Source organism: Mycolicibacterium arenosum (assembly GCF_024320865.1).
Lineage (GTDB): Bacteria > Actinomycetota > Actinomycetes > Mycobacteriales > Mycobacteriaceae > Mycobacterium > Mycobacterium arenosum.
Genome location: NZ_JANDBD010000005.1, coordinates 342333 through 398276, shown reverse-complemented (window position 1 = coordinate 398276; position 55944 = coordinate 342333). Strand labels below are relative to the sequence as shown.

57 protein-coding genes and 1 pseudogene (2 of these 58 running past the window's edge) are annotated in these 55944 nt (G+C 69.2%); 22 read left to right on the top strand and 36 right to left on the bottom strand.

The genetic code is table 11. From position 1 onward, the window contains the following. A protein-coding gene (gene lepA / locus NM203_RS15220) for a translation elongation factor 4 (protein WP_408633354.1) crosses the window boundary here: on the bottom strand, positions 1-819 show its 5' portion. 1089 nt of this gene lie to the left of the window's left edge; the window shows 819 of its 1908 coding nt (coding positions 1-819); the start codon lies at positions 817-819; the stop codon falls past the left edge of the window. 10 nt (positions 820-829) lie between these two features. On the opposite strand from lepA, the gene NM203_RS15215 reads away from it, so the two are divergent. Next, positions 830-1453, top strand: coding sequence for a type II toxin-antitoxin system PemK/MazF family toxin (locus tag NM203_RS15215; RefSeq protein WP_255060867.1), 624 nt, complete (start codon positions 830-832; stop codon positions 1451-1453). A 127-nt stretch (positions 1454-1580) separates the two neighbouring features. Further along, positions 1581-1874 (top strand): hypothetical protein, encoded by a 294-nt coding sequence (locus NM203_RS15210; RefSeq protein WP_255060819.1) that lies wholly within the window; start codon positions 1581-1583, stop codon positions 1872-1874. Positions 1875-1896: 22 nt separating this feature from the next. Here the strand turns inward: NM203_RS15210 and NM203_RS15205 are convergent, their stop codons facing one another. Together NM203_RS15205 and NM203_RS15200 are read right to left on the bottom strand one after the other, a co-directional pair. Beyond that, positions 1897-2505: a GNAT family N-acetyltransferase gene (locus NM203_RS15205; RefSeq protein WP_255060818.1), complete on the bottom strand. Its 609-nt coding sequence runs from the start codon at positions 2503-2505 to the stop codon at positions 1897-1899. Positions 2506-2569: 64 nt separating this feature from the next. After that, positions 2570-2998 (bottom strand): CBS domain-containing protein, encoded by a 429-nt coding sequence (locus NM203_RS15200; RefSeq protein ID WP_255060817.1) that lies wholly within the window; start codon positions 2996-2998, stop codon positions 2570-2572. 95 nt (positions 2999-3093) lie between these two features. Between NM203_RS15200 and NM203_RS15195 the strand changes: the two genes are divergently transcribed. Together NM203_RS15195 and NM203_RS15190 are read left to right on the top strand one after the other, a co-directional pair. Next, entirely contained in the window at positions 3094-4095 is a 1002-nt protein-coding gene (locus tag NM203_RS15195) for an aldo/keto reductase (RefSeq protein WP_255060816.1), read from the top strand. A gap of 69 nt (positions 4096-4164) precedes the next feature. Next, on the top strand, positions 4165-5037 hold the full coding sequence (locus tag NM203_RS15190; protein WP_255060815.1) for a ribonuclease Z: 873 nt from the start codon (positions 4165-4167) through the stop codon (positions 5035-5037). On the opposite strand, the gene NM203_RS15185 is transcribed toward NM203_RS15190, so the two are convergent. From NM203_RS15185 to NM203_RS15175, 3 genes are read right to left on the bottom strand one after another with little or no spacing between them, the layout of a single operon-like run. Next, positions 5021-5860 carry a transglutaminase family protein gene (locus tag NM203_RS15185; RefSeq protein ID WP_255060814.1) on the bottom strand — a complete coding sequence of 280 codons (840 nt, stop codon included), beginning with the start codon at positions 5858-5860 and terminating at the stop codon, positions 5021-5023. The two genes, NM203_RS15190 and NM203_RS15185, sit on opposite strands and share 17 nt — an antisense overlap. 3 nt (positions 5861-5863) lie before the next feature. Beyond that, on the bottom strand, positions 5864-6847 hold the full coding sequence (locus NM203_RS15180) for an alpha-E domain-containing protein (RefSeq protein ID WP_255060813.1): 984 nt from the start codon (positions 6845-6847) through the stop codon (positions 5864-5866). Next, positions 6847-8565 carry a circularly permuted type 2 ATP-grasp protein gene (locus tag NM203_RS15175; protein ID WP_255060812.1) on the bottom strand — a complete coding sequence of 573 codons (1719 nt, stop codon included), beginning with the start codon at positions 8563-8565 and terminating at the stop codon, positions 6847-6849. Before NM203_RS15175 ends, NM203_RS15180 begins: the two co-directional genes overlap by 1 nt. Before the next feature lie 148 nt (positions 8566-8713). On the opposite strand from NM203_RS15175, the gene rpsT reads away from it, so the two are divergent. Continuing rightward, on the top strand, positions 8714-8974 hold the full coding sequence (rpsT, locus tag NM203_RS15170) for a 30S ribosomal protein S20 (protein WP_255060811.1): 261 nt from the start codon (positions 8714-8716) through the stop codon (positions 8972-8974). A 6-nt stretch (positions 8975-8980) separates the two neighbouring features. Here the strand turns inward: rpsT and holA are convergent, their stop codons facing one another. From holA to NM203_RS15155, 3 genes are read right to left on the bottom strand one after another with little or no spacing between them, the layout of a single operon-like run. Then, positions 8981-9934 (bottom strand): DNA polymerase III subunit delta, encoded by a 954-nt coding sequence (gene holA, locus NM203_RS15165; RefSeq protein WP_255060810.1) that lies wholly within the window; start codon positions 9932-9934, stop codon positions 8981-8983. Positions 9935-9946: 12 nt separating this feature from the next. After that, positions 9947-11482, bottom strand: coding sequence for a ComEC/Rec2 family competence protein (locus NM203_RS15160; protein WP_255060809.1), 1536 nt, complete (start codon positions 11480-11482; stop codon positions 9947-9949). Further along, the gene (locus tag NM203_RS15155; protein ID WP_255060808.1) at positions 11479-12297 is read right to left on the bottom strand and encodes a ComEA family DNA-binding protein; all 819 of its coding nucleotides are present in this window, start codon (positions 12295-12297) and stop codon (positions 11479-11481) included. Before NM203_RS15155 ends, NM203_RS15160 begins: the two co-directional genes overlap by 4 nt. A 164-nt stretch (positions 12298-12461) precedes the next feature. Between NM203_RS15155 and NM203_RS15150 the strand changes: the two genes are divergently transcribed. From NM203_RS15150 to NM203_RS15120, 7 genes are all read left to right on the top strand, one after another. Beyond that, positions 12462-13310, top strand: a complete 849-nt coding sequence (locus tag NM203_RS15150) for an ABC transporter substrate-binding protein (protein ID WP_255060807.1) — start codon at positions 12462-12464, stop codon at positions 13308-13310. Beyond that, positions 13307-14134: an amino acid ABC transporter permease gene (locus NM203_RS15145; RefSeq protein ID WP_255060806.1), complete on the top strand. Its 828-nt coding sequence runs from the start codon at positions 13307-13309 to the stop codon at positions 14132-14134. The genes NM203_RS15150 and NM203_RS15145 overlap by 4 nt, the downstream gene beginning before the upstream one ends. After that, a complete protein-coding gene (locus NM203_RS15140; protein ID WP_308212833.1) occupies positions 14131-14886 on the top strand; it encodes an amino acid ABC transporter ATP-binding protein in 756 nt (251 codons plus the stop codon). The genes NM203_RS15145 and NM203_RS15140 overlap by 4 nt, the downstream gene beginning before the upstream one ends. A gap of 4 nt (positions 14887-14890) precedes the next feature. After that, a complete protein-coding gene (locus NM203_RS15135; protein WP_255060805.1) occupies positions 14891-15361 on the top strand; it encodes a GNAT family N-acetyltransferase in 471 nt (156 codons plus the stop codon). Positions 15362-15395: 34 nt separating this feature from the next. Next, entirely contained in the window at positions 15396-16469 is a 1074-nt protein-coding gene (locus NM203_RS15130) for an aldo/keto reductase (protein ID WP_255060804.1), read from the top strand. A 27-nt stretch (positions 16470-16496) separates the two neighbouring features. Then, a complete protein-coding gene (locus tag NM203_RS15125) occupies positions 16497-17546 on the top strand; it encodes an NAD(P)H-dependent amine dehydrogenase family protein (protein ID WP_255060803.1) in 1050 nt (349 codons plus the stop codon). An 84-nt stretch (positions 17547-17630) separates the two neighbouring features. Continuing rightward, on the top strand, positions 17631-19400 hold the full coding sequence (locus tag NM203_RS15120; protein WP_255060802.1) for an HNH endonuclease signature motif containing protein: 1770 nt from the start codon (positions 17631-17633) through the stop codon (positions 19398-19400). On the opposite strand, the gene NM203_RS15115 is transcribed toward NM203_RS15120, so the two are convergent. Genes NM203_RS15115 through NM203_RS15075 form a run of 9 tightly spaced genes read right to left on the bottom strand, consistent with a single transcriptional unit; the run spans position 19397 to position 26975 of the window. Beyond that, positions 19397-20014: a maleylpyruvate isomerase family mycothiol-dependent enzyme gene (locus NM203_RS15115; protein ID WP_255060801.1), complete on the bottom strand. Its 618-nt coding sequence runs from the start codon at positions 20012-20014 to the stop codon at positions 19397-19399. The genes NM203_RS15120 and NM203_RS15115 overlap by 4 nt on opposite strands. Beyond that, entirely contained in the window at positions 20011-20850 is an 840-nt protein-coding gene (locus tag NM203_RS15110) for a DegV family protein (protein WP_255060800.1), read from the bottom strand. Before NM203_RS15110 ends, NM203_RS15115 begins: the two co-directional genes overlap by 4 nt. 2 nt (positions 20851-20852) lie before the next feature. Continuing rightward, entirely contained in the window at positions 20853-21626 is a 774-nt protein-coding gene (octT, locus tag NM203_RS15105) for a diglucosylglycerate octanoyltransferase (RefSeq protein ID WP_255060799.1), read from the bottom strand. Beyond that, positions 21616-22278 carry a glucosyl-3-phosphoglycerate phosphatase gene (gene gpgP, locus NM203_RS15100; protein WP_255060798.1) on the bottom strand — a complete coding sequence of 221 codons (663 nt, stop codon included), beginning with the start codon at positions 22276-22278 and terminating at the stop codon, positions 21616-21618. The genes octT and gpgP overlap by 11 nt, the downstream gene beginning before the upstream one ends. Continuing rightward, the gene (rsfS, locus tag NM203_RS15095; protein WP_255060797.1) at positions 22275-22673 is read right to left on the bottom strand and encodes a ribosome silencing factor; all 399 of its coding nucleotides are present in this window, start codon (positions 22671-22673) and stop codon (positions 22275-22277) included. The genes gpgP and rsfS overlap by 4 nt, the downstream gene beginning before the upstream one ends. Then, positions 22670-23302, bottom strand: a complete 633-nt coding sequence (nadD, locus tag NM203_RS15090) for a nicotinate-nucleotide adenylyltransferase (RefSeq protein WP_255060796.1) — start codon at positions 23300-23302, stop codon at positions 22670-22672. Before nadD ends, rsfS begins: the two co-directional genes overlap by 4 nt. 45 nt (positions 23303-23347) lie before the next feature. Beyond that, entirely contained in the window at positions 23348-24796 is a 1449-nt protein-coding gene (locus NM203_RS15085) for a vWA domain-containing protein (protein WP_255060865.1), read from the bottom strand. Between the two features lie 10 nt (positions 24797-24806). Continuing rightward, positions 24807-25709 carry an AAA family ATPase gene (locus NM203_RS15080; protein ID WP_255060795.1) on the bottom strand — a complete coding sequence of 301 codons (903 nt, stop codon included), beginning with the start codon at positions 25707-25709 and terminating at the stop codon, positions 24807-24809. Between the two features lie 18 nt (positions 25710-25727). Further along, positions 25728-26975, bottom strand: coding sequence for a glutamate-5-semialdehyde dehydrogenase (locus tag NM203_RS15075; protein ID WP_255060794.1), 1248 nt, complete (start codon positions 26973-26975; stop codon positions 25728-25730). Between the two features lie 56 nt (positions 26976-27031). On the opposite strand from NM203_RS15075, the gene NM203_RS15070 reads away from it, so the two are divergent. From NM203_RS15070 to NM203_RS33505, 3 genes and pseudogenes are all read left to right on the top strand, one after another. Beyond that, positions 27032-27916 (top strand): ribokinase, encoded by an 885-nt coding sequence (locus NM203_RS15070; RefSeq protein WP_408633353.1) that lies wholly within the window; start codon positions 27032-27034, stop codon positions 27914-27916. 7 nt (positions 27917-27923) lie between these two features. Next, positions 27924-28748 (top strand): enoyl-CoA hydratase/isomerase family protein, encoded by an 825-nt coding sequence (locus NM203_RS15065; protein ID WP_255060791.1) that lies wholly within the window; start codon positions 27924-27926, stop codon positions 28746-28748. A gap of 30 nt (positions 28749-28778) precedes the next feature. Next, positions 28779-28934 (top strand): annotated as a pseudogene (locus tag NM203_RS33505) (isoprenylcysteine carboxylmethyltransferase family protein); the annotation flags it as partial. Here the strand turns inward: NM203_RS33505 and NM203_RS15060 are convergent. Next, entirely contained in the window at positions 28930-29670 is a 741-nt protein-coding gene (locus tag NM203_RS15060; protein ID WP_303624688.1) for a GntR family transcriptional regulator, read from the bottom strand. The pseudogene NM203_RS33505 and the gene NM203_RS15060 overlap by 5 nt on opposite strands. A gap of 143 nt (positions 29671-29813) precedes the next feature. After that, positions 29814-31859: an NAD(+) synthase gene (locus NM203_RS15055; RefSeq protein WP_255060789.1), complete on the bottom strand. Its 2046-nt coding sequence runs from the start codon at positions 31857-31859 to the stop codon at positions 29814-29816. Positions 31860-31936: 77 nt separating this feature from the next. On the opposite strand from NM203_RS15055, the gene NM203_RS15050 reads away from it, so the two are divergent. Further along, the gene (locus NM203_RS15050) at positions 31937-32725 is read left to right on the top strand and encodes a Sir2 family NAD-dependent protein deacetylase (RefSeq protein ID WP_255060788.1); all 789 of its coding nucleotides are present in this window, start codon (positions 31937-31939) and stop codon (positions 32723-32725) included. Here NM203_RS15050 and NM203_RS15045 read toward each other — a convergent pair. Next, positions 32715-33983 carry a cytochrome P450 gene (locus NM203_RS15045; RefSeq protein ID WP_255060787.1) on the bottom strand — a complete coding sequence of 423 codons (1269 nt, stop codon included), beginning with the start codon at positions 33981-33983 and terminating at the stop codon, positions 32715-32717. The two genes, NM203_RS15050 and NM203_RS15045, sit on opposite strands and share 11 nt — an antisense overlap. Before the next feature lie 66 nt (positions 33984-34049). On the opposite strand from NM203_RS15045, the gene NM203_RS15040 reads away from it, so the two are divergent. Beyond that, positions 34050-34685, top strand: coding sequence for a TetR/AcrR family transcriptional regulator (locus tag NM203_RS15040; protein WP_255060786.1), 636 nt, complete (start codon positions 34050-34052; stop codon positions 34683-34685). Positions 34686-34733: 48 nt separating this feature from the next. Here NM203_RS15040 and proB read toward each other — a convergent pair whose 3' ends face one another. The 12 genes from proB to NM203_RS14980 all read right to left on the bottom strand — a co-directional run bounded on the left by proB (position 34734) and on the right by NM203_RS14980 (position 50284). Continuing rightward, positions 34734-35840, bottom strand: coding sequence for a glutamate 5-kinase (gene proB, locus NM203_RS15035; protein WP_255060785.1), 1107 nt, complete (start codon positions 35838-35840; stop codon positions 34734-34736). Further along, positions 35837-37285, bottom strand: a complete 1449-nt coding sequence (gene obgE / locus NM203_RS15030; protein WP_255060784.1) for a GTPase ObgE — start codon at positions 37283-37285, stop codon at positions 35837-35839. The genes proB and obgE overlap by 4 nt, the downstream gene beginning before the upstream one ends. 99 nt (positions 37286-37384) lie before the next feature. Then, complete coding sequence (rpmA, locus tag NM203_RS15025; RefSeq protein WP_255060783.1) at positions 37385-37660, bottom strand: 50S ribosomal protein L27; 276 nt, start codon at positions 37658-37660, stop codon at positions 37385-37387. A 14-nt stretch (positions 37661-37674) separates the two neighbouring features. Beyond that, positions 37675-37986: a 50S ribosomal protein L21 gene (gene rplU / locus NM203_RS15020; RefSeq protein ID WP_255060782.1), complete on the bottom strand. Its 312-nt coding sequence runs from the start codon at positions 37984-37986 to the stop codon at positions 37675-37677. Between the two features lie 170 nt (positions 37987-38156). Then, a complete protein-coding gene (locus NM203_RS15015; protein ID WP_255060781.1) occupies positions 38157-40964 on the bottom strand; it encodes a ribonuclease E in 2808 nt (935 codons plus the stop codon). A 316-nt stretch (positions 40965-41280) separates the two neighbouring features. Beyond that, complete coding sequence (gene ndk, locus NM203_RS15010) at positions 41281-41691, bottom strand: nucleoside-diphosphate kinase (RefSeq protein ID WP_255060780.1); 411 nt, start codon at positions 41689-41691, stop codon at positions 41281-41283. Between the two features lie 14 nt (positions 41692-41705). After that, positions 41706-42047: a DUF4233 domain-containing protein gene (locus NM203_RS15005; protein ID WP_255060864.1), complete on the bottom strand. Its 342-nt coding sequence runs from the start codon at positions 42045-42047 to the stop codon at positions 41706-41708. Between the two features lie 68 nt (positions 42048-42115). Then, the gene (gene folC, locus NM203_RS15000) at positions 42116-43528 is read right to left on the bottom strand and encodes a bifunctional tetrahydrofolate synthase/dihydrofolate synthase (RefSeq protein WP_255060779.1); all 1413 of its coding nucleotides are present in this window, start codon (positions 43526-43528) and stop codon (positions 42116-42118) included. After that, positions 43525-46218 carry a valine--tRNA ligase gene (locus NM203_RS14995; protein ID WP_255060778.1) on the bottom strand — a complete coding sequence of 898 codons (2694 nt, stop codon included), beginning with the start codon at positions 46216-46218 and terminating at the stop codon, positions 43525-43527. Before NM203_RS14995 ends, folC begins: the two co-directional genes overlap by 4 nt. A gap of 85 nt (positions 46219-46303) precedes the next feature. Then, positions 46304-46915, bottom strand: coding sequence for a DUF937 domain-containing protein (locus NM203_RS14990; protein WP_255060777.1), 612 nt, complete (start codon positions 46913-46915; stop codon positions 46304-46306). Between the two features lie 92 nt (positions 46916-47007). Then, a complete protein-coding gene (locus tag NM203_RS14985; protein ID WP_255060776.1) occupies positions 47008-48270 on the bottom strand; it encodes a saccharopine dehydrogenase family protein in 1263 nt (420 codons plus the stop codon). A 37-nt stretch (positions 48271-48307) separates the two neighbouring features. Further along, positions 48308-50284, bottom strand: coding sequence for a S9 family peptidase (locus NM203_RS14980; RefSeq protein WP_255060775.1), 1977 nt, complete (start codon positions 50282-50284; stop codon positions 48308-48310). Between the two features lie 127 nt (positions 50285-50411). Between NM203_RS14980 and NM203_RS14975 the strand changes: the two genes are divergently transcribed. Next, the gene (locus tag NM203_RS14975) at positions 50412-51740 is read left to right on the top strand and encodes an ammonium transporter (RefSeq protein ID WP_255060774.1); all 1329 of its coding nucleotides are present in this window, start codon (positions 50412-50414) and stop codon (positions 51738-51740) included. Further along, positions 51741-51959 (top strand): hypothetical protein, encoded by a 219-nt coding sequence (locus NM203_RS14970; RefSeq protein WP_255060773.1) that lies wholly within the window; start codon positions 51741-51743, stop codon positions 51957-51959. Here the strand turns inward: NM203_RS14970 and NM203_RS14965 are convergent. Genes NM203_RS14965 through NM203_RS14955 form a run of 3 tightly spaced genes read right to left on the bottom strand, consistent with a single transcriptional unit; the run spans position 51953 to position 54443 of the window. Further along, complete coding sequence (locus NM203_RS14965; protein WP_255060772.1) at positions 51953-52924, bottom strand: heme-dependent oxidative N-demethylase family protein; 972 nt, start codon at positions 52922-52924, stop codon at positions 51953-51955. The two genes, NM203_RS14970 and NM203_RS14965, sit on opposite strands and share 7 nt — an antisense overlap. Further along, positions 52921-53874: a PDR/VanB family oxidoreductase gene (locus tag NM203_RS14960; RefSeq protein ID WP_255060771.1), complete on the bottom strand. Its 954-nt coding sequence runs from the start codon at positions 53872-53874 to the stop codon at positions 52921-52923. Before NM203_RS14960 ends, NM203_RS14965 begins: the two co-directional genes overlap by 4 nt. Beyond that, positions 53871-54443 carry a dimethylamine monooxygenase subunit DmmA family protein gene (locus tag NM203_RS14955; RefSeq protein WP_308212832.1) on the bottom strand — a complete coding sequence of 191 codons (573 nt, stop codon included), beginning with the start codon at positions 54441-54443 and terminating at the stop codon, positions 53871-53873. The genes NM203_RS14960 and NM203_RS14955 overlap by 4 nt, the downstream gene beginning before the upstream one ends. A gap of 96 nt (positions 54444-54539) precedes the next feature. Between NM203_RS14955 and NM203_RS14950 the strand changes: the two genes are divergently transcribed. The 3 genes in view from NM203_RS14950 to NM203_RS14940 are tightly spaced (at most 21 nt apart) and all read left to right on the top strand, a layout consistent with a single transcriptional unit that may run on beyond the window. Beyond that, positions 54540-54929 (top strand): winged helix-turn-helix transcriptional regulator, encoded by a 390-nt coding sequence (locus tag NM203_RS14950; protein ID WP_255060770.1) that lies wholly within the window; start codon positions 54540-54542, stop codon positions 54927-54929. Then, positions 54926-55456, top strand: a complete 531-nt coding sequence (locus tag NM203_RS14945) for a PaaI family thioesterase (protein WP_255060769.1) — start codon at positions 54926-54928, stop codon at positions 55454-55456. Before NM203_RS14950 ends, NM203_RS14945 begins: the two co-directional genes overlap by 4 nt. Before the next feature lie 21 nt (positions 55457-55477). Beyond that, on the top strand, positions 55478-55944 hold the start of the coding sequence (locus tag NM203_RS14940) for an FAD-dependent oxidoreductase (RefSeq protein ID WP_255060768.1). Its footprint extends 688 nt past the window's final position; 467 of the gene's 1155 nt are visible here — the first part of the coding sequence; the start codon lies at positions 55478-55480; the stop codon falls past the right edge of the window.

Here is a 55944-nt window from a genome sequence, read left to right as displayed (position 1 = left end):
CGAGACGATGCCGACCTCGAGCAGCTCGTGGGTCGTCCCGGTCGACATCATCTTGATCTTCTCGCGGGGATTGAGCTTGCCGTCGACCACGCGGACGTAGGTCACCACGCCGCGGTAGATGTCGTAGACGGAGTCGAAGATCATCGCCCGTGCGGGCGCGTCGGCGTCGCCGACCGGCGCCGGGATCAGCCGGACCACCTCGTCGAGCAGTTCGCGGACGCCGACGCCCGTCTTGCCCGACACCCGCAGCACGTCCTCCGGTTCGCAGCCGATGATGTGGGCGATCTCGCCCGCGTACCGATCCGGGTCGGCGGCGGGCAGGTCGATCTTGTTGAGCACCGGGATGATCGTGAGGTCCCGGTCGAGCGCCAGGTACAGGTTCGCCAGCGTCTGCGCCTCGATGCCCTGAGCGGCGTCGACGAGCAGCACCGCGCCCTCGCAGGCCTCCAGCGCGCGAGACACCTCGTAGGTGAAGTCGACGTGGCCGGGGGTGTCGATCAGGTGCAGGACGAACTGTTCGCCGTCGACCTCCCACGGCAGGCGCACGTTCTGCGCCTTGATGGTGATGCCGCGCTCGCGCTCGATGTCCATCCGGTCCAGGTACTGGGCCCGCATGTCGCGGTCGGCCACCACGCCGGTGATCCCCAGCATGCGGTCGGCCAGCGTGGACTTGCCGTGGTCGATGTGCGCGATGATGCAGAAGTTCCGAATCTGCGCCGGCGCAGTGAACGTCTTGTCGGCGAAGCTGCTGATGGGAATCTCCTGGTCGTTGCACGTGGCGAGCGTTACCAGGGTATCGACCAACCCTCGGAGGAGCACAATCGTGCCTATGCTCGACGCGATGGCATCGCAGTGGAGCACCTTCCAGCGTTTTCTGAAGAGCACCGAGCAGATCGTGTTCACGGAAGCGCCGAAGCTCGTTCGCCAGTTGCAGAAGCCCGAGACCCTGCCGCGCACCATCCAGCAGGGCATCAAGCTCGGCATCGACGCGGGCCTGTCGGCCCTGGCCGGGGTCGCCGCGGAGCCGCGTCCGGCGATCGCGGCCGGCCGGCCCGTCACCGCCAACAGCGTGCCGACCGCGCACCGCGCCCGCCGCATCGTCTACTCGCCCGACCTGGACGGCCGCGCCGATCCGGGCGAGGTCGTGTGGACCTGGGTCGTCTACGAGGAGGACCCGTCGCGCGGCAAGGATCGCCCGGTGCTGGTCGTGGGCCGCGACTCCAGCACGCTGCTCGGTCTCATGCTGTCCAGTCAGGACCGGCACGCCGAGGACCGCGACTGGGTGCGCATCGGTACCGGCGACTGGGATTACGAGGGGCGGACCAGCTGGGTTCGGCTCGATCGCGTGCTCGACGTCCCTGAGGAGGGCATCCGCCGCGAGGGCGCGATCCTGGACCGCGCGACGTTCGAGATCGTCGCAGCCCGACTGCGCGCCGAGTACTCCTGGCGCTGATTCTCCCGCGGGTTCCTATCCCATCCCCATGACCTGCACAGCTGGTGCTTAACATAGCTAAGCAATATGGTTCTGGTACGGCCGCATCGAAACGCAGAACGTACGAAACGTAGGGAGTTGATCGACAATGACGAGAACCAGGAACACCATCGCCGCCATCGCCATCTCCGGCGGTCTCGCCTTGGGCGCAGTCGGTCTCGGCGCCGGTGTCGCGATCGCCGCACCTCAGGTCGCAGGCCCCATCGCCGAGCACCCCGGCTGGGGCCCGCCCCCGCCGCCGCCGCCGAACTGGAACAACGGCCCCGGGTGGAACAACGGCTGGAACAACAACGGCTGGAACGGCGGCGGACCGATCCCCGGCGGATGGAACGGCGGATGGGAGCCGCAGGGCGGCTTCTGCGTGTTCGTCGTCTGCGTCTGACGCGCGCGCACGCCGCGGCGAGCTACCGCGGCGTGCGCCACATCGGAATCAGCGGGGGGCCGCCGTCGGGCAGGGTGAACTCACCGGTGACCTCGAAGCCGAACCGCTCGTAGTACGGCACGTTCTCGGGCTTGCTCGACTCGAGGTACGCGGGCGCGTACTCGGCGTCACACCGATCCAGCCGCGAGCGCATGAGCGCGTTGCCGAAACCCTTGCCGCGCACGGCGGGATCACTGCCGATGACCGCCAGGTACCAGTGCGGCTCCTCGGGGTGCGCCTTCTTCATCATCTCGGTGACCGCCAGCCCGCGGCCCAGCGCGCTGCCGAAGGTGAGCAGCAGGCCCGGCATCGCCCGAAGTTCCTCGGCGCGGGTCTGCTTCCACTCCCCCGGCGGATCCCAGAGCGCCGCGGCACCGATGTCCTGCCCCCCGGTGGCGACCTCCACCCCGCCGCGGGACAGGTGGTGGTAGCGCGTGATCGACGCGAACAGCTTGTGCAGCTTGCGTCGTCGGACATCGTCGTCGGGCAGCAGCCACATCATCACGGGGTCGTCGAAGAACGCCTTCCCCAGCGTGACGGACAGCGCGGGAATGTCGGCACGGGTCGCGGGACGGACGTCGGCGGTGGCCACGAAGCCACCTTCGCACACCGGGTCAGCCGACCGCTGAGGTTGCAACCGTCCCGTTCGCCGGTGCCTAGCCCTGGGTGATGTACGCCTCGAGCTGTTCCTGGTGAGCCTCGAGCTGCTCCATCCGGGTCTTCACCACGTCGCCGATGCTGACGATCCCGGACAGGTGCCCGTTCTCCAAGACGGGCACGTGGCGGACCCGGTTGGTCGTCATGAGGGCACTCAGGCTGTCGAGGTCGTCACCGGGTGTGCAGGTGATGACCTCCGCGGTCATGATGTCGGACACCGGCCTGGCCAGTAGGTCCGCGCCGAATTCGTGGAGTCGGCGGACGACGTCGCGCTCGGAGACGATGCCGACCGGTGCGCCATCCGCGACGACGACCATCGCACCGACGTTGCGGGTGACCAGGCTGGCGAGCAGGTCGGCGACGGACATGTCCGGTCCCACCGTGAGCACGCCCGCTCCCTTGTTCTTCAATACGTCTGCGATCCGCACGAACGCCTCCGTTTGTGAGCTGGCTCACATCAGGGTATGACAAACCCGGCGTCGGTGTTGCGAACTTCGACCAGTTCATCTCCGGAGAGGAACCGATGATCGTGCAGAGGGTACAGCTCGGAGACGAATTGGCGGTCAGCCCAATCGGATTCGGTGCGATGGCGCTGACACCGGTGTACGGCGAGGTGGACGACACCGAATCGCTGGCGACCCTGCATCGCAGCGTCGATCTCGGCGTGTCGTTCATCGACACCGCCAACGTGTACGGCGGCGGCCAGAACGAGAAGCTGATCTCGCGACTGCTGGCAGAACGCCGCGACGAGGTGACCCTGGCGACGAAGTTCGGCATCACGGGAAATCCCATCGACGGGACCCGCGGATCCCGCGGCGACGCCGCCTACGTGCGCCAGGCCATCGAGGAGAGCCTGGAACGGCTGGGCACCGACGTGGTGGATCTCTACTACATGCACCGGCGCGATCTGACGGTGCCGATCGAGGAGACCGTCGGCGCGATGGCCGAACTGGTCGCCGCGGGCAAGGTCCGACATCTCGGCCTGTCCGAGGTCACCGCCGATGAACTGCGCGCCGCCGTGGCGGTGCACCCGATCGCCGCGGTGCAGAGCGAGTGGTCGATCTGGAGCCGCGACGTCGAACGCAACGTCGTGCCCACCGCAGCCGAGCTCGGCGTCGGTTTCGTGCCCTACTCCCCGCTGGGCCGCGGGTTCCTCACCGGCACGATCCGGTCGACGGCCGACCTGGCGGGCGACTCCGGGTTCCGCCGTGCACTGCCGCGCTTCGCCGATGACGCCCTCGAGTCGAATCTGGCTGTGGTTCGGGTCATCTCGTCGATCGCCGACGAGGTCGGTGCGACGCCCGCACAGGTCGCACTCGCCTGGCTGCGCTACCGCGCCGACGCGCTGGGAGTCGCGTCGGTGCCCATTCCGGGCACGCGCCGAGCGGCCCGCGTCGAGGAGAACCTCGGTTCGGTGTCGGTCGAACTGTCGGCGCAGCAGGTGGCGGCTCTCGACGACGCGGGAGCCGCGGTGTCGGGCAACCGGTTCGGCGACTTGAGCTGGACCTCCGCGGGACGCGAATAACGCCCGCGTCGCCCACCGGGTCTGCAGGATTCGCTTCCGCACAGGGCACATTGAGGGTAGGCATGTTTCATGATCGAGGTCACCCTCCTGGGCACCGGAAGTCCCATCCCCGACGCCGACCGGGCTGGCCCCGCGACGCTGGTGCGGGCGGGCGGGCAGACGCTTCTCGTCGACTGCGGTCGCGGAGTGCAGATGCGGCTGGCAGGCGCCGGCTCCAGTGCGGGCGCGCTGACGGCGCTGTTGCTGACCCACCTGCACAGTGACCACATCGGCGATCTCGGCGACCTGATCATCACGCGGTGGATCACGTCCTTCGGCCCGAATCCGGTGCCGCTGACGATCATCGGTCCGCCGGGCACCGCAGACGTCGTCGACGCGACGTTGCGGGCGTTCGCCCCCGACATCGGCTACCGACTGGCCCACCATCCCGACCTCACCGGCCCACCCGCGCTCGACGTGCAGGAGTTCACCGACGGCGTGGTGTGGCAGCGCGACGGCGTGGTCGTACGCGCCGCACCCACCGACCACCGACCGGTGGCGCCGACGATCGGGTTCCGCGTCGAGCACGCGGCGGCGTCGGTGGTGCTCGCAGGCGACACCGTGCCGTGCGCGACCCTCGACGAGTTGGCCAGCGGGGCGGGTGCGCTGGTGCACACGGTGATTCGCAAGGACCTCGTCGACGCCATGCCGCTGCAGCGCATCCGCGACATCTGCGACTACCACTCCTCAGTGGAGCAGGCCGCCGACACGGCCGCACGCGCCGACGTCGGGATCCTGGTCCTCACGCACTACGTACCGGGCATCGGCCCCGGTGGCTACGACGAGTGGCGTGCGCTCGCCGCCACGGTCTTTCCCCGCCAGATCGAACTCGGCGATGATCTGCACCGTGTCGAGGTGCACCCGGCGGTGTGTGGCCGCGGAACGGTCACGCCAGCCGGGTGATCTCCACGACCACGTCGAGATCCGTCGACCCCTCGCCCGAGTAGATGCCCTTGAGCGGCGTCACGTCCGCGTAGTCGCGGCCGACACCGACGCTGATGTACTGCTCGGTGATCTCCTTGTCGTTGGTGGGGTCGTAGTGCCACCAACCACCGGTCCACGCCTGGATCCACGCGTGACTCTGACCGTCGATCGTGTCACCCACCTTGGCTTTCGCCTTCGGGTGCAGGTAGCCCGAGACGTAGCGAGCGGGAATTCCCATGCTGCGCAACAGGATCAGCGTCAGGTGGGCGAAATCCTGGCACACGCCCTTGCCCTCGCGATGCGCGTCGAGACCCGACGAGTGCACGCCGGTGGTGCCGGGGACGTAGGCGAGTTCACCGTGCACCCACTTGGCCGCTTCGACGACCGCCTCCAGCGGCTCGTGGTACTTGGCGATCCTCTGCCCGACTCGCGCGACGCGACGACTGGCCGGGGTGAACTCGGTCGGCGTGAGGTACTCGTCGAACCGGTCGATGACCGCGGCGGACTGCAGGTCCTCCCAGGTGACCGGCTCCGCGGGCGCTTCGCCCCGGTCGGTCTCGACGACCGACGACGCGGTGACCTCGAGTTCCGTGTGCGGTGCGTGCAGGTCGAACGCCGTCACGGCGGTGCCCCAGTAGTCGACGTAGCGGTAGGACCGAGTCGCCGGCACGGTCTCGACGCGGTTGAGGATCACGTTCTGCCGGGAGTCCGAGCGCGGCGTCAGCCGGGCCTCGTTGTACGACGCGGTGACGGGCGACTTGTAGGCGTAACCCGTGGCGTGGATGACTCGCATGCGCCACATGTTCTAGACCTCGCCCTCTTCGATGATCAACGAGCCGTTGCGGCCTGCGTCCGTCCACGCCACCCAGGGCGCGGAGTGGAAGTACTCCAGCGCCAACGCTTCTCCCACGTCGGCACAGGTCTTCTGCAATCCGGCCAGGCGCTCCTCGAGCGTCTCCAGCAGCACCCCCTGGGGCAGGAACTCCAACTCGCTGCGCGCGCGGCCCAGCAGCCGCTGGGCCTCGGCGGTGGCGCCGACGCGATTGAGCGCGCGGTGGTGCAACTCGTCGAGACTGTGTTCGGCCAGGCGCAGCGAGTACATGACCGACCGTGGGAACAGGCGGTCCAGCAGCATGAACTCGACGACGCGGCCCGCGTCCAGAACGCCGCGATAGGTGCGCAGGTAGGTGTCGTGCGCACCCGCGGAGCGCAGCACCGTCACCCACGCCGGTGACGACGCGCTGTCGCCGACGCGGGCGAGCAGCAGTCGCACCGTCATGTCGACCCGCTCGATCGCGCGGCCCAGCACCATGAAGCGGTAGCCGTCGTCGCGGGACAGCGTCGAGTCGGCCAGGCCGGCGAACTGCGCCGCCCGCCCCTCGACGTAGGACAGGAACTCGTGCGGCCCCAGGCGTCTGGAGGCCCGCTCCCGTTCCGGCAGTGCGTTGTACGTGGTGTTGAGGCACTCCCAGATCTCGGTCGAGGTGACTTCCCGTGCCCCGCGGGCGTTCTCGCGGGCCGCGGAGATCGCCTCGACGATCGAGCAGCCGCCGTGGGTATCCCGGCTGAACGCCACCATATCGGTCAGCGACCACACGTCGAGCGCCGTTGTCGCGTCGGGCGCGGCCATGTCCAGCACCCTCAGCAGGGTGCGCGACGCCTGGTCCGGGTCGACACTCGAATCCTCGAGCAACTGGTGCACCGTGACGTCGAGGATGCGGGCGGTGTCGTCGGCGCGTTCGACGTAGCGTCCGATCCAGTACAGCGATTCCGCGTTGCGCGCCAACATTATCGGCTCACCGCCTGCTGTTGCTGTTGCTGTTGCTGTTCAGTCTGATTCGCGCGAGGCGCGGTGCCCTGCTGTTGCTGCTGCTGGGACGAGTCCTCGGCGGCCTTCTCGGGCTTGCCGTTCTTCGCGGCCTTCGGTAGCGCCCGCACGACTTCGGCGGCGGCCAGTTCGCGATCGGCCACCGACGCCCGAGACGCCAGCACCCAGGTGTCCTTCGAACCGCCACCCTGGCTCGAGTTGACCACCAGCGAACCCTCGGGCAGCGCGACGCGGGTCAGCCCGCCGGGCAGTACCCAGACGTCGTCGCCGTCGTTGACTGCGAACGGTCTCAGGTCGACGTGGCGGGGCGCCAGCTTGTCGTCGATCTGCGTTGGCACCGTGGATAATTGAACCACCGGCTGCGCGATCCACCCGCGCGGGTCGGTACGCACCTTCTTGGTGATGGCGGCCAGTTCCTTCTCCGAGGCGTCGGGTCCGAACACGATGCCGTAGCCACCGGAACCCTCGACGGGCTTGATGACGAGCTCGTCGATCCGATCGAGCACTTCCTCGCGCTCGTCGTCGAGCCAGCATCGGAACGTGTCGACGTTGGCCAACGAGAGCTTCTCACCGAGGTAGTACTCGACGATCGTCGGGACGTAGCAGTAGACGAGCTTGTCGTCCCCGACCCCGTTGCCGACCGCGCTGGAGATCACCACGTTGCCCGCCCGCGCGGCGTTCAGCACGCCGGCGACGCCGAGCACTGAGTCGGGCTTGAAGTGCATGGGGTCGAGGAACTCGTCGTCGATGCGGCGGTAGATGACGTCGACCTGCCGCTCCCCCTCGGTGGTGCGCATGTAGACGGTGTTGTCACGGCAGAACAGGTCGCGGCCCTCGACGAGTTCGACGCCCATCTGGCGGGCCAGCAGCGAGTGCTCGAAGTAGGCCGAGTTGTAGACACCGGGCGTGAGCACGACGACGGTGGGGTCGGCCTCGTTCGACGCCGCGGCGTTGCGCAGTGCTCGCAGCAGATGCGACGCGTAATCGCCGACCGCCCGGACCCGGTGCGTCGCGAAGAGATTCGGGAACACCCGCGCCATCGTGCGGCGGTTCTCCATGACGTAGGAGACGCCCGACGGCGAGCGCAGGTTGTCTTCCAGGACGCGGAACGTGCCCTGCGCGTCGCGGACCAGGTCGATACCGGCGACGTGGATGCGCACCCCGTTGGGCGGAACGATGCCCGCGGCCTCGCGGTGGAAGTGCTCGCACGACGTGATCAACCGGCGCGGGATCACCCCGTCGCGCAGGATCTCCTGCTCGCCGTAGATGTCGTCGAGGAACATCTCGAGGGCCTTGACGCGCTGCTTGATGCCCTTCTCCAGACGCGACCACTCCGCGGCGGAGATGACGCGCGGCACCAGGTCGAGCGGGAACGGACGCTCCTGGCCGGACAGCGAGAACGTGATGCCCTGGTCGATGAACGCGCGGCCCAGCGCCTCGGAGCGGGCGGCCAGGTCGGAGGCGTCCGACGGCGCGAGCTCGTTGAAGATGCCCTTGTAGGGTCCCCGCACGTTGCCGTCGGCGTCGAACATCTCGTCGAAGGCCTTCGCGTAGCCGCCGACGCCGTTGTATCCGTCGAAGATGCCCGGATACCGTTTGGATGACCGCGTGTCCGAGCGGTTGGCGCGGGTCGTACCGGAGGAGTCGGCTGGCAGGGTTCTCAGGCTCACGTTTGACATGCTGCACCAACAATTGCATTTCGGCAGGCCAGAGGCGTCACTTTGGGTTTCTACCCGGTCCGCTGGTAATCTGAACCCTCGCTGCCCGCGTGCGGGCACTGTCGAACTTTCGTATTACCCCAACTGAGCTTTAGAAGGACAGACACGCGTGGCCAACATCAAGTCGCAGAAGAAGCGCATCCTCACCAACGAGCGCCGCAGGCAGCGCAACCAGTCGGTCAGGTCGTCGCTGCGTACCGCGGTGCGCGGGTTCCGCGAGGCCGTCGACGCCGGTGAGAAGGACAAGGCCACCGAGTTGCTCGTCGCCACCAGCCGCAAGCTGGACAAGGCCGCGAGCAAGGGTGTCATCCACAAGAACCAGGCCGCCAACAAGAAGTCGGCGCTGGCGCTCGCGCTCAACAAGATCTGATTCGGTTCAACTTCCCCCGGCGAGTTCGGCTACCCGCCGGACCGCCGTCTCGAGGGCGTAGTCGGCATCTGCCGCTACGCCCTTGACGTCTCCGTTGAGCGCTGCGACAACCCTGATGGCCTCGGCCACCGATTCCCGCGACCACCGGCGCGACTGCTTCTGCGCCTTCTGGATCCGCCACGGCGGCATGCCCAGTTCGCCCGCCAGCTTGTACGGATCACCCGAAATCGGCCCGACCCTGGCGATGGTGTGAACGGCCTCCGCGAGCGCATCGGCGAGAACGACGTGCGGTTCGCCGCGCATCATGGCCCAGCGCAGTGCTTCGGCGGCCCCTGAGACATCGCCCACGACGGCCTTGTCGGCGATGTCGAAGCCCTTCACCTCCGCCTTGCCGGCGTGGTAGCGACGCACCGCCACGGCGTCGACGGCCCCGCCGGTGTCCGCGACGAGCTGTGAACACGCCGCCGCCAACTCCCGGATGTCGGACCCGACGGCGTCGAGCACCGCGGTCACCGTGTCCTCGGACACCTTGACCTTCAAGGCGCGGAACTCCCCGCGCACGAAGTCGACGCGCTCCGACGCCTTGCTGATCTTGGCGCAGAGGTGTACCTCGGCATCTAGCTTCCTGATCTGATCGGCGAGCGCTTTGGCACGCCCACCGCCGGAGTGCACGATGACGAGCATGGTTCCGGCGGGTAGGTCGGCGGCGACCTCCGCGATGAGCGCTACCGCGTCCTTACCGGCTTCGGCCGCGGCTTCCAGGACGACGACGCGTTCCTCGGCGAACAGCGACGGGCTGAGCAGTTCGGCGAGCTCACTGGTGGTGACCTCACCCGCGCGCATCCGATCGACGGGCACGTCGCCGGTGCCCGCGGTTCGTCGCGCCTCGCTCAGCACGTCGGCGACGGCGCGCTCGACCAGAAGCTCTTCGTCACCGAGGACGAGGTGCAGTTGGCTCACGCGTCGATCGTGTCACGGCGGCCCGACAGCGCCGCCGCGGCCCGCCGCCCAGGCCACCGCGCACAGCACCAGCACCAGCACGACGACACGGCCGGCGCGCCAGCGCCACAGCAGAACCCCCGCGAGCGTCGTCACGGCGACGAGCACCGCCCCGGTGAGACCCGACGGCACCGGCACACCGGCGCCGGGGACGGCCGCGGACCACTGCGCCGCGTGCAGCAGCCACCACAGCTCCGGTCCCGTGAACCGGATCAGCAGCCGGCCGGCCGCGGGCCACAGCTGTAGCACCGCGGCCGCCGCGGTACCGAGCACGGTGATCGGCGGAATTACCGGCGCCACAGCCAGATTCGCAGCGACCGCCACCAGGCTCACCGCCCCGGACACTCCCGCGACGACGGGTGCGGTGACCAGTTGCGCCGCCAGCGCGATCGCGACACCCGCGGCGAGTGGTCGCGGCCAGCCGCGGTCGACGAGACGCTGCGTCCACACCGGCGCGATCACCACCAGTGCCGCCGTCGCGGCGACGGACAGCACGAAGCCGACGTCAACGGCCAGCTGCGGCGCGACGATCATCGAGACCAGCACGGCGGCGGCCAGCGCGGGCACCGCCTGCCGGCGCCGCTGGGACACGACGGCCAGCAGCGCGATGCCACCCATGATGGCGGCGCGAAGCACGCTGGCCGTCGGCTGCACCACGGCGACGAAGCCGACCAGTGCCAGCGCCGCGGCCGCAGCGGCCGCGCGGGGCCCCACCAGCGCCGCGGCGAGAAGCACGGCACCGCAGACGATCGTCACGTTCGCGCCCGACACCGCGGTGAGATGCGTCAGCCCGGCGGTGCGGAACTCGTCCTCCGTGGCCGCGTCGACCGCCGACGTGTCGCCGAGCACCAGCGCGGGCAGCATCGCCGCCTGGTCGGCGGGCAGCACGGCCCTGGCCTGCTCCGCGAAGTCGGCGCGTACCCCGGCGGCCGCCCGCTGCCACCGCGGCAGGTCACCGAGGCGCGGCTCCCCCGACGCCGTCAGCAGCGCCACCGAGAGGTCCCGCCTGGTGGGCGCGCCGACGCCGGCCCGGAACGCCGCGGGGCGGCCCGCGGTCAGGCCCCCGTAACCGGCGACCGGCGCGAACACGACCACCCGCCCCGAGGAGGGCTGTCCGTCGAAGGCGTCCAGCGTGCCGCGGAACACCACCCGCCCGCCGGTGATCATTCGCGGCGTCTCGGACGCGGTGACGACCACGGTCGACGTTCCGCCGTGGCGCGCCGTGGCCGGATGCCGCTCCAGATCGTGCACCCGCAGCCCCACCGACGCGCCGAACGCAACCCCTACGGCGGCCACCGCGACGACGCCGGGCCAGAGCGGCGGCGACTGCCCCCCACCTCGCCGACCCCACCACCCGATGGCCGCGGTCAGCGCGGCTGCGGCGAGTACCGTACCCGCGGATAGCACTGCGCCGCTGAGGATTCCGGTGGCGCTCACTGCCCAGGCGGTGACCGCCGCAGGCACCAGTCGAAGGTCGACGCGCGCGGCGTCGCGCGGCCCGCCGGTCACACATGAACCAGCGCGCGCAGTTTCTCCAGCCGCGCCGGGCCGATTCCGTCGACCTCGCTGAGCTGGTCGACGCTGGTGAACGTCCCGTTGGCCGACCGCCATGCCACGATCGCCGCCGCGGTGACCGGGCCGACGCCGGGAAGGGTGTCGAGTTGCTCCTCGGTCGCCGCGTTCAGATCGATCGGCGTGCCGGGGGTATCCGAGGCACCGGCATCGCCCGGTGCCTCCGCCGCGGTGCCGGTGGCCGGGGTGCTGACCGAACTTCCCATGGCCGGTGCGGTGCCGGGCGGTGAGGCGATGCCGACGACGATCTGCTCGCCGTCCGCGACGCGACGCGCCATGTTGAGGCCCGTCAGGTCGGCGCCGTCGAGAGCGCCGCCCGCGGACTCGAGCGCGTCGGCGATACGCGCGCCCGCGGTGAGCGTGACGAGCCCCGGCGCCTTCACCAGGCCGATCACGCTGACGACGACGGGGGCGTCCGCAGCCGAGGGCCCGGCCGGAGGCGTCGACGTCGAAACCGGCTCCACTGCAGGGAGATTCGCTGCGACGACCGTCGGCGTGTCGTCGGTCGCCAGCATGAACACAGTGACGAGCACCGCCAGCACGCCGATGACGCCCAGGCCGATCGCCCCAGCCCGGCCGGGGTCGGCCCTGACCGCGGCCGCCCAGTTCGACGCGCCACCTCCGACGTGATCGGGCAGCCACCGCGTCAGCGAGGTGTCGCGGCTGTCATCGGATTCGTCGCGGTGGTCATCGGCTCCGGGTTCGGCCGTGAGCCTGCGGTGCACCCGGTCCGCCGGCGGTTCGGTTCGCATGCCGCGACGGTAGGTGCGCGGCCGGACACGATCCCGTTCAACGGGCCGCTGGGCGCCCTGCCTGTGGATGAAGTCGGCTCTGTGGATGAACGCCCGGTGCGCGCTGCGAATCGCACGGAGCGGAACGTTGGCGCGGAACCGCAGCGTGCGCGATGATGCCGCGCATGCGCAACATCTCGGGTGTCGTCGGCCTGCTGGCCGCCGTCAGCCTGCTCACCGCCACCGCCTGTGCCCCCGCCGACGACACGGCGACGCCCTCGGCGGCACCGGATTCGTGTTCGAAGGACGCGCTGCCGACGCTCACCAAGGGGAACTTGACGTTCGGCACGGACCAGCCCGCGTACCCGCCGTGGTTCGTCGACGACGACCCGGCCAACGGCAAGGGCTTCGAGTCGGCGGTCGCCTACGCCGTCGCGGACAAGTTGGGCTACGGCAAGGACGACGTGGTCTGGGTCCGGGTTCCGTTCAACGCGGCGATCGCCCCCGGGCCGAAGACGTTCGACGCCAACCTGAACGAGTTCTCGATCACCGATGAACGCAAGCAGGCGGTCGACTTCTCGTCGCCCTACTTCGATGTGACGCAGGCACTGGTGACGGTCAAGACCTCGCCCGCGGCCGAGGTCACGTCGCTGGACGGGCTGACGGGTCTGAAGCTCGGCGCTCAGGTCGGCACGACGAGCTACACCGCCGCCAAGGCCATCGACGAAGGTGTCGCGGTGTTCAACAACAACGACGACGCCAAAGCCGCTCTGTCGAACGGCCAGATCGACGCCCTGGTGCTCGACCTGCCGACGGCGTTCGCGGTGCAGGCGGAACTCACCGACGGGGTGATCGTCGGCCAGTTGCCGCCCAGCGACGAGCAGGCCGAACAGTTCGGCATCGTGCTGGACAAAGGCAGTCCGCTGACCGCCTGCGTCTCGAAGGCGGTCGACGAACTGGGCGACGAGAGCGTGCTGTTCAAGCTGCAGAAGGAATGGCTCGCAGGCGCGGGTAACGCGCCCGTCCTGTCGTGACGACGTCCTCGATCGATCGCGTCGCCTATCGGAGGTCGCGCGCTCGCCGGTCCACCGCCGTCGCGTTCGCGTCGACGGTGATCTTCGCCGCGGTGCTGCTGTTCGCGGTGACAGCGTCGCCAGGGTGGCCCCGCGTCCGCGACTCGTTCTTCAACCTGCGCATCGGGTGGGAGAGTCTGCCCGCGTTGCTCGACGGACTGTGGCTCAACATCCGCGTGCTCATCGTCTGCGAGATCCTCATCCTGATCGTGGGTCTCGGCCTCGCGGCGCTGCGCACCCTGCAGGGCCCGGTGTGGTTTCCGTTGCGCGCGTTGGCCACCGGCTACGTCGACGTGTTCCGCGGCCTTCCGCTGCTGATCTGTCTCTACCTCGTCGGCTTCGGGCTGCCGGGCCTTCGGCTGTCCGGCATGCCGACCAGCCCGGTGCTGCTCGGCGGCTTGGCGCTTGTGCTGATCTACTCCGCCTACGTCGCCGAGGTGTTCCGGGCCGGGATCGAGTCGATTCATCCGTCGCAACTGGCCGCAGCGAAGTCGCTCGGGCTCAACCACCGGCGCACGATGCGGCTGGTGGTGCTACCGCAAGCTTTCCGCCGTGTCACGCCGCCACTGCTCAACGACTTCGTCGCACTGCAGAAGGACTGCGGACTGATCTCGGTGCTCGGCGCCGTCGACGCCGTCCGCGCGGCGCAGATCCAGTCCGCGACCACGTACAACTTCACGCCCTACGTCGTCGCCGGCCTGTTGTTCGTCGCGCTCGCGGTGCCGTCGGCGCGGCTGGCCGACTGGGCGTCGCGACGTGTGGGCACGCGGCAGGGGGCGTTGTGAGTTCCGGCGAGCGCGACGTTGTGCTCTCCCTGCGCGGCGTCCGCAAGACCTACGGTGAGCGGGTCGTCCTAGACGGTGTCGACATCGACGTCGCGGAGCACGAGGTCGTGGTGCTCATCGGCGCCTCGGGTTCCGGCAAGTCGACGCTGCTGCGGTGCGTCGACCTGCTCGAGGACATCGACGACGGCCGGATCCTGCTCGACGGCCGCGATATCAGCGACCCGCGCATCGACGCGGATGCCGCACGGCAGGCGATGGGCATGGTGTTCCAGTCCTACAACCTGTTCCCGCACATGACCGCGCTCGGCAACGTGGCGCTGGCACCACGGGTGGTACACGGGGCGACCCGGCGCGACGCCGACGACCGCGGCAGAGAGCTGCTGGAGCGAGTCGGCTTGGCGGACAAGGCCGACGCCTATCCGGATCATCTTTCGGGTGGGCAGCAGCAGCGGGTGGCGATCGCTCGCGCGCTGGCCTACGACCCGCGTCTGCTGCTGCTCGACGAGATCACCAGCGCGCTCGATCCCGAACTCGTCGGCGAGGTGCTGGAGCTCGTCGGCGGACTGGCGGAAGCCGGCAGCACGATCGTGATGGCCACGCACGAGATGGCGTTCGCCCGCGACGTCGCCGACACGGTGTTCTTCCTCGACGGCGGGCGCATCGTGGAGTCGGGCCCGGCGGCGACGCTGCTCACCGCACCCGAGCACGAGCGGACGAAGGCGTTCCTGCGGCGATTCACCGCGGGGCGCTGATCTCATGAAGTTCGTCGAAGTGCGGCAGGACGATCCTCTGGCGGGACCTCTGCTCGATGACCTGCAGCGGGAGTACGGGAGCCGATACGGCCGCCTCGACGGCACGGAGTACCAGGACCTACGCGCCTACGACGCCGCCGAATTCGCACCGCCCGGCGGCGTGCTGATCGTGGCGACAGTGGATGGCGAACCCGTCGCGGGCGGTGCGTTTCGCCGGTACGACGAGTCGACCGCCGAACTCAAACGCATCTGGACCTCCGCCGCCCATCGCCGTCGCGGTTACGGCGCGCTCGTCGTGGCCGAGTTGGAACGCGTTGCGGCGCAACGCGGTTACACCCGCGTGTTCCTGACGACGGGACCCCGCCAGCCCGAAGCCGTCGGGCTATACCTGGCCGCCGGCTACACCCCGCTCTTCGACGTGACACGCAGCGCCGCGGAGATCGGCGTGCATCCGTTCGAGAAGCGCCTGTCCTAGCCACGCGCCGACCGACATCCCTACGATGGCGTTCATGGCCAACGACGACCTCGAGATCGCAGACGTCCCCTTCACCCACGATCCGTGGGCGGCGAGCCGCGACCGCTACGCGACGATGCCGTACCGACGGGTGGGGTCGTCGGGCCTGCTGCTTCCGGCCATCTCGCTGGGGCTCTGGTACAACTTCGGCGACAACCGCCCGTTCGACGTCCAACGACAGGTGCTGCGACACGCATTCGACCGCGGCATCACGCATTTCGACCTCGCCAACAACTACGGCCCGCCGTACGGCTCCGCGGAGGAGAACTTCGGCCGCATGCTGCGGCGCGATTTCAAGCCGTACCGTAACGAGCTGATCATCTCGTCGAAGGCCGGTTGGGACATGTGGCCGGGACCGTACGGGCAGCTCGGCGGCCGCGCCTATCTGCTGGCGAGCCTCGACGAGTCACTGGATCGCCTCGGCCTCGACTACGTCGACATCTTCTATTCGCACCGCATCGATGCGAGGACACCGCTCGAGGAGACGATCGGCGCGCTCGACTCCGCGGTGCGCGCGGGCAAGACGCGCTACGTCGGCGTTTCGTCGTACTCGGCGGCCAAGACCACCGAGGCCGCCGCGATCGCAAAGCGACTCGGGACCCCGCTGGTGATCCACCAGCCGTCCTATTCGCTGCTGAACCGCTGGGTCGAGGACGGTCTGACGTCGGCGCTCAACGACGCCGGTATGGGGGCGATCGCGTTCACCGTCCTCGCACAGGGTCTGCTGACGGAGCGCTACCTGAACCAGCCGGCGAGCGAGATCGATCGCGCGACGGCGCGCCCGACGTTCGACGACGGACAGGTGACCGAGGACGTCCGCGAACGTCTCACCGGACTGGCGGCCATCGCGGAGCGCCGTGGTCAGTCGCTGGCTCAGCTCGCGCTCGCGTGGGTGCTGCGGGATCCGACGGTGGCCTCGGCACTCGTCGGCGCGTCGAGCGTCGAGCAGCTGGACGAGAACCTGGACGCACTGAACAACCTCGCGTTCACCGCGGATGAGCTCGCCGAGATCGACGAATTCGCGTCCGACTCCGGCATCGACCTGTGGCGCGAGAGCTCCGATATCTGAGCAGCGGCTCGCGTATACATACTCAGCATGGGTAGCGATCAACCACTGCGCGTCATTCAGTGGACGACAGGCAACATCGGCACGCGATCACTGCACGCGATCATCGGACGCGACGACATGGAGCTCGTCGGCGTGTATGCACACGGTGCGGACAAGGTCGGTAAGGACGCGGCCGAGCTCGCCGGCTGGCCCGAACCGACCGGCGTCACGGCCACCAACGACATCGACGCGCTCATTGCGCTGCAGCCCGATGCCTGCTGCTACAACCCGCTGTGGCCGAACATCGACGAGCTCGTCGCGCTGCTCGAAGCGGGCGTCAACGTCTGCTCCAGTGCCGCGTGGATCACCGGTGGTAAGCAAACCCCCGAGGATCTCGATCGCATCCGGAAGGCCTGTGCGGCAGGTGAATCCACGATCTTCGGCAGCGGCGCGCATCCGGGCATGACCAACATGGTCGGTATGGTGCTCTCCGGTGCGTGCGAGAACGTCACCGAGATCCGCATCACCGAGTCCGTCGACTGCTCCACCTACGAGTCCGCGGGCACCCAGTCGGCGATGGGCTTCGGTCGGGACCCCGAAACACCCGGCCTCGCCGAGAGCGTCCGCCGCGAGAGCGAGGTGTTCGCAGAATCCGCCGCGATGATGGCCGACGCGATCGGCGCGAAACTGGACCGGCTAACGTTCGATGTGGAGTTCACCACCGCCACCGGGGACAGCGACCTGGGCTTCATGACCATTCCCAGTGGCACCGTCGGCGGCGTGTACGGCTACCACCGGGGCTGGGTGGGCGACCACAACGTCGTCAGCGTCGGCTTCAACTGGATCATGGGCAGCCACGTCACCCCGCCGAAGCCGCTCGAGCACGGGCACGTTATTCAGGTGTTCGGTACGCCTAACATGCGCACCGTGCTGCACTGCCTGCCGCCGCGCGACTGGACCGAACCGGGCTTCATGGGACTCGGCATGATCTACACCGCGATGCCCGTCACCAATGCGGTGCCCGCCGTGGTTGCCGCGGCGCCCGGAATCGTGACGCTGAAGGATCTGCCTCCGGTGGCGGGTCGCTTCAGGGGGTAATCCCTTGTGTCACTCGCGTTTCAAGAGTCACACCTCTGGAGGCGACGACGAAAACTTGTCGGTGGTCGAATGTATGTTCGAGTCATGTCCGGTACGGCGGTCCCAGAAGCGGTGGAGGCGGTGTTGGCGTTGACCGCTGCCTACGACCGTTTCGCTGCTGCGGACATCGCGTGTCTGTCGCAGGCGGAACTGCTGCAGGTGTCCGATGAGTACGAGGCGTTGACGCGCCGGATGCCGGCTCAGTCGCATCGGATCCTGGTCGCGCTGCAGGCGGTCACCACCGCGGTGGCGATGGGCGCGAAGAACTGGAAGCAGGTGCTGGCGACGCGGTGGCGGATCAGCACCGCCGAGGCGCATCGCCGGCTCGCCGCGGCCAGACAGTTGGGGCCGCGCCGCGCCACCACCGGAGAAGAACTCCAACCGGAACTGCCCGCGGTGGCCGGGGCCCAGGAGCACGGGGCGATCACCGTCGAGCACATCGCGATCATCCGCGACGTGGTCGGCAAGGTGCGGGCTCGGTTCGATGCGCTGACCGCCGCTCAGATGGAGGTGAGTCTGGTGCGTCTGGCGATCGGCGTGGGTCCGGTCGAACTTCAGGCCGAAGCCGCCCGCCGACTGTTCGTGCTGGATCAGGACGGTCCCGAACCCGACGACCGGGAACGCGATCGGCAACGCGGGGTCACGGTGGGACGGCAGCGCCGCAACGGCACCACCCCGATCACCGTGGAGGCGACCCCGGAGTTGGCGGCTAGCCTGGAGGCCTTCTACGCGAAGTTCGCCGCACCCGGCATGTGCAATCCCGACGACCCCGAACCCTGCTGTGCGGGTACCCCGAGCCAGGCGCAGATCGACAACGACCACCGCACCGTGGCGCAGCGACGCCACGACGCGTTGGTCCTGATGGCGCGCATCGCGCTGATGACCGATCTCGGCACCCTCAACGGTCTGCCGGTGTCGGTGATCGTCAAGACCACCCTGCAGGAGTTGCAGGCGCGGGCCGGGGTCGCCGTCAGCGGGGGCGGCACGACGATGTCGATCGCCGATCTGATCCGGATGGGCGCGCACGCGCACTGGTCGCTGGCGGTCTTCGACGGGGCCACCGGGTCGGCACTGGATCTGTTCCGCACCAAACGGATCGCCACCGCCGCGCAGCGGCTGATGCTGATCGCCCGCGACTGGGGGTGCACCAAACCGGGTTGCCCGGTCGGCCCCTACGGCTGCCAGGTCCATCACGCCGCCCGCGACTGGGGCGCCGGCGGCAACACCAACGTCGACGAGAACGCGTTGGCCTGCCCGGCGGACAACCGACTCGTCGGCCCCCAACCGCATCAGTGGTCCACCGACGTCGTCGAGGGAGTGGTGCACTGGCATCCCCCCGACCACCTCGACACCGGTCAGGCCACCGTCAACTACCGCAACCGCCCCGACCAGATCCCCCTACCCGACGAGAACGCACCCCTGCCCTGGCAGACCCCACCCGCCTCGCCGCCGACACGCCCGCCGACACCCCCGCCGACAGCGGATCCACCGACAGCGTTGCGGGACGAGGACGTGCCCCCCGAGCCCGAACCCGTCGACCCCGCATGGGCCTTCGGCAACGGCAACGAAGCCGACGGCGACGCCACGGCGGCGCCCGCGCCGGCCGACGCCCTCGACGACCCCGATGCCCTCGACGCGTTCGCCGTCTGGGCCTTCGGCGACGACACCACCCCCGCGCCCTTCATCCGATTCCACGCCGGCACATTGCAGTCGTTCACCGCCACCACCCGCACCCGCACCGAACTCAGCCGCCTCATCCACCGCTGCCGCACCCGTGACCCACAGGGCGCACGGGGCCCCGCACCACCGCGCTAGACGCGGGCCGCCAGCGCCTGCAGACCCGGCCCATCGAGGTCGCGCAGGCCGTCGCGACGACCGGCCATCGCCATCAGCAGCGCCTCGCCGGGGCCGCGCACTTCCGGCCCCCTGCCTGCCGACCACGTCAGATCGGTCGCCACCAGCGTGACGCCGCGCGCCCGCTTCGCGCCGCGGATCGTCGGCGACCGGCGCACGAAATCCAGTGCAGCCGAAAGGCGATCGGTGGGGATCACACGCGGGATTCCGAGCGGGCGGCGAATGTCCTGGTGGTGAATCATGTTGTCGGTCAGGGCGAGTCGCCCGCCGAACCCGGCGTTCATGCCGCGGGGACGCGAGTGCGCCCGAACCGTGCCGATCAGCTCATCGGGCGACCGCCCTGCCAGTTCAGCGACAGCGACCGCGTTGATCCGATCGGTCTGAAACCGGCCCCGCAGGAACAGCTTCGCCAAGGCGCCGAGCGGCACCCCCTCGAAGCTCACGGTGTGAGCCACCACGTCGCGCACCGTCCACCCTTCACACAGCGTGCCGTGCTCCCACTGCTGCGGCGCCAGCGCCGACAGGAACTCCGCGAAGTCCTCGCGTTCGGCCTGTGCCAGATCGAGTGTGCTCACTCCGCACCGAGCGACACGCACACGCCGATCGCACCGCCGCCCACGTGCACCGACAGCACCGGACCCATGTCGGTGACGACCAGCGACTCGAGCTGCGGCAGCCGGGACGTCAGCGCGGCGCCCACCATGTCGGCGTCGTCGTGGTTGTCGACGTGATGGACGGCGATCCCCGCGGGGTGGTCCCCGACGAAAGCGACGACCTCGTCGATGAGCGCCGCATGCGCCTTGGAAGCCGTGCGAATCCGTTGTGCCAGCACCAACCGGCCGTCGACGTCGAGCTGGAGTAGCGGCTTCAGCGACAGTGCCGTGCCCAGCCACGACGCCGCCGTGCCGATCCTGCCGCTGCGCCGCAGATTGTCCAGCCGGTGTACGACGATGAAGGCCCGGCCCCGCGGAACGGCCGCCCTGGCGGCGGTCTCGACGTCGTCGAGCGATCCTCCGGCCGCCGCTGCGCGGGCCGCGGCCAGCGCGACGAACCCGACCCCCATGGCCGCCGACCGCGAGTTCACCACGCGCACAGAGGGTCCGAACTCCCGTGCCGCCGACACCGCGGAGCTGAACGTACTCGACAGCGCCGCCGACAGGTGCACCGCGACCACACCGTCGCCGCCGCTGTCCGCGAGCGCCTTGCGGTACGCGTCGGCGAGTTCGGCGGGGGCCGCGCCCGCCGTCGTGACGTGGCCGCGCGTGTGCAAGTCGTAGGGCAGCTGATCGACCCCGTCGCGCAGGTCGGTCGAGTCGACGAGAACGTGCAGTGGCACCTGCTCGATTCCCCAGCGCTGCAGCTCGTCCGGGCTCAACCGAGCCGACGAGTCGGTCACCACCCTGACGGCCACGGCTAGTGGTCGCCGTCCGGGGTGACGCCCGCCTCGGCGAGACCCTTGAGCATCAGTTCGGCCACCGCCCGGTGCGCCTCGAAGTTCCAGTGAATGCCATCGGGGTTGCCGTGCCCGTTCATCACCTGGTCGGCGACCGCCGCTTTGAGATCGACAATCGGGACGTCGTGCGCCCCGGCCCATTCCGTGATCGCCGCCACGGTCTCGTCGCGCCAACGATGGGACTTCGCGTACGTCTCGGCGATGTGCACTGACGGGATGCAGGCCACGACGGGAATGCCGGGCCTGTTGAAGTCGATTGCCGCACGGGTCTTCTCGAGGTAATGCGCGCTCAGCGGTCCGGGTAGCGCCGGCCGGGCGATGGGCGACAGTCGCGGCTGCAGCCAGCCGTAGCCGTCGCGCGCCCACCGCCGCAGCCGTGGCGGGCGGACGTAGCGGATCAGCTCGCGCAGCGCCGTCGGCAACGGGGACGGCAGCGAGTCCATACCCGAGGTCGCGAACACGACCGCACCCGCACGGGGCAGCGCCGCCCACGCGCGCGGATCCTGCGTCGCCGCCCACCACACGTCGCGGCACGTCCAGCCGATCCGCCCGATCAGCTCGACGTCCCAGTCGAGCGCGGCGGCAACGATATTGGGCCAGATGCGCGGATCATCGGCGGGCAGTCCGCCCGTCGGGCCGTAGTAGGACAGCGAGTCGCAGAAGATCAGCAGGGTCCGGCGGGCAGGAGCGGAGCGACCCGGGGGATCATCACGGCGCGCAGAATCAAAGGACATCGTTGGCGACCTGGGCCGAGGCGTTCCACACGTCGAGGCGCCACTTGACCTGCTCGGCGCCCGGCACGGTGTGCCCCGACAGCTGCACCCAGCTGGCGTTACCCATTCCGCCGAGCACGGGCCAGTTGTCCACCGGCAGCGCGAGCAGCGCACCCGTCAGCGCGGCGATCAGCCCGCCGTGCGCGACCAGCACGACCGGCCGATCCGGATCCTCGACACCCCAGTCGGGATGCCGTTCGAGCAGCTCGTCGACGAGCGGCATGCTGCGCGCGGCAACGTCGACCCGGCTCTCCCCGCCGTGCGGCGCCCACCTGGCGTCGTCCCGCCACGCCAGCCGGGCACCGGGGGCGACGTCGTCGACCTCCAGATGCGTGAGGCCCTGCCAGTCGCCGAGGTGCGTCTCGCGCAGCCGGGTGTCGATCTCGACCGGCAGCCCCGACCGCTCCCCCAGCGCCGTGGCGGTGTCGAGGGCACGCCGCAGATCCGAGGACACGATGACGAGCGGCTGGCGCTTGGCCAGCACTTCGGCGGCGGCGGCGGCCTGGTGCCGACCCAGGTCGGTCAGATCGGTGTCGAGTTGACCCTGCATGCGGCTGCCCGCATTCCACTCGGTCTGCCCGTGGCGCAGCATCACCAGCCGGCGGATGCTCACTCCGGCGCCTGTTCGTCGACCTCGACTCCAGCCACACCATCCAAGTCGACCGACACCACCGGGCAGTCGCGCCACAGCCGATCGAGCGAGTAGAACTCGCGCTCGTCCTGATGCTGGATGTGCACGACGATGTCGACGAAGTCGAGCAGCACCCAGCGGCCCTCCTTCGTGCCCTCTCGCCGGGCGGGCTTGTGGCCCGCCAACCGCATCCGCTCCTCGACCTCGTCCACGATCGCGCTGACCTGACGGTCGTTGGACGCCGACGCGATGACGAAGAGGTCGGTGATGACGAGCTGCCCGGAGACGTCGATGACCACGACGTCGGTCGCGATCTTGGCCGCGGCCGCCTGCGCGGCCACCGTCGCCATCTCCAGGGCTTCGGCGGAAGCGCTCATGCCGGGGCCTCCTGTCCCGCGAGGGAGTACAGCCCGCGCTTGGACACGTACTGCACGACTCCGTCGGGCACCAGGTACCAGATGGGCCGACCATCCTCTGCCCGGTGGCGGCAGTCGGTCGACGAGATCGCCAGCGCGGGCACCTCAACGAGCGACAACGCATCCGGCGGCAACTCCTTCATCGCCGCGGCGATGTGCTGACCGTCGAGTTCGTAGCCGGGTCTGCTGACTCCGACGAAACGGGCGAGCGAGAACATGTCCTCCCAGTTCTGCCACGACAGGATCGAGGCGAGTGCGTCGGCACCGGTGATGAAGAACAGCTCGGTGTCCGGATTGAGCGCGGCGAGATCGCGCAGCGTGTCCTTGGTGTAGGTCGGGCCGCCCCGGTCGATGTCGACCCGGCTCACGGAGAACCGCGGGTTGGCGGCCGTGGCGATAACCGTCATCAGGTAGCGGTCCTCGGCGGCGGTGACCGGCCGATCGCGCTTCTGCCAGGGCTGGCCCGTCGGTACGAAGATCACCTCGTCGAGGGCGAAGATGTCGGCGACCTCGCTCGCCGCGACCAGGTGGCCGTGGTGAATGGGATCGAACGTCCCACCCATCACCCCGAGTCGCCTGGTCATGACCATGCAGCTTACTGGTGCGGCCCCTCACCGCCGCCCCAGCTGGATCGCCTAGACCGGAAGCAGCTGGTCGATCACCGTCGCCAGCTGCTTCGCGGACCGGCATTCGTGCATGGTGATGACGTCCTCGTAGCGGGGCACCGCCGAGTCGCCGCTACCCCACAGGTGCTTCGGCTCGGGGTTGAGCCAGTGCGCGTGCTTGCTGGCGTTGACCATGTGGGCCAGCAGGTCGGTCTCCGGATTGCGGTAGTTGTTGCGGCCGTCGCCGAGCACCAGCAGCGAACTCCGCGGCGACAGCACGTTCGGGTACTTGTTCATGAACGAGACGAACGCGTGGCCGTAGTCGGAGTGCCCGTCGCGGGTGTAGACGCCCGCTTCGCGGGTGATGCGCTGGACCGCGACGGCCAGGTCGCTATCCGGGCCGAACAGCTCGGTGACCTCGTCGGTGGTGTCGATGAAGGCGAAGACCCGAACCCGACTGAACTGCTGCCGCAGCGCGCTGACCAACATCAGCGTGAAGCTGCTGAACCCCGCCACCGAGCCAGACACGTCGCACAGCACCACCAGTTCGGGGCGGGCCGGGTGCGGCTTCTTCAGCACGACGTCGATCGGCACGCCGCCGGTGGACATCGACTTGCGCAGCGTCTTGCGCATGTCGATCTCACCGCGCCGGGACCGACGCCTGCGCGCCGCCAGCCTGGTCGCCAGCGTGCGGGCCAGCGGTGCGACGACGCGACGCATGTTCCGCAGCTGATCGCCGGACGCGCGCAGGAATTCGACGTTCTCGGCGAGCTGCGGGATGCCGTACATCTGCACGTGGTCGCGGCCCAGTTGCTCCGCGGTCCGGCGCTTGGTCTCGGCCTCGACCATCCGGCGCATCTGCGAGATACGCCGCGCCGCAATGGCCTTCGCGATCTCCTCCTGAGTCGGCGTGGGATCGTCGCCGTAGCCCGCGAGCAGACCGGCAAGCAGCCGGCCCTCGAGTTCGTCGAGCGCCATGGCCTTGAGCGCCTGGTAGGACGAGTACGACGGTCCGCGACTGGAGTTGTACCGGCCGAACGACTCGACGATCTGCGCGATCATCGCCGCCAGCCGGGGGTCCATCTCACCGAGTTCGGGGTTGTTCTCGAGCATCTGCAGCAGCGCTTCGCGCATCGCGTCGACGTCCTGGGGCGGCAACCCGTCCGGTGCGCTGCCGCCGTCGGCGTCCTCGTCGTCGACGACGGTGCGGTCCCCCAGCGCGGCCGGCCACCAGAGGTCGAACATCGCGTCGTAGGTCTCGCGGTGGTCGGCGCGCCGCAGCACCGCGCAGGCCAACCCCTCCCGCAGCACCTCACGGTCACCGAGTCCGACGACGGTCATCACCTTGCCCGCGTCCACCGTCTCCGACGGGCCGACGTTGATGCCGACGCCGCGCAGGGCCTCCACGAACTCCACCAGGTGCCCCGGAATGCCGTGGGGTGCAAGCGGTTGCGGTGGTCTGGTGCGTCGGGCGACCATCATCGACCTCCTAGTTCAGCCGGAGCTCGCCCGCAGCGCGGGTTTGGTCGGACTGGTGCTTGAGGACGACGCCCAGCGTCGCGGCGATCGTCTTGTCGTCGATGGTGTCCATTCCCAGCGCCAGCACCGTACGGCCCCAGTCGATGGTCTCGGCCACCGACGGCACCTTCTTGAGTTGCATCCCGCGCAGCACGCCGATGATCCGAACGATCTCCTCGGCCAGCGTCTCCGGCAGTTCGGGCACGCGCGACAGCAGAATGCGGCGCTCGAGATCCGGGTCGGGGAAGTCGATGTGCAGGAACAGGCAACGACGCTTGAGCGCCTCGGACAGTTCGCGGGTCGCGTTCGACGTCAGCAGCACGAACGGCGTCTGGGAGGCCTTGATGGTGCCGAGTTCCGGCACGGTGACCGCGAAGTCGGACAGCACCTCGAGCAGCAGACCCTCGATCTCGATGTCGGCCTTGTCGGTCTCGTCGATCAACAGCACCGTGGGATCGGTCCGGCGGATCGCCGTCAACAGCGGACGCGTCAGCAGGAACTCCTCGCTGAAGACGTCCATCTTCGTCTGATCCCAGTCGCCACCGCCGGCGGAGCCGGCAATCGAGCCGGAGCCCGCTTGAATCCGCAGGATCTGCTTGGCATGGTTCCACTCGTAGAGGGCACGGGCCTCGTCGACACCCTCGTAGCACTGCAGCCGGACGAGCTCCGACCCCGTGCACTGCGCGACAGCGCGGGCGAGCTCGGTCTTGCCGACCCCCGCGGGCCCTTCGACCAGCAGCGGCTTGCCCAGCCGGTCGGCGAGGAAAACCGCTGTGGCGGTGGCTGTGTCGGGCAGGTATCCGGTTTCGGCGAGCTTGTTCGCGACATCGTCGATGTCGGCGAACAGCGGAGCCGGGCGTGCGGGGACGCTCATGTGTTGTGTCATCTCCTGTCAGGCGGGACGGGTCTGGCCGTCGCCCCACACGATCCATTTGGTCGAGGTCAGTTCGGGTAGCCCCATCGGGCCGCGGGCGTGCAGTTTCTGGGTGGAGATGCCGATTTCGGCACCGAACCCGAACTGCTCGCCGTCGGTGAACGCCGTGGAGGCGTTGACCATCACCGCGGCGGCGTCGACGCGGGCGGTGAAGCGTTGGGCGGCATCGAGATCCGCGGTCACGATGGCTTCGGTGTGACCGGTGCCGTACTCGTTCACGTGGGCGATCGCGGCGTCGATACCGGCGACGACGGCCACCGCGATGTCCATCGAGAGGAATTCGGCGCGCAACTCCTCCTCCGACGGATCGAGGTGCACGGTCACCCCGGCGTCGGTGAGGGCGCCGAGCAGCCTCGGCACGGCGTGCTCGGCGATGGCGGCGTCCACAAGCAGCGACTCGGCGGCGTTGCACACGCTCGGCCGACGGGTCTTGGAGTTCAACAGGATCCGCTCGGCAAGGTCGAGATCGGCTGCCGCGTGCACGTAGACGTGGCAGTTGCCGACGCCGGTCTCGATCGTGGGCACGGTGGCATCCCTGACGACGGCGTCGATCAGGCCGGCTCCGCCGCGGGGGATCACCACGTCGACGAGCCCGCGCGCCTGGATCAGATGCGTGACGCTGGCGCGGTCCGCGCTGGGCAGTAGCTGCACGGCGTCGGCGGGTAGCCCCTCGGCCACCAGCGCCGAGCGCAGCGCGGTCACCAGGGCGGCATTGGAGCGCGCCGCCGAGGAACTCCCGCGCAGCAGCACGGCGTTTCCCGACTTCAGCGTGAGGCCGAAGGCATCGACGGTGACGTTGGGCCTGCCCTCGTAGACCATGCCCACGACGCCGAGGGGCACCCGCTGCTGGCGGATCTGCAGGCCGTTGGGCAGTGTGCTGCCGCGCAGCACCTCGCCCACCGGGTCGGGCAGGCCGGCCACCTGGCGCAGCCCCGCCGCGATGCCGTCGACCCGATTGGGGTTGAGCGCGAGCCGGTCGAGCATGGCCTCGGGGGTGCCGGCCGCGCGGGCGGTGTCGAGATCCTCGGCGTTGGCGGCCAGCACCTCGTGGACGTGGGCCAGCACCGCGTCGGCCGCCGCGTGCAGCGCCCGATTCTTCGTCGCGGTGCTGAGCGTGCCGAGCTCGCGGGCGGCGACCCGCGCGCGGCGGGCTGCGGTATGCACCTGCTCGCGGAGCTCGACGTCAACAGTCACCTGCGCACTCATTAGGCCAGCTTAACGAGGTTCCACGCCCGCGGTCCCGTTGGGGCTACGGTATGTGGGTGCAGACGAAGCCGACGGCGGTGTGCGTCGTCGGCAGTGTCAACCTCGACCACTCCTACACCGTGGCCGAGTTGCCGCGGCCGGGGCAGACCGTGCTCGCGTCGGGGGTCGCCACGGCGCCCGGCGGCAAGGGGGGCAACCAGGCGGTCGCGGCTGCGCGCGCGGGCGCATCGGTGCACCTCGTCGCCGCACTCGGCGACGACGCGGCGGCGGTCCACCTCAGGGCGCACCTGACCGGCAACGGCGTCGACGTCGCGAGCGTGGTGACCGCGCCGGTCGCCAGCGGATCCGCGGTGATCGTCGTCGACTCCGAGGGCGAGAACTCGATCGTCGTCGCACCGGGCGCCAACGCCCACCTGACCATGACGTCCGCCGCTGCCCGTGCCGCGGTGGCGGGCGCCGACGTGCTTCTGCTGCAACTGGAGATCCCGCTCGACACCGCGGTCGCCGCGGCACGGGTCGCCGGCGAGTCCGGCACGGTCGTCATCGTGAACGCGTCGCCCGCGCAGTCCGGGGCCGGAGCGCTGGAGGACCTCGCCGCGGTCGCCGACGTCGTCGTGGTGAACGAGGACGAGGCCGCGCACTGGCGCTGGCCGGTGCCGCATCTGGTGACGACGCTCGGCGCGCGCGGCGCCCGGTACGCCGGTGGCGGCCGCTCCGTCTCGGTCCCGTCCCCCGCGGTCGAACCCGTCGACAGCACCGGCGCTGGCGACGTGTTCGCGGGAGTGCTTGCGACGCACTGGCTTTCCGGCCCGGACGTGGCGCTGCGCCGAGCCTGCGCCGCGGGTGCGCTCGCCACCCTGGTGGCGGGAGCGGGCGACTGCGCGCCCACCGCGGAGGCGATCGACGACGTGCTGGCAACCGAGACGACCTCAGAGAGTTAGGAGTTCCATGTCCGACACCGAGAGCTCGCCACGCCCGCCCGACGGCGACTGGCTCGGCACCCCGTTCCTGCGGTTCACCCGCGAAGGAGCGTTCGGCGTGTGCACACTCGACCGCCCCGAAGCCCGCAACGCGATGACCGGGGCCATGTACTTCGGCATCCGCTACGCGGTCAGCCTCGTCGAATCGGATCCGGACCTGGCCGGCCTGCTGATCACCGGGACGGGTGACGTGTTCGCGCCGGGCGGCGATCTGGGTGGCGGAAACGGCGTCGACGACTGGAAGGGGTTGCGCGCCATGTCGACCGACGCGACCCCGTTCGAGATTCTGCGCCAGTCCGCCAAGCCGGTGGTATCGGCGGTCAACGGCCTCTGCCAGGGCGGCGGACTGCAGATCGCGATGTGCAGCGACATAGCGGTGGTGAGCGACCGCGCCACCTTCCGGGTGCCGGAGCTCTACCGCGGCATCGCCGACACCTACTACAGCCAGATGCTGGCGCGCATAATCGGCCCGGTCCGGACCCGCGACCTGATGTTCACCGGCCGGGTGCTGTCGGCTCAGGAGGCGCTGGACTGGGGCATGGTGGCCCGCGTGGTCCCGCACGACGAGGTGCTGTCCGCGGCTAGGGAGGTGCTGGCGCAGTGCTGCCGGACGGCGCCCAAAGCGCGCCTGGTGGTCAAGTCGAGCCTCGACAACTACCTGGGGCTCTACGACCGGATCGGCATGAAGGCGTCGTACACCGGGCCCGAGGCGGTCGAGGGCTTCGTCGCGTTCAAGGAACGACGCTCACCCGACTGGGTGCACCCGGAGCTGCGCACCGAGGGCCGGCTCTAGACGTCAGCCATCTCCAGACCCCGTGCCTCGAACGTCGTCGCCGTCGCGGGGTTCGTGTTTCTCGTCGCGACGATCGAACTACAGGTCCGGGTGGTCGAGGAGCCCTACCCGACCGCGACGCACGGCGACGAGTACCGGTCCTACCTGTCGTCGGTGGGACGCTACGTTCCGGGAGTGGGGCTCATGTCGCAGTGCCGCGCACGTCGTGGGCGATCGCGAGCCCGGATCCCGTGTGAATCTCGTCGGCCGTCTGATTGAGGATCACGCGACTGCGGTTCGGCGACAACGTCATCGACACCACGTGGTGTGGCGTGCCGCCGGCGAACGCCACGCGGTTCACCCGGATGACGGCCGACCCGATCGGGGTGCCCAGCAGCGTGGCCGACCGCGGGCCCGCGATCTCGGCGGTCAACTCGTGGTCGAGTCGCTCCAACTCCACCCCCGCGTCGGCGAGCAGTTGATAAAGCGGGCGTGCGCCGAGCGCCTCCTCGGTGATGACATCCGCGAGCTCGACGGGTAGCCACGCCTCGGTGATCATCAGCGGCTCGGCCGTGCGGCGAGATCGACGGACCCTCAGCACGTACAGCATTCGATCGCGCGGTCCGAGCACCTCGGCAACCGCCCTGGAAGCGCCGCGAACGCCGAACTCCACCACGTCGACGTCGGTCGCGAACTCGACTTGTCGCAGTTCGTCCATGTAGGAGCCGCCGACCTCGCGCTGCCGGATCGACGGGCTGTTCAGAACGAAGGATCCGACACCGTGCCTGCGCTGGATCAATCCCTCGTCGGCGAGATCGGCGAGCGCCCGGCGCACCGTGATGCGGGACACCCCGAACTGTTCGCACATCGCCTGCTCCGTCGGCAGCGAATCGCCCGGTTCGAAGACTCCGCGCACGATTTCGTCATGCAGAACGAGGAACATCTGACGGTGCAGCGGCACCCCCGCGGCCGTCGACAGCAGCGCGCGGTCATTCCCATCCGGCACAGTCGCCGATCCTGTCACAGTGGGTCATCACGGCCACCCGTTTCCTCGTAAAGAGTCGATGACCACATCCGGAGCGGCCGTCAGCTCTCTGGGATCTCGCGGTCGATCTCCTCGAGCCACACGCGCGCCGACATATCCGACGGCGCGCGCCAGTCGCCCCGCGGCGACAATGCACCGCCCGAGGACACCTTGGGCCCGTTGGGCAGCGCCGAGCGCTTGAACTGACTGAACGAGTAGAAACGCTGCGCGAACACCGTGAGCCAGTGCCGAATCTCCTTCAGCGAGTATGCGGGTCGCTTATCGGCGGGGTACCCGGTCGGCCAGTCACCGTAGTCGGCGTCCCGCCAGGCGTGCCAGGCCAGAAACGCCACCTTCGACGGCCGGAACCCGTACCTCAGCACCTGGTACAGCGAGAAGTCCTGCAGCACATAGGGCCCGACCTTCGCCTCGCTGCTCTGAATCTCCTCGTCCTCGCCGGCAGGCACCAGTTCGGGCGTGATCTCGGTGTCGAGCACCGAGGCGAGGGTCCGATTCACCTCGTCATCGAACTCCCTCGACGCGATGACCCACCGGATGAGGTGCTGGATGAGCGTCTTCGGGACGCCGCCGTTCACGTTGTAGTGCGACATCTGGTCGCCGACACCGTAGGTGGACCAGCCCAGCGCGAGCTCCGAGAGATCACCGGTGCCCAGTACGATGCCCCCGCGTTGATTCGCCAGCCGGAACAGGTAATCGGTCCGCAGCCCGGCCTGAACGTTCTCGAACGTGACGTCGTAGACCTTCTCGCCGCGCGCGAACGGGTGGTCCATCTCCTTGAGCATCAACGCCGCGGTGTCCCGAATGTCCAGCTCGGCGAAGGTGACTCCGAGTGCTGCGCCCAGGGCGACGGCGTTGCCCTTGGTGCGGTCACCCGTGGCGAAACCGGGCATCGTGAACGCCAGGATGTCACTGCGCGGTCGCCCTTCGCGGTCCATGGCGCGGGCGGCGACGATGAGGGCGTGGGTGGAATCCAGCCCCCCGGAGACCCCGATGACCACCTTGGGGTAGTTCAACGCGCGCAGCCGCTGCTCGAGCCCGGACACCTGGATGTTGTAGGCCTCGTAGCAATCCTGTTGCAGGCGCTCGGGATCCGACGGGACGAACGGGAAGCGCTCGACGTCGCGCAGCAGCCCGATGTCGCCGGACGGCGGGTCGACGACGAACTCGACGCGGCGGAACCCGTCGGTGCGATCGGAGTGGGTGCGCCGGTTGTCGTCGAACGTGCCCATCCGGATACGTTCGGCGCGCAGCAGTTCGGTGTCGACGTCAGCGACGGAGCGGCGCTCCCCCTTGGGGAAACGCTCGGATTCGGCCAGCAGAGCCCCGTTCTCGTAGATCATGGTCTGGCCGTCCCAGGCCAGGTCGGTGGTCGACTCCCCCTCGCCGCCCGCGGCGTAGAGATAGGCCGCCAGGCACCGCGACGACGCCGACCGGGCGAGCAGCTTGCGCTCGTCGGCGCGGCCGATGGTGATCGGGCTGCCCGAGAGGTTCGCCAGCACCGTCGCGCCTGCCAGCGCCGCCTCCGCGCTGGGCGGCACCGGAACCCACATGTCCTCGCAGATCTCGACGTGCAGGACGAACGTCGGCAGGTCACGGGCGGCGAACAACAGGTCCGAACCGAACGGCGTGTCGACGCCGCCGATGCCGATGGTCGCGCCGCGCACATCGTCGCCCGGCGCGAGCTGCCTGCGTTCGTAGAACTCGCGGTACGTCGGTAGATAGGACTTCGGCACGACCCCGAGCACTGCGCCCCGGTGGATGACGACGGCGGTGTTGTACACGCGGTTGCGCCACCGCAGCGGCGCCCCGACCACGAGCACCGGCAGCAGGTCGCGCGACGCGGCGACGAGGTCCGCCAGCGCCGCCTCGACAGCGTCGAGAAGGCCGTCCTGCAGGAGGATGTCGTCGATCGAGTAGCCCGACAACGTCAGCTCGGGGAACACCGCCAGGGCGACGCCGTCGTCGTGGCATCGGCGGGCCAGCCGCAGGATCGACTCGGCGTTGGCCGCGGGGTCGGCCAGCGTCGTGTGGTGCGTGCACGCGGCGACGCGGACGAACCCGTGCCGGTAGGCGGAATGGAAGTCCACGGCCCGATTCTCTCAGGCCGCCTATCCTGGACAGGGTGGAAGGCCCTGAACTGGTCAAAGTGCTCGAAGGTCGACGCATGACCGTGCTGACGGGGGCGGGACTGTCCACCGACTCGGGCATCCCGGACTACCGGGGCCCGGACTCGCCGCCGAGCAATCCGATGACCATCAAGCAGTTCACGTCGGACCCTCTGTACCGGCAGCGCTACTGGGCGCGCAACCACGTCGGCTGGCGCCACATGCATGCGACGCTGCCGAACGCCGGACATCGCGCGCTGGCCCACCTCGAGCGCGCAGGCGTCGTCCTCGGTGTGGTGACGCAGAACGTAGATCTGCTGCACACCAAGGCCGGCAGTCGGACCGTCGTCGATCTGCACGGCACGTACGCGCGGGTGGTGTGCCTGGCGTGCGGGTACACGCTCTCCCGCGACCTGCTGGCCGAACAGTTGGAGGCGCTGAATCCCGGTTTCGCCGATCGGGCCGAGAAGGTCGGCGGCATCGCGGTGGCGCCCGACGCCGACGCGATGATCGAGGAAACGGCGTCGTTCCGGTTCGTCGACTGCCCGCGCTGCGGCGGCATGCTCAAGCCCGACATCGTCTACTTCGGCGAGAGCGTTCCGAAACACGTTGTCGAGCGGGCCTACTCGCTGGTCGACGACGCCGACGCGCTGCTGGTCGCGGGATCGTCGCTGACGGTGTTCTCCGGGTTGCGATTCGTCAGGCACGCCGCGGCACAGGGGAAACCCGTCGCGATCATCAACCGCGGCCGCACCCGTGGTGACGACCTCGCCACGGTCAAGGTCGACGGCGGCTGCTCGGAACTCCTCGCACTGCTGGCCGACGAACTGGACGCCGCTAGAACGTGATCGGCATCGCGCGGATGCCGTGAATGAAGTTGCCGGCCACCAGCGCCGGCTCGCCTGCCTCGAAATCCGGTATCCGGGTGAGCATCTCGCCGAAGATCGCGCGCAGCTGGGCCCGCGCCACGTGTGCGCCGAGGCAGAAGTGCAGTCCGCCGCCGCCGAAGCCGAGATGCGGATTCGGCTTGCGGCCGAGATCGAATCGACCGGGCTGATCGAACGCCCGCTCGTCGAAGTTGCCCGACGCGTAGAACATCACGACCTTCTCGCCCGCGGCGATCGACTGACCGTTCAGCTCGCAGTCCCGCGCCGCCGTGCGACGGAACGTCATCACCGGCGTGGCCCAGCGCACGAACTCCTCCACGGCACTGGGGATGCGGTCGTCGAAATCGGCTGCCAGCCAAGCGCGTTGATCGGGGAACTCGGTGAGAGCCCTGGCGGCGTGGCTCATGGTCTGGCGGGTGGTGTCGTTGCCTGCGACGGCGAGCAGCACGAAGAACGCGGCGATCTCGCCGTCGGTCAACCGGTCGCCGTCCACCTCGGCCTGCACCAGGCTGCTGATCAGGTCGTCGCCGGGGTTGGCGCGTCGGTCCGCTGCCAGTGCGCCCGCCACCTGGTGCAGGTACATCTGACTGCCCACCAGGACCTCCAGCGGGTTGCGACCGTCGAGGTACACCGGGTCGGCCCACGACACCATCGCGTCGGCGGCGTGCGCGACCTGCGAGCGGTCCGTCTCCGGGATGCCGACCATGTCCGACAGCGTCCGGATCGGTAGCTCGCGCGCGCAGTGCTCGACGAAGTCGGCGCCGCTGCCCGCCTCACGCAACTCCGCCACGATGTCGCGGGCGTTGGCCTTGATCGAGTCCTCGATGCGCCGCACCTGCCGCGGGGTGAACGCGGCGTGGGCGAGCTTACGCAGCACGGTGTGCCTGGGCGGGTCCATCGCCAGGAACGACTGCGACGCCTCGAGCAGTTCCTCGGGCACCGTCTCGAACAGCACGCCCTTGCCCGAGAGGAACGTCTCGCTGTCGCGGCTGACGGTCACGATGTCGGCGTGCCGGGTGACGGCCCAGTAGCCGGGGTCGCTCGGGTCGGGCATCAGCGAGTCCTCGACGGGCCGGTGCCAGCTGACGGGGCGGTCGGCGCGCAACTCGGCGAACGACGTCTCCCGGTGCGCGGCGGTGGTGGCCCAGAACGCGCGCGACGAGAGGTCGACAGGGTCGTAATCGCGGGTGCCGGCGGATGTGAGCGGAGACACAGTCATGCTGGTGACGATAAGTCTAGACACTATGTCTAGTCAAGGTGTGGGCTGCTCGGATACGCTGGCTCGGTGCCATCGGTGACGAGGAAGGCCCAGGCCAACCGGCAGGAGCGGCGCGAGCGGATCGAACGTCAGCTGCTCGACGCCACCGACCGGTTGATGGCGGCCGGGGCGAGTTTCACCGAGCTCAGCGTCGACCGCCTGGCCACCGAGGCCGGGATCTCGCGTGCCAGCTTCTACATCTACTTCGAGGACAAGGGCCACCTGCTTCGCCGGCTCACCGGGCAGGTGTTCGCCGACCTCACCGACGCCGCAGGCACGTGGTGGAACGTCGCGGACCGTCGCGACCCGGCCGACGTGCTCGCCGCGATGACGGCGATCGTCGCGACCTATCGGCATCACCAGCCCCTGCTGGTGGCGCTCAACGAGATGGCCGCCTACGACCCTCAGGTCGGCACGACGTACAACGAGATCCTCAGCGGCATCGCGGAGAGAATGGCCGCGGTCATCGAGCAGGGGCAGCGCGACGGCGCGATCCGCCGGTCACTGTCGGCGGCGACCACCGCGAGCACGCTGACGTGGATGGTCGAGCGCGCGTGCCAGCAGAACCTGCCGTCCCGCCCCGCCTCCTACGACCGCGAGCTCGCGGCCACCCTCACCGAAATCGCCTGGGCTGCGCTGTATCTCGAGCCGCCCATTGCGTGATTTGTGCACTCGCAGGAGCGCTCACCGCTCCCCCGCGTGCACAAATCGCTACGAGGCGACCAGATCGTCGGCGTGCACGGCGGGGCGACGGAACTCCGCAGGCAGGTCGCCCGTCGAGCGGCCGATCATCGCGGCGAGTTCGACGGCGTCGTAGGCCACCACGCCACGGGCCACGGTCGCGCCGTCGGGACCCTGGATCTGGACGACGTCACCGCCGTGAAAACGGCCGTCGACGGCCGTGATCCCCGCCGCGAGCAGCGAACGTCGCTGCCCGACGACCGCGCGCACGGCGCCCGCGTCCAGTTTCAGCGCTCCCCTGGCCTCGGCGGCGTAGCGCACCCAGAATCGGCGCGCCGACATCCGCTCGGGCCGCGGCGCGAACACCGTACCGACTGATGCGTCGGCCAGCGCGCGACCCGCGTCCGCCGCAGCGGCCAGCAGCACCGGGACACCGGCGTCGGCCGCCAGCAGCGCCGACGACAGCTTCGACGCCATGCCACCCGTGCCGAGCCTGCTGCCGCCACCGGCCACCACCCCGTCGAGATCGTCGGGAGCGGCTACCTCGGGGATGAACCGGGCGTTGGACTTCCTCGGGTCGGCGTCGTACAGGCCGTCGATGTCGGACAGGAGGATCAACGCGTCGGCGCCGACTAAATGCGCGACGAGTGCCGAGAGCCTGTCGTTGTCGCCGAACCTGATCTCGTTGGTGGCCACGGTGTCGTTCTCGTTGACGATTGCGACCGCGTGCAGCGCGCGCAGCCGGTCCAGCGTGCGTTGAGCGTTGGTGTGCTGCACCCGCATCGCGATGTCGTGCGCCGTCAGCAGCACCTGCCCGACCGTGCGCCCGTACCGGTGAAACGCCGCGCTCCACGCGTTGACGAGAGCCACCTGGCCCACGCTGGCCGCGGCCTGCTTGGTGGCGAGGTCGGTGGGCCGCCGCGTCAGACCCAGCGGCTCGATGCCCGCCGCGATGGCGCCCGACGACACGATCACCACATCGGAGCCCGCCTTCATGCGCGCCTCGATGGCGTCGGCCAGGTCGGACAGCCTGCCCGCGTCGAAAACCCCTGTGGGCGTGGTCAACGCCGTCGTCCCGATCTTCACGACCACGCTACGCGCGGTGCGTACGGCGTCACGGTGGGCGGAGCTGCTCACTCGTCGTCGCCGCCTGGCTGACGTCGCGCCTTCCTGGCGGCCTTGCGCTCGTCGGCGCCGACGCGGTCGGTCTGCTCGAGGCGGATGTCGGTGCCGCGCCCGGACATCGTCACGTCGATGCCGGCGGGCGTCTGCGGCTCCCAGTCGAAGGTCATGGTGCCGATGGTCACCGCGCAGCCCGGCTTCGCGCCCAGCTTCAACAGTTCGTCTTCGACGCCCAACCGGTTAAGCCGGTCGCCGAGGTAACCGACGGCCTCGTCGTTGGTGAAATCCGTTTGGCCGACCCACCGTTCGGGCCGGGTGCCGCGCACCACGAACCCACCCTCACCGTCGGGTTGCACGGTGAATCCGCTCTGGTCGACGGCGACCGGCTTGATCACCGGACGCTTGGGCGCGACCGCGGGCTGCGCGGCGCGGTACGCCGCGACCATGTCCCACAGCGCGAAGATCAACGGGCGCAGCCCCTCGTGGGTGACCGCTGACACCTCGAACACCGGCCAACCGTAGCGGCGCTGCACTTCCTCGCGGACGAAGTCGGCCAACTCACGGGCGTCGGGCACGTCGATCTTGTTGAGCACCACGGCACGCGGGCGCTCGGCGAGGTCACCGAGCGTCGTATCGCCCTGCAGCGACGGAACATACGACGCCAGCTCTGCTTCCAGCGCGTCGATGTCGGAGATCGGGTCGCGGCCGGGATCCATCGTCGCGCAGTCGACCACGTGCACCAGCACCGCGCACCGCTCGATGTGGCGCAGGAAGTCCAGTCCGAGCCCGCGTCCCTCCGCCGCGCCGGGAATCAAACCGGGCACGTCGGCGACGGTGAAGGTGTGGTCCCCCGCCGACACGACACCGAGATTCGGGGCGAGCGTGGTGAACGGGTAATCGGCGATCTTCGGCTTGGCCGCCGAGATGACCGAGACGAGCGACGACTTGCCCGCCGACGGGAAACCGACGAGGCCGACGTCGGCGACGGTCTTGAGTTCCAGGGTGAGCTCGCGCTCCTGGCCCGGCTCACCCAGCAGGGCGAAACCGGGGGCCTTGCGAGCCCGCGAGGCCAGTGCCGCGTTACCGAGGCCGCCGCGGCCGCCCGCCGCGGCGTCGAACCGGGTGCCCGCCCCCGTCAGGTCGGCCAGCAGCCGGCCCTGCTCGTCGAGCACGACCGTGCCGTCGGGAACCCTGACCTCGAGATCGGCACCCGCGGCGCCATCGCGGTTACTCCCCGCGCCCTGCTTTCCCGAGGGTGCGACGACGTGCGGATGGAAGTGGAAATCCAGGAGCGTGTGCACCTGCGGGTCCACGACGAGGACGACGCTGCCGCCTCGGCCGCCGTTGCCGCCGTCGGGGCCGCCGAGCGGTTTGAACTTCTCGCGGTGCACCGACGCGCAGCCGTGCCCGCCGTTACCCGCTTTCGCGTGAATGACGACGCGGTCGACGAACCGGGGCATCGGATGAGTCCTTTCACCAAAACGAACGTGAAGCCATTGCGACCCTCTACTCGAGAACTCGCTACAGCTTCACGTTCGCGGGAAAGTCCTCAGCGGCCGTCAGGCCTCGGGAGACCCTGCTCGTGCGACCCGCACGATGTTGACGGTCTTGCGTCCGCGCTTCTCACCGAACTCGACCGCACCGGGCGCCGTCGCGAACAGCGTGTCGTCGCCGCCGCGGCCGACGTTCACACCGGGATGGAAGTGGGTGCCGCGCTGCCGGACGATGATCTCGCCGGCCTTGACGACCTGGCCGCCGAAACGCTTGACGCCGAGCCGCTGTGAATTGGAGTCGCGCCCGTTGCGTGAGCTGGAAGCGCCCTTCTTGTGTGCCATTAGTCCGCCTCCTCCTACTTGATTCCGGTGACCTTGACGACCGTCAGCTTCTGACGGTGGCCCTGGCGCTTGTGATAGCCGGTCTTGTTCTTGAACTTGTGGATGCGGATCTTGGGACCCTTGGTGTGCTCGAGCACCTCGGCGGTGACGGCGACCTTCTCCAGATCCTTGGCATCGGTGGTGACGTTGGCCCCATCGACGACGAGCGCGACGGGCAGCGACACCGACGCACCGGCCTCGATCTCGAGCTTCTCGACCTTGACTATGTCACCGACCGCGACTTTGTACTGCTTGCCGCCGGTCTTGACGATTGCGTACGTCGCCATCGTTGCGTTTCCTCTGTGCTCTGTCTGGCTCTTGCGAGCGGTCTCTTACAGGGGCGCGCGCCACCCGAAGGCTGCGAACGCGGGTCTTGGTTTGCGAAGCTGTGCTCCACTGTCACCGGCTCGGATGACCAGAGCCGACAGACAACTTGTCAAGGTTACGTGACCAGCGGTTAACGGGTCAAACCAGCCCGCCAGTCGCCGTCGATGGGCGGGCCCGCAGGTCGGCCGGCCGCCCGACGCCGCTGCCTACCCCGCGGAGCGGCGACAACCGGTACGACGTCGTCAACGTCGTCGTCTTCCTCGTCATCCTCGTCATCGGAGTCCTCGTCATCGGAGTCCTCGTCATCGGAGTCCTCGTCGTACGAGTCCTCGTCGTCGTCTTCGTCGTCGTCATCGGAGTCGTCGTCCTCGTCGATCGGCTCGATGTCGTCGTCGTCGTCGTCCTCGTCGTCGTCGTCGAGGTCGACGTCCTCGGTGTCGTCCTCGTCCGAATCCTCGTCGTCCGAATCCTCATCGTCCTCGACGTCCTCGTCTACGGCGACCTCCGCGGCGGACTCGTCGACGGCGACGGTCTCATCGCCCTCGACGCTCTCGACCTCGGTCGACTCCTCGTCCGACTCGTCGTCCTCACCCTCGGGGCGGGCCGCGGCCATCGCCTTGAACATCGGGTGCTCACCGGCGCCGTGCACGGGCACCTTCGCCATCTGCACGTCGTCGGCCGGCTGGCCGCCCTTCTTACCGCGCCGACCCCGCCTGCCGCCTCCGTTGCCGCCGTTGCCGGCCGAGTCCGACTTGCGGCCCGTCGAGGACGTGGAGTCCACCGGGTCGCCGTGCAGCATGATGCCGCGACCCGCGCAGTGCGTGCAGGTCGTCGAGAACGCCTCGACCAGACCGGTGCCCAGCTTCTTGCGGGTCAGCTGCACCAGGCCGAGCGAGGTCACCTCCGACACCTGGTGCCGGGTGCGGTCCCGTGCCAGCGCCTCGGTCAGGCGGCGCAGGACCAGATCCCGGTTCGACTCGAGCACCATGTCGATGAAGTCGATGACGATGATGCCGCCGATATCGCGCAGCCGCAGTTGTCGGACGACCTCCTCGGCCGCCTCGATGTTGTTTCGGGTGACCGTCTGCTCGAGGTTTCCTCCCGAGCCGGTGAACTTGCCGGTGTTGACGTCGACGACCGTCATCGCCTCCGTGCGGTCGATCACCAGCGTGCCGCCCGACGGCAGCCAAACCTTGCGGTCCATCGCCTTGGTCAGCTGCTCGTCGATGCGGTGCACCGCGAACACGTCGGGGCCACCGGTGGCGGCCGGCTCGTACTTCGTCATCCGCGGAGCCAGTTCGGGCGCAACGGAACTCACGTAGTCGTCGATGGTCTTCCACGCGTCGTCACCCGACACGATCAGACCGGAGAAGTCCTCGTTGAACAGGTCCCGGATCACCTTGACCAGAACGTCGGGCTCCTCGTACAGCGCGACAGCAGCACCCGCTGCCTTGCCGGTGATCTCGGCCGCCTTCGCCTCGATCTGAGTCCACCGCTCCTGCAACCGATTCACATCGGTGCGGATGTCCTCTTCCTTCACGCCCTCGGACGCGGTCCTGATGATGACGCCCGCGTCGGCGGGCACCACCTCGCGCAGGATCTCCTTGAGGCGCTGACGCTCGGTGTCGGGGAGCTTGCGGCTGATGCCCGTCGACGAGGCCCCCGGCACGTACACCAGGTAGCGGCCCGCGAGCGACACCTGCGTCGTCAAGCGGGCGCCCTTGTGGCCGACGGGATCCTTGCTGACCTGCACGACGACGTACTGACCCGGCTTGAGCGCCTGCTCGATCTTGCGGCTCGCCCCGCCGAGACCGGCTGCCTCCCAGTTGACCTCACCCGCGTACAGCACGCCGTTGCGGCCGCGGCCGATGTCGACGAACGCCGCCTCCATCGAGGGCAGCACGTTCTGCACGATGCCGAGGTAGATGTTGCCGACCATCGAGGCCGACGCCGCCGACGTGACGAAGTGCTCGACGACGACACCGTCCTCGAGGACGGCGATCTGCGTGTAGCGCGCACCTTCGTGCGGCGGTTCGGTGCGGACCTTGTCGCGCACCACCATCACGCGTTCGACGGCTTCTCGGCGAGCCAGGAACTCGGCCTCGCTGAGGATCGGCGGCCTGCGCCTGCCGGCGTCCCGACCGTCGCGGCGGCGCTGACGCTTGGCCTCCAGCCGGGTGGACCCGCTGATGCCCTGGATCTCGTCGGGATCCTTGTCCGCCTTGCCCGACTTCGCCCGCGGGGCGCGCTCGTGCACGACGGTGTTGGGCGGATCGTCGGGCGACGTCGAGTCGTCACCGTCCCCGTCGCCGCCCGATCCGGACTTGCGACGGCGGCGCCGCCTGCGCCGCTTGGTGGCACCCTCGGCGGACGCTGCGTCCTCGGAGTCGTCGTCGTCGGAGTCGTCATCGGAGTCGGCCTCGGACTGCTCGCCGTCGCCGTCCTCGTCGTCATCGGCGTTCTGCTCGCCGCGTCCGCGCCCGCGGCCGCGCCTGCCGCGGCGGCGCCGGCGGTTCGCGGGCCGCTCCTGATCGTCGTCGTCGGCGTCGTCGGCGTCGTCGGCGTCATCCGCGGAGTCGTCGTCGTCATCGTCTTCGTCGACCACGACGCGCGGTTCGAACTTCACGGGCTGCGGCGCGACGAACAGCGGCAGGTAGTCGATGGGGGCGGGCGCCGCCGGCGCGGGAGTCTCGAGCAGCAGCCGCGACTCCGGCTCCTCCTCGGCATCAGCCGGCTGGTCGTCGGCGTCGACCGACTCCGGCGCTGGGTCGGGGGCGGCGTCGTCGAGAGCCTCGTCGGGGCCGGGGACCTCGACGGAGCCGTTGCCGCCGTCGGTGAACAGCGGCTGCTCCCCGGTGTCCCCGCCGCTCAGCGGGGCTGGCGGATCCTCGTGTCGGGTGTCTTCGGACAGGTCGTCAAGTTGGGCATCGTCGGCCACGTAATCTCCTCAAGCCCCCGGGCGCGTCCATTCGACGCGGCCACGCGAGGGCTTCCGCTATTGGCCCGGGTGTACTTCTCCCGAGCTTGTTGTGGTCTCGCTCCGAGCGGCTCAGGGAGAACCCTCGGTGCCTGGCTGAATGATGGCTGGACGGTAGGCGCCGCACTCGGATGTTTCCCAGGTGGTCGCGCTCGTCGAAGTCTTCATCCGGGTACACCGTCAGCACTTCGCCTAGAACTTTTGGCTCAGTGAAGCCGATCACCCGAGGCCAGTATCCCACACCACCGCGGCGAAACCGACGAACCGGTCCGGACAGCTAACGTCCGGGGAACCAGAGCTCGATTTCGCGCGCCGCGGATTCCGGCGAATCGGAGCCGTGGACGAGGTTGTCCTGAGTGACAAGTGCCAGGTCACCGCGGATGGTGCCGGGCGTTGCCTTCTCCACGGGATCGGTGCCGCCGGCGATCTGACGGAACGCGGCAACGGCCCTCGGACCCTCCACGATCGCCGCCACCACGGGCCCCGAGGTGATGAACTCGAGCAGCGACGGGAAGAAGGGCTTGCCCTCGTGCTCGGCGTAGTGCGCCCGCGCCAGCTCGTCGCTGACGGTCTTGAGTTCCAGGGCCGCGAGGGTCAGGCCCTTGCGTTCGATCCGGCTGAGGATCTCCCCGACGAGGAGGCGCTTCACGCCGTCGGGCTTGACCAGTACCAGCGTCCGCTCAGTCACGTTGATCAAGACTACTAGTCAGTAGACGTGCCCTGCTGACCGGGCAGCAGACCGCGTTCCTGCCTGCGCTTCACCTCGGCTCGCAGGTAGGCGATCAGCAGCCAGACCGCCGCGAAGACCAGACCGATGAACCCGACGGCGGCGTGCACCGCCCACCCCGCGATCAACACCGCCTGCATGGCCAGGTTCACCCACAGCGCCCACGGCCTGCCCTGCACGCCGGCGAGGAGCAGCAGCACGACCGCGAAGCCGATGAGGAATCCGCCGGTGCCCAGCGTCAGCCCGCCGTGGGAGGCCGACACCACCGGCAACGCCAGCAGGACGACGATGACCTCGAGGATCAGCGTGCCCGCCATGACGCCGCGGAAACTCTTCCACGGGTCCGGCGGTGCCGGTCGGTCGTCCTGCGGGGGTGGTGTGGTGGTCACTCGGGGTCCCTTCCGAACAGCGTGCGGGCGACTCCGGCGGTGACGACCGAACCCGTGATGACGATCCCGACGCCGGAGAACCCCGCCGGAGAGTCGACGTCGTTGCCCTCCGCCTCGACCAGCGCCGTGGCGGTTTCGATGGCGTCGGGCAGCGTCGACGCGACGATGACCCGCTCCGGCCCGAACCGCTCCTCGGCACGCAGCGCCAACCCCTGCACGTCCATCGCCCGCGGTGAGCCGTTGTGCGTGACGACGACCTGATCGAACACGGGCTCGAGCGCGGCGAGGATGCCGTCGACGTCCTTGTCCCCCATCACCGACACGACGCCGACCAGGAAGCGGAAGTCGAACTCCTCGGCCAGCGCCTCGGCCAGCGCGGTCGCGCCGGCGGGGTTGTGTGCGGCGTCGACGAAAACCGTTGGTGCGCTGCGCAACCGCTCGAGACGGCCCGGCGAGGTGACGGCGGCGAACCCCGCTCGCACCGCGTCGATGTCCAGCTGTTGCGAGGCACCCGCGCCGAAGAACGCCTCAACCGCCGCCAGCGCCACGACCGCGTTGTGCGCCTGGTGCGCGCCGTGCAACGGCAGGAACACCTCCGGGTACACACCGCCGAGGCCCTGCAGTTCCAGCAGCTGTCCGCCGATGGCCACCTGCCTGCTCAGCACCGCGAACTCCGAATCCTCGCGCGCGACAGCGGCGTCGGCGCGCACCGTCTCGGCGAGTAGCACCTCCATCGCCTCGGGCACCTGGCGCGCGATCACCGCCACGGTGTCGGTCGGGACGAGACCGTCCGGAGCGCGCTTGATGACACCCGCCTTCTCCGCGGCGATCTCGGCGATGTGCTCACCGAGGTAGTCTGTGTGGTCGAGGCCGATCGGGGTGATCACGGCGACCGGGGCGTCGACGACGTTGGTGGCGTCCCACCGTCCGCCCATGCCGACTTCGACCACCGCGACGTCCACGGGTGCGTCGGCGAACGCCGCGAAGGCCATTCCCGTGACGACTTCGAACTTGCTCATCTTCGGGCCGCCCGCCGCCTCGGACTGCGCGTCGACGAGTTCGACGAACGGTTCGATCTCCCGGTACGTCTCCACGTACCGCGCCGGGCTGATCGGCTCGCCGTCGATCGAGATGCGCTCGACCGCCGACTGCAGGTGCGGGCTGGTGGTTCGCCCCGTTCTGCGGTGCAGCGCGGTCAGCAGAGCGTCGATCATCCGGGTCACCGACGTCTTACCGTTGGTTCCCGCGACGTGGATGCTCGGATAGCTGCGCTGCGGGGAGCCCAGCAACTCCATCAGCGCGCTGATGCGAGCCGTGCTCGGCTCGAGTTTCGTTTCCGGCCAACGCTGGTCGAGCAGATGCTCGACTTGCAGCAACGCGGCGACCTCGTCGGGCGACGGCTGCGTCATGCGAGGTCGGCGAGCCGCGCGGTGATCCGCTCGACCTCTTCGCGCGCGATCTGCTGACGGGTGCGGATCTTGTCGACAACGGCGTCCGGCGCCTTGGCGAGGAACTCGGCGTTGCCCAGCTTGCCCGCGGTCTGCGCGAGCTCCTTCTCGGCGGCCGCCAGATCCTTTTCCAGCCTGCGCCGCTCGGCGGCGACGTCGACCGTGCCCGACGTGTCGAGTTCCACGACGACGGTTCCGCGGGACAGGCGAACCTCGACGGACGCCGACGGGGCGAACCCTTCGGCGGGCTCGGTGAGCCACGCCAGCGCCGCGACGGCGGGTACCTGCGACGCCAGATCCGCCGCCTCGACGCCGACCAGCCTGGCGGGCACCCGCTGGCGGTCGTTGAGACCCTGATCGCTGCGGAAGCGGCGCACCTCGGTGACGAGCTTTTGCATGTCGGTGATGCGTTGCGCGGCAACGGCATCCAGTGCGATGCCGGAGGGCTGCGGCCATTCGGCGACGACGACGGACTCGCCGCCGGTCACCTTCTTCCACAGCGTCTCGGTGACGAACGGCATGACGGGATGCAGCAGCCGGAGCAACGCGTCGAGCACGAACGCCAGGACCGCCGTCGTGTGAGCGGCATCGGCGCCACCCAGCTGCACCTTGGCCAACTCGAGGTACCAGTCGCAGAACTCGTCCCAGGCGAAGTGGTACAGCGCCTCGCAGGCCCGACTGAACTCGTAGTCGTCGAGGGCCGAATCCACTTCGGCGCGAACCTCTTCGAGGCGGCCCAGAATCCAGCGGTCGGCGTCGGTCAGCTCACCGGTACGGAAGTGCGCCGACAGTATCTTCTGCTCTTCGCCGGGGCTCATCGCCGCGCCGTTCATCAACGCGAACCTGGTGGCGTTGAACAGCTTGGTGGCGAAGTTTCGCGACGCGCGAGCGGCGTCGTCGCCGATGGAGAGGTCACCACCAGGGCTGGCGCCGCGGGCCAGGGTGAAGCGCAGCGCGTCGGCACCGAACTGCTCGACCCAGTCCAGCGGATCGATGCCGTTGCCCTTCGACTTGCTCATCTTGCGGCCGAACTCGTCGCGAATGAGGCCGTGCAGGAACACGTTCTCGAACGGCACCTGGGCCCCGCGGGTACCGCCGAGCGTGATGACGTCGTCGCCTCCGACGAAGGTGCCGAACATCATCATCCGCGCCACCCAGAAGAACAGGATGTCGTATCCGGTCACCAGCACGGTGGTCGGATAGAACGTCTCGATCTCGGGCGTGCGGTCCGGCCAGCCCATCGTCGAGAACGGCCACAGCGCCGACGAGAACCACGTGTCGAGCACGTCGGGGTCCTGCTCCCAGCCCTCCGGCGGCGTCTCGTCGGGGCCGACGCAGACCTTCTCGCCGTTGGGGCCGTGCCAGATCGGGATGCGGTGTCCCCACCACAGCTGACGCGAGATACACCAGTCGTGCATGTCGTCGACCCAGCCGAACCAGCGCGGTTCGAGGCTCTTCGGGTGAATCACGGTGTCCCCGTTGCGCACCGCGTCGCCGGCGGCCGTGGCCAGGGACTCGACCTTCACCCACCACTGCAGCGACAGCATCGGCTCGATGGGCTCGCCGCTGCGCTCGGAGTGCCCGACGCTGTGCAGATACGGCCGCTTCTCCTCGATGACCCGGCCCTCGGCGGCCAGCGCCTTGCGGATGTTGACCCGTGCGTCGAAGCGATCCTGGCCGTCGAATTCCGTTCCGGTGCCGGTGATCCGGCCCTTGGTGTCGAGGATCGACGGCATCGGCAGGTTGTGCCGCAGGCCGATCTCGAAGTCGTTGGGATCGTGGGCGGGCGTCACCTTCACCGCGCCGGTGCCGAACTCGGGGTCGACGTGACCGTCGGCCACGATCACGATGTCGCGGTCGACGAACGGGTGCGGCAGCGTCGTGCCGACCAGGTGCCGGTAGCGGTCGTCGTCCGGGTGCACCGCGATCGCGGTGTCGCCGAGCATGGTCTCGACTCGGGTGGTGGCGACGACGAGGTGCGGCTCGTCGTCGTTCATCGAGCCGTACCGGAACGACACCAGCTCGCCCTCGACGTCCTCGTACTTCACCTCGAGGTCGGAGATCGCGGTCTCGAGCACGGGCGACCAGTTGACCAGCCGCTCCGCCTGATAGATCAGACCGGCGTCGTAGAGCCGCTTGAAGATGGTTCGCACGGCGCGGGACAGGCCGTCGTCCATCGTGAACCGGTCCCGGCTCCAGTCGACGCCGTCGCCGATCGCGCGCATCTGCCAGCCGATGGTCCCGCCGGACTCGCGCTTCCAGTCCCAGACCCTGTCGACGAACAGCTCGCGGCCGAAGTCCTCCTTGGTCTTGCCGTCGACGGCGAGCTGCTTCTCGACCACGCTCTGGGTGGCGATACCCGCGTGATCCATGCCGGGCAGCCACAGCACCTCGTACCCCTGCATGCGCTTGCGCCGCGTCAGCACGTCCATCAGCGTGTGGTCGAGCGCGTGGCCCATGTGCAGGCTGCCGGTCACGTTCGGCGGCGGCAGCACGATCGAGTACGGCGGCTTACCGCTCGTCGGGTCCGCGGTGAAGTAGCCGGCGTCGACCCAGCCCTGGTACAGCTCCGCCTCTACCGCGCCCGGGTCCCACGTCTTGGGCAGCTCGGCTGCCCCGTCCTGTTCTGCGGGCTTCGAGATGGCGGTCACCCGAACAGTCTAGGAACACCTGCCGAGCAGACGTAAAAGCCCCTCAATCGCGACGATTGAGGGGCGTTTACGTCTGCTCGCGAAACTACTTCTTGCCGCCCAGCAGCCCGCCGAGGATGTCGCCGAGGGCGCCGCCGCCCTGGCCGCCACCCAGCACGCTGCCGAGGATGCTGCCGAGCGGGTTGTTGTTGGCGCCTCCCCCGCCGCCCGCGCCGCCGAGGATGCTCCCGAGGATGTCGCCGAGGCCGCCGCCGGAGGCCTGCTGCTGAGGCTGCTCAGCGGGCGCCGCGTTGCCCTTGGTGAGCTGCTTGCCGATGTACGCCAGCACGATCGGCGCGAGGATCGGGAGCAGTTGCTTGAGCAGGCCGCTGTTGCCCGCTCCGCCACCGGCCAGCGCCGACGCCACCGAGTCGGTGTCGTTGCCGCCGAAGATCTTCGCGATCGCCTTCGAGCCGTCGGCCTCGTCGACCTGATCGACGCTCACGCCGCCGTCAAGTAGCCCGCTCGCCGCGTGGTTGTTCGCCGCGTTCTCGATGCTCGACGCGGCATCGCCGTCCTGTGCGTTCTGCTGAAGCCCACCGAGGAGCAGCGGGACCAGCGTCTGGACGGCGCTGTTCACCTCGCCCTCGTCGGCACCCAGCTTCTTCGCGATATCCGCTGTCGGGATCTGATTGAAAAGCTCGTTGAGATCAGCCATGAACCGCCCACCTTCGTTACCGGGATACTGCTTATCCGCGACAGCGACACTAGTCGCTGACATCACCGCTGACAGGCGTTCGGTCGGCCCCGTCAGTTGAGGCGCTCGGTCTCCAACGTGATTCCGGCAGCGGGGAATCGGGCGAGCAAAGCGTCGCCCATGGCGGCTGCGGGTGTCAGCACCCCGCGGAGGTCCGAGAGCACGTCGTCGTCGAAGGCGAGCGCCAGCCCGCATTCGCCGAGCAGCACGGACGTCGCCTTGTAGCCGGGGTCGCCCTGCTGGGCCATCGTCGTCCGATAGCGGGCACCCCTGGACGTCGAGGTGTACGTCTCGACGCGGTAGTGGCCCTTGTCGCGGGTCGCTTCGCTGGGCCCGGTGCCGGGCTTCGGCAGGACGCGCTCGATCAGCGTACGCGGGAGCTTGTCGAAGTACCGGCTGCCGAGCCCCAGCACCGCGGCGTTGACCGCGGTACTCACCGCCGCGGCGACGGGCGCGGCGAACGACGAGCCGACGCTCATGTTCTCCGAGTACCGGAAGGTGCGGCCGTACGCGTGGTCGAGCAGCGCGCTGCTGCGTCGCACGATGCGCGCGTTCGGCGCGCCCATCGCGAACGCCCCGGTCCAGATCCCGTCGAGCTCCGGTGCGATGTCGCGGCCACGCCGCCAAGGGGTGTCCGACTGGTGACCGAGCTCGGGCTCGGCGGCGCGGTCGGTGGTGAGCGTGTACGGATCGTTCATCTGACGCCTGGCCTCGGGGTCGGTCGAGGCGGTCTGCATGACCTCCAGCATCGACGCGAGCGTGCCGCCGCTCACACCGCCCGCGAAGGTCCGCAGCACCAGGTTGGTCTCGCCGAGCTCGCCGGTTCCGTCCTCGGTGGCTCGCTTGTAGAGCGCGTACACGGTGAGATCCGAAGGGATGGAGTCGAACCCGCACGAGTGCACGATGCGGGCTCCGGTGTCGACGGCCTGCTTGTGGTAGGTGTCGATGCTGTCGCGGATGAACATCGTCTCGCCGGTGAGGTCGGCGTAGTCGGTGCCCGCCGCGGCGCACGCGGCCACCAGCGGCAGACCGTACTTCGTGTAGGGCCCGACCGTGGTGACGACCACCCTGGTCCGCTTGGCCAGCTCGTCGAGCGTCGCGGGCGACGAGGAGTCGGCGGCGATCAGCGGCCACTCCGCCGCCGACGCCGGCAGCGCGTCGCGCACGGCACGCAGCTTGTCGACGGAGCGACCGGCCAGTGCGATGCGGGCAGGCCCGCCCTCGCAGACCGATGCCAGGTACTGCGCCGTCAGCTTGCCGACGAAACCGGTGGCGCCGAATAGGACGATGTCGAACTCACGCTGCTCTTCGGGCATGGGGTCAACCTACCGGTCGGTGGGCCGGGCCCGACCGTCAGCCGAGGGTCTCGGGCCACGCGACGTCGCGTCCCCGGACGTGCCGGTCGAGGAAGGCGATCACCACCTGGTACCAGAGCTTCGCGTGCTGTGGCGCGAGCACCCAGTGCCCCTCGGTCGGGAAGTAGAGGAAGCGGTGCGGGCTGGTGCCGTCGTCCGCGGCGGGCAGACCGGACTCCGCGAGCAGCTGATACCAGAGCCGCAGACCCTCGCCGATCGGCACCCGGTAGTCCTTGTCGCCGTGGATCACCAGCGTCGGAGTGCGGATCGACCCGACGTGGCGGTGCGGGGAGTTCCGTTCGGCCATCTCGGCCGTCATCTCCCTGGCCCACCAGTAGGCGCCGTCGGTCGTGCCGCCGAACTGGTCGAGCGCCCACAGGCTGGCATGCGTCACGATCGCGTCGAACCGGTCGGTCTGCCCCGCGATCCAGTTCGCCATGTAACCGCCGAACGACCCACCCATCACGGCGGTCCGCGAGCCGTCCACGCGGGGATGCGCGCACGCCGCGTCGGTGGCCGCCATCAGGTCGGTATAGGGCGCGGCGCCCCAGGCACCCCAGCCGCGCTGGATGAAGTCCTGCCCGTACCCCGTCGACAGCGCGGGATCGGGCATCAGCACGGCGTAGCCGCTCGCCACCAGCAGCCACGGGTTCCACCGCCAGTGCCAGGAGTTCCAGCTGTTGAGCGGGCCGCCGTGCACCCACAGCACGAGCGGCGCCGGCTGATCGGTCGCGGGCAGAGCCAGCCAGGATCTGATCGCGGCGCCGTCGTCCGCAGTCGCGGTCAGTTCGGTCAGTTCGCCTGGCAGGGGCGGACTCTCGACGGACGGTAGCACTGTGACGGTGCCGTCGCCGTCGATGCGAACGGGGTGCGGCGCCGCCGCGTACGACGACCGCACCGCGAACACGGCGCCACCGGGGGCGGCGCGCACATCGGTGTAGGTGAAGTCGTCGTCGGTCAGCCGTGTCACCGCCCCCGTCGCCGGGTCGGCTCGGAACACCGGCCCCCGGCCGTTGTCATCGGCGGTGACGAGCAGCGCAGTGCCGTCGTCGGTCCACGCCACGGAGGTGGGCCAGCGGTCCCAGTCGGGCGCGATCTCGCTGAAGTCCTCGCCGAATCGCATCCAGCACAGCGTGATTCGAGGCGCGGTGGCGGGAGTGGACGTCGTCTCGCGGAGGAACGCAACCGCGGTGCCGTCCGGCGAGACGGCGGGTGCGAACAGGTCGGCGCCGAGGTCGTCGGCGAGCACCGTGCGTTCCGCGGTCGCGACGTCGATGCGCACCAGGTGTGAGCGCAGCGCGGCACCCGGCGCCGGCACCTGCCACGACGCGACGGCGACCCTTCCGTCGCGGCTGAGGTCGACGTCGGCGTCGCGCAGCCCCTGTCCCGGCGCTGGTGTGACGTCCCGTACGCCCGCGACGTCGAGCAGGTGCGGCTGCGCCGGGCCGATGTCGTGGTCCCAGTGCCGCACCGGGTAACCCGCGTGCAGCACGGCCGACACCTTGCCGTCCTTGCGCAGCTTCCGCAGCCGCTCGTCGTCCGCCACGTCGACGGCCGACGGCAGCAGCGCCGCGGTGACGAGGGTGACGGCGGCCGCGCCCGCCGTCAGCACCTTGTCGACACCGCCGGCGAGGGCGAGCACCTCGACCGCTTCGCCGCCGGCCGCGGGCAACCGCCACAGCGCCGGCTTCGCGTCGTCACCGTCCTCGGCACCCGGCCGCGTCGCGATGAACAGCAGGTCCCCGTCGGCGGTGAACGTCGGCGCCGACTCCCCCTTCGCGCCCCGCGTGAGCCGACGCGCCGGGCGGTGCCCGTCCGGATCGAGCTCCCACAGCGCCGACACGAACTCGGTCCGCTTCTCGTTGAGTTCGGCGACCGAGGTCACCACGCGCGTGCCGTCGCGTGATACCGCGAGCCCGCTGACGCGAGGCAGCGCGAGATAGGAGTCGAGATCGTCGAATGGGTTGGCGGACATGACCGGACGGTACCGGGGCTCGCGAGTCCGACGAGGTTCACCCCGAATTAACGCGTGGTGACGAGAGGTTCACATGTTCACAGTTAGCGTCAAGGCTTCCCACACCACACTCTAAGGCGGAGGTCCCGTGACACCGGAGGTCGAGGATGCCATCGCGACGATGGCGGCGGTCAACAACGAGTTCTTCTACTGGATGTCCATCGCACTGATGATGCTCATCCACGCCGGCTTCCTGGCCTACGAGGTCGGTGCCTCGCGGTCGAAGAACGTGCTCGCGACGGCGATGAAGAACCTGCTGGCGTTCGCAACCATCGTCGCGTCGTTCTACTTCGTCGGCTGGTTCCTCTACAACGCGATGCCGAGCGGCTTCATCGAATTCAGCGACGCGGCCAGGGCGGCGCTCCCGTGGAGCGACAACATGGGACCGAACGTTCAGGATCCGGCCAGCGGCATCTTCTGGGGCGCCTTCGCCCTGTTCGCCGCGACGACCGGATCGATCATGTCCGGTGCCGTCCTCGAGCGGATCCGCACCAGCGGATTCCTGGTGCTCACCGTGCTGGTCGGCTCGGTTACGTGGATCATCGGCGCGGCGTGGGGCTGGCACGGCGCCGGGTGGATGCTGACGAAGCTCGGCTTCCACGACGTGGGCGCCGCCGGCTGCGTCCACATGATCGCCGGCTTCGCAACGCTGGGCATCCTTATCAACCTCGGCCCGCGTATCGGCCGGTTCCGCGCCGACGGTACCGCGGTCACCATCCGCCCGCACAACCTCCCGCTCACCATGCTCGGCCTGATGTTGATCTTCACGGGCTTCTTCGGCTTCCTGATGGGCTGCGTCATCTACGCGGGAGACGGGTTCGCCACGATCTACGCCAGCCCGACGACGTTGTCCGCCTTCGCCTTCAACACGCTCATGGGACTCGCGGGCGGCATCATCGGCGCCTACGTGACGTCGAAGGGTGAACCGTTCTGGACCATCTCGGGCGGCCTGGCCGGTGTGATCGGCGTGGCCTCCGGCATGGATCTGTATCACCCGGCGCTGGGCTTCGTCATCGCGCTCGGCGCAGGCGCGCTGATCCCGTACATCGGCAGGCTGCTGGAGAAGTTCAAGATCGACGACGTGGTGGGCGCGGTCTCCGTACACGGCGGCATCGGCCTCTACTCGGTCGTCATGGCGGGGATCTTCCTATGGGGCTACCCCAACACCGACGGCAATCCGTCGATCTCGTTGTGGGGCCAGCTGATCGGCGCCGCGGTGTTCGCGGCACTCGGGTTCTTCCCCACGTATGTGGCCTCGTTGGGCTTGAAGAAGGTCGGCTTGCTGAGGATTCCGCCGGAGGTCGAGGAACAGGGCCTGGACCTGTCGGAGGTGCCCGCAACGCCGTACCCGGAGGGCATCCCCGTGACCGCGATGCGGGTCACGGGAGGCGTCGCCGTGATCGAGGAGGGCAAGTAGATGTTCAGTCCCATAGACAGTTACGACGACGCCGGGGTCGTGTTCACCTTCGGCGGCAACTCGTTCGGCGTGTGGTTCTTCTTCATCCTGGCGGTGCTGTTGTTCATCGGGTTCTTCGTCCGCATGGTGCAGCACGAGAACAAGGCCTACCAGGCGATCATCGATCATCAGCCGGTCGAGAAGGGCCCCGCGGCCGAGGGCGAACCCCCCGTCTACTGAGTGCGCAGCCACGTCACGACGCGGTCCCGGTACGGGGCCAGGCCCTTGTACTCGGCGACGTCGTCGGGCAGTTCAGCCAGCACGGCCGCCGTGCGGAGTCGCCACGGCTCCACCCGCGCGATATCGGCGAGCGGCAGCATGTACGTGCGGATCAGAAAGCAGATGGCACCGGACTCGGGCAGTCGGATGAGGTGCTGCACCTCGACGCGCAGGTGCACCAGCCGTCCAAACGTCTCGTCGTCGGCCGACGCGATCGCGTCCCGCTCGGGAAGCCAGTCGGGGAGGGTCTCAGTCGACACGTCGAGCCGTCGGCCTATCGTCATCGACCAGTTGGTCCGCCGGTAGGTCTCACCCGCTTGTAGCCGCATCAGGAACTCTCGGGCTCTGCCGATCACGCCGGTTTCCCTCAGCCGCGGCACCGGTCCGTGAATCTCCAAAAAGGTCATGCCGAGGTCGAAACCGAACGACCACCCCGCTGCGAACGTGACGACGCCCGCATCGGCGAACAGGTCGCCGTCGCGCTGATCCAGCAGCACGATGTCGTCCTGCACCTGTCCCGCGATGAAGGCCAGCGGCTCTGCGGGCAGCGTGGATTCGTCACCCATCACGAAGTCGACATCGATGCCCAACAACTCGTTTCGCCAGTGGAACCCGTCGCCGTCGCCGGTCAAGGACATCGCGGACGGGCACGCGAGAGCGAGTTCGCGCATCAGCACCAGCATGGTGTCCCAACACGCGACCCGCATGTGCGGCAGCACCGCGTAGCGGCCGGGATCGGCGGTGAGGATGCGTTGACGCTCAGCGAGTTCCGACATGTACTCATCGTCGACGTCGAGCACTCGGCCGCCCCACGTTCCCACGGGAGTGGCAACCTCCGCACCTGCGGGCCCGATGTTCGTCGCGTATCGATAGGTGTCCGCGACGAAGGGAAAGGGGAAGTGCGCGACAAGGTCCGTTTCCGTCACGGCACCATCTCCGCCGCACGCTCGACAGCCAACTCCAGCCGACCCGCGGCCCTCGAAACACAGCACATCAGCGAGTCCCCTGCGTCCCTGTCATCCTGCGTCAGGTAGAGGTCGCGATGCAGGATCTCACCGCCCGACACCCGGATCCGGCACTCGCCGCAGACGCCCTGACGGCACAGGTTGGGGATCACGTGCCCGCGGGATTCAAGCGCGTCCAGCAGCGACTGACCCGCGGCAACGACGAACGCGTCGTCGCCGAGGCGAACCTCGAAGGGATCACCGGGACCCATCGCGTCGACACCGAAGCGCTCGAGGTGGATACGACTCGGCGGCCAACCCGTCTCGGCGGCCGCAGCCACCACGCCGTCCATGAAGCCCGACGGACCGCAGACGTACAGGTGCGTTCCGAACGGCTGGCTGGTCAGCACCAGGTTGATTCGACGCATGAATTCGATTCTGCCGGTGAAGATCTCCACATCGTCGACGAGCGCCGCCACGTCGGCGAGGTGTGCGGCGCACCCCTCGCGGTGCACGTACATCAACCGGATCTCGCGACCCCAGCGGCGGGCGCTGCGGGCATGCGAAACCATGGGGGTGATACCGATTCCCGCGGCGATCAACAGATGGCGGGTCGCGCTGAGGACGGGCGCGAAGGCGCTTCTGGGTGGTCGAACCGTCATCGTGTCGCCGACCTTGACGGCGTGGTGTATCCAGCGCGATCCGCCTGCACCGTCGCGGCATTCGAGCACGGAGATCGAATAGGTTCGCGGGCTCGCCGAGTCGCCCGTCAGGGAGTACGCGTTCGCAGCGCCACCGCAGTCGACGACGACGTGGCTGCCCGGCGTGAAGGACGGCAACGCGCCCCCCGCCGGGTCGGCAAGTGTCAGCGAACGTACGCCTGGAACGGAATCGTCGATCGCCGTGACAACGAGCTCCAGCACAGTGGTCATGGCGCCTCGTCCGCCATGAAGCCGAGATGACAACCGATTCGACGCGACACGTGGTAGTAGACAAGGAGCTTTCGCCCACAACCCGAGCACGGAACCACCTGCTCGAGGTCAGCCTCGGCACGAGTGGTCGTGCCGCAGTGGGCACATCGCACGTCGCGCACGCCGACGTCGATGGTCGCCACGGTTAGTTCGTCGTCGTTCACGCCGCGGCGGACCGCGAGTGCGCGCGCCCGTAGACACGCATCTGCGGGGCCCGCGATCAGCAGGCGCCAGCCGACGACGGCAGTCGCGAGGTCGAGCTCGATGGCCGCACGTGCTTCGGCGTCGTCCCGCACCCGATGCGTGCGGATGGCCGCATCGGGCCGACTGGACCGCAGTTGCCCCGTCCACTCCCGCACCACGTCATCGGCATCGAACGACACGATGGTCCACGCCCGCCCGGACGTGTCGGCCGGTGGTCGCGTCCCCACGGTCGCCCACGGGGGAACGCTGGTCAGGTCGAGCGCTGGTCTCATAGGGCCTTTCGACTGCGTGCGGGAATCGCCGCTGGTGGACTCGATGGCTTTCATGAAACCACCTGTCGGTTTCACAGTTGTGAAAGCGGCGTCTCACCCGCTTGAACCAGTAAGTTTGAATATCAAACCAACCTGTGCCATCCTCGGTAGGTGACCACCGTGCCGCTCGCCGCCCTGCCCGGCCGGCCTTGCCCGATCGCCGCGGCACTCGACCTGGTGGGCGAACGGTGGGCACTTCTGGTCGTGCGCGAGATCGCACTCGGCGCCACGCGCTTCGGCGCCATCGTCAGAGGCACCGGTGCCCCGCGAGACCGCATCGCCGCTCGCCTCAAGGCACTCGAGATCGCGGGCGTCGTGACCCGCGTGCCGTACCAGAGCGCACCTCCGCGCGACGAGTACCACCTGACCGAGTCCGGCCGCGCGCTCCTACCCGTGCTCGACGCGTTGCTCACGTGGGGCCGCACACACGCCGTGGCCCCGGACGACCCGGACCGCCAAGTCCCCTATCGAACCTTCAGCGAACCCGAGGAGCGCCCGTGACCGCCGACCTGACCGAGCCCACCACCGACAAGGACTGGGGCGCGCCGCGCTCGAAAGTCGTCGAGTGGCACGACCCGGGACCGACCACCGCGCGCGGGTTGTCGATGGCCGGCCTCGACTACCTCAACGCCATGATCGTCGGCGAGCTGCCGCCACCGCCGATCTCCGGACTGATGGAGTTCGGACTGGTGTCGGCGGAACCCGGCAAGGTCGTCTTCACCTGCCGCCCAGACGAATCCGCGTACAACCCGATCGGTGCCGTCCACGGCGGACTGGTCTGCACCCTGCTCGACTCGGTGGCGGGATGCGCCATGCACAGCACCCTTCCGCAGGGCAAGGGATACACGTCGGTCGAGATTAAGGTCAGCTACCTCAAGGCGGTGCGGCTGAACAGCGGGCTGCTCACCGCGACCGGAACGGTGGTCAAAGCGGGCTCGCGCGTCGGGTTCACCGAGGGCGTGGTGACCGACGCCGGCGGTGCGGTGGTGGCCACCGCGTCCAGCACGCTGCTGGTGTTCGATCTCTGAGAAGCACGCTAGTTTCGTCGTGTGACTCACCGGATCGTGGTCGTCGGCGCGGGTATCGCGGGGCTGGCGACCGCCGTCGGACTCCAGCGATCCGGTCATGACGTGACGATCGTCGAGGAACGTACCGACACGTCGTCGGGCGCCGGAATCAGCATCTGGCCCAACGCACTGGCCGCCCTCGACGCGCTCGGACTCGGCGACGCCGTCCGCGCCTCGGGTGGCCGGGTGACCGCGGGGGCCATGCGCTGGCAGGACGGAGCGTGGTTGCGCAGACCCGCACCGGAGCGAATCGTGACAGCGCTCGGTGAGCCTCTCGTCGTCGTACGCCGCGCGACGCTGATGGGGATCCTCGCCGATGCGTTGCAGCCCGGCACGGTCGAATCGGGTTTGGCCGCAAGCGATCTGGCGGTGACGGGCACCGGTGTGCGGATCACGCTGACCGACGGTTCCACCCGCGATGCCGATGCCGTCGTCGGTGCCGACGGTGT

What these genes read in the sequence shown, in the direction of transcription:
- NM203_RS15125 (WP_255060803.1), top strand. Translation starts at nt 16,497, where the DNA reads ATGGGTAGCGATCAACCACTGCGCGTCATTCAGTGGACGACAGGCAAC.
- folC (WP_255060779.1), bottom strand. Translation starts at nt 43,528, where the DNA reads ATGACGCAGCCGTCGCCCGACGAGGTCGCCGCGTTGCTGCAAGTCGAG.
- NM203_RS14990 (WP_255060777.1), bottom strand. Translation starts at nt 46,915, where the DNA reads ATGGCTGATCTCAACGAGCTTTTCAATCAGATCCCGACAGCGGATATC.
- NM203_RS15180 (WP_255060813.1), bottom strand. Translation starts at nt 6,847, where the DNA reads ATGTTGGCGCGCAACGCGGAATCGCTGTACTGGATCGGACGCTACGTC.
- rsfS (WP_255060797.1), bottom strand. Translation starts at nt 22,673, where the DNA reads ATGAGCGCTTCCGCCGAAGCCCTGGAGATGGCGACGGTGGCCGCGCAG.
- NM203_RS15060 (WP_303624688.1), bottom strand. Translation starts at nt 29,670, where the DNA reads ATGTTCCTCGTTCTGCATGACGAAATCGTGCGCGGAGTCTTCGAACCG.
- NM203_RS15185 (WP_255060814.1), bottom strand. Translation starts at nt 5,860, where the DNA reads ATGTGGCGCATGCGAGTCATCCACGCCACGGGTTACGCCTACAAGTCG.
- NM203_RS15175 (WP_255060812.1), bottom strand. Translation starts at nt 8,565, where the DNA reads ATGTCAAACGTGAGCCTGAGAACCCTGCCAGCCGACTCCTCCGGTACG.
- NM203_RS15080 (WP_255060795.1), bottom strand. Translation starts at nt 25,709, where the DNA reads ATGAGCGTCCCCGCACGCCCGGCTCCGCTGTTCGCCGACATCGACGAT.
- NM203_RS14955 (WP_308212832.1), bottom strand. Translation starts at nt 54,443, where the DNA reads ATGAAAGCCATCGAGTCCACCAGCGGCGATTCCCGCACGCAGTCGAAA.
- NM203_RS14980 (WP_255060775.1), bottom strand. Translation starts at nt 50,284, where the DNA reads ATGTCCGCCAACCCATTCGACGATCTCGACTCCTATCTCGCGCTGCCT.
- NM203_RS15065 (WP_255060791.1), top strand. Translation starts at nt 27,924, where the DNA reads ATGTCCGACACCGAGAGCTCGCCACGCCCGCCCGACGGCGACTGGCTC.
- NM203_RS15120 (WP_255060802.1), top strand. Translation starts at nt 17,631, where the DNA reads ATGTCCGGTACGGCGGTCCCAGAAGCGGTGGAGGCGGTGTTGGCGTTG.
- NM203_RS14960 (WP_255060771.1), bottom strand. Translation starts at nt 53,874, where the DNA reads ATGACCACTGTGCTGGAGCTCGTTGTCACGGCGATCGACGATTCCGTT.
- NM203_RS14970 (WP_255060773.1), top strand. Translation starts at nt 51,741, where the DNA reads ATGTTCAGTCCCATAGACAGTTACGACGACGCCGGGGTCGTGTTCACC.
- NM203_RS15150 (WP_255060807.1), top strand. Translation starts at nt 12,462, where the DNA reads ATGCGCAACATCTCGGGTGTCGTCGGCCTGCTGGCCGCCGTCAGCCTG.
- NM203_RS15190 (WP_255060815.1), top strand. Translation starts at nt 4,165, where the DNA reads ATGATCGAGGTCACCCTCCTGGGCACCGGAAGTCCCATCCCCGACGCC.
- nadD (WP_255060796.1), bottom strand. Translation starts at nt 23,302, where the DNA reads ATGGTCATGACCAGGCGACTCGGGGTGATGGGTGGGACGTTCGATCCC.
- NM203_RS15135 (WP_255060805.1), top strand. Translation starts at nt 14,891, where the DNA reads ATGAAGTTCGTCGAAGTGCGGCAGGACGATCCTCTGGCGGGACCTCTG.
- NM203_RS15130 (WP_255060804.1), top strand. Translation starts at nt 15,396, where the DNA reads ATGGCCAACGACGACCTCGAGATCGCAGACGTCCCCTTCACCCACGAT.
- NM203_RS15195 (WP_255060816.1), top strand. Translation starts at nt 3,094, where the DNA reads ATGATCGTGCAGAGGGTACAGCTCGGAGACGAATTGGCGGTCAGCCCA.
- NM203_RS15155 (WP_255060808.1), bottom strand. Translation starts at nt 12,297, where the DNA reads ATGCGAACCGAACCGCCGGCGGACCGGGTGCACCGCAGGCTCACGGCC.
- NM203_RS15075 (WP_255060794.1), bottom strand. Translation starts at nt 26,975, where the DNA reads ATGAGTGCGCAGGTGACTGTTGACGTCGAGCTCCGCGAGCAGGTGCAT.
- octT (WP_255060799.1), bottom strand. Translation starts at nt 21,626, where the DNA reads ATGTCCTTTGATTCTGCGCGCCGTGATGATCCCCCGGGTCGCTCCGCT.
- NM203_RS15050 (WP_255060788.1), top strand. Translation starts at nt 31,937, where the DNA reads ATGACCGTGCTGACGGGGGCGGGACTGTCCACCGACTCGGGCATCCCG.
- NM203_RS15085 (WP_255060865.1), bottom strand. Translation starts at nt 24,796, where the DNA reads ATGGTCGCCCGACGCACCAGACCACCGCAACCGCTTGCACCCCACGGC.
- NM203_RS14985 (WP_255060776.1), bottom strand. Translation starts at nt 48,270, where the DNA reads ATGCCCGAAGAGCAGCGTGAGTTCGACATCGTCCTATTCGGCGCCACC.
- NM203_RS15215 (WP_255060867.1), top strand. Translation starts at nt 830, where the DNA reads ATGCTCGACGCGATGGCATCGCAGTGGAGCACCTTCCAGCGTTTTCTG.
- rpmA (WP_255060783.1), bottom strand. Translation starts at nt 37,660, where the DNA reads ATGGCACACAAGAAGGGCGCTTCCAGCTCACGCAACGGGCGCGACTCC.
- NM203_RS15045 (WP_255060787.1), bottom strand. Translation starts at nt 33,983, where the DNA reads ATGACTGTGTCTCCGCTCACATCCGCCGGCACCCGCGATTACGACCCT.
- obgE (WP_255060784.1), bottom strand. Translation starts at nt 37,285, where the DNA reads ATGCCCCGGTTCGTCGACCGCGTCGTCATTCACGCGAAAGCGGGTAAC.
- NM203_RS15210 (WP_255060819.1), top strand. Translation starts at nt 1,581, where the DNA reads ATGACGAGAACCAGGAACACCATCGCCGCCATCGCCATCTCCGGCGGT.
- rplU (WP_255060782.1), bottom strand. Translation starts at nt 37,986, where the DNA reads ATGGCGACGTACGCAATCGTCAAGACCGGCGGCAAGCAGTACAAAGTC.
- NM203_RS15005 (WP_255060864.1), bottom strand. Translation starts at nt 42,047, where the DNA reads ATGGCGGGCACGCTGATCCTCGAGGTCATCGTCGTCCTGCTGGCGTTG.